42 protein-coding genes and 8 pseudogenes (1 of these 50 running past the window's edge) are annotated in these 57,671 nt (G+C 67.8%); 20 read left to right on the top strand and 30 right to left on the bottom strand.

Annotated features, from left to right (window positions below):
• Window positions 1-552: transposase (locus ACFRAC_RS24525; RefSeq protein WP_382927453.1), on the top strand; the 552-nt coding region annotated here is incomplete at its 5' end.
• Between the two features lie 306 nt (window positions 553-858).
• On the opposite strand, the gene ACFRAC_RS24530 is transcribed toward ACFRAC_RS24525, so the two are convergent.
• Window positions 859-1,989 carry a hypothetical protein gene (locus ACFRAC_RS24530; protein ID WP_382927455.1) on the bottom strand — a complete coding sequence of 377 codons (1,131 nt, stop codon included), beginning with the start codon at window positions 1,987-1,989 and terminating at the stop codon, window positions 859-861.
• Complete coding sequence (locus ACFRAC_RS24535; protein ID WP_382927459.1) at window positions 1,982-3,745, bottom strand: hypothetical protein; 1,764 nt, start codon at window positions 3,743-3,745, stop codon at window positions 1,982-1,984. The genes ACFRAC_RS24530 and ACFRAC_RS24535 overlap by 8 nt, the downstream gene beginning before the upstream one ends.
• A 531-nt stretch (window positions 3,746-4,276) precedes the next feature.
• Here ACFRAC_RS24535 and ACFRAC_RS24540 point away from each other — a divergent pair.
• The 3 genes and pseudogenes from ACFRAC_RS24540 (at window position 4,277) to ACFRAC_RS24550 (ending at window position 6,557) form a co-directional block, all read left to right on the top strand.
• Complete coding sequence (locus ACFRAC_RS24540; protein ID WP_382927638.1) at window positions 4,277-4,552, top strand: hypothetical protein; 276 nt, start codon at window positions 4,277-4,279, stop codon at window positions 4,550-4,552.
• A pseudogene (locus tag ACFRAC_RS24545) lies at window positions 4,522-5,916 on the top strand (RHS repeat domain-containing protein); the annotation flags it as partial. The gene ACFRAC_RS24540 and the pseudogene ACFRAC_RS24545, both read left to right, overlap by 31 nt.
• 146 nt (window positions 5,917-6,062) lie before the next feature.
• Window positions 6,063-6,557 carry a hypothetical protein gene (locus ACFRAC_RS24550; protein ID WP_382927462.1) on the top strand — a complete coding sequence of 165 codons (495 nt, stop codon included), beginning with the start codon at window positions 6,063-6,065 and terminating at the stop codon, window positions 6,555-6,557.
• On the opposite strand, the gene ACFRAC_RS24555 is transcribed toward ACFRAC_RS24550, so the two are convergent.
• A complete protein-coding gene (locus ACFRAC_RS24555; protein WP_382927464.1) occupies window positions 6,523-7,305 on the bottom strand; it encodes an IS5 family transposase in 783 nt (260 codons plus the stop codon). The genes ACFRAC_RS24550 and ACFRAC_RS24555 overlap by 35 nt on opposite strands.
• A gap of 291 nt (window positions 7,306-7,596) precedes the next feature.
• On the opposite strand from ACFRAC_RS24555, the pseudogene ACFRAC_RS24560 reads away from it, so the two are divergent.
• Both ACFRAC_RS24560 and ACFRAC_RS24565 read left to right on the top strand, forming a co-directional pair.
• A pseudogene (locus tag ACFRAC_RS24560) lies at window positions 7,597-7,785 on the top strand (integrase core domain-containing protein); the annotation flags it as partial.
• 435 nt (window positions 7,786-8,220) lie between these two features.
• Window positions 8,221-13,227, top strand: a complete 5,007-nt coding sequence (locus ACFRAC_RS24565) for a hypothetical protein (protein ID WP_382927469.1) — start codon at window positions 8,221-8,223, stop codon at window positions 13,225-13,227.
• A gap of 22 nt (window positions 13,228-13,249) precedes the next feature.
• Here the strand turns inward: ACFRAC_RS24565 and ACFRAC_RS24570 are convergent, their stop codons facing one another.
• Window positions 13,250-13,672 (bottom strand): hypothetical protein, encoded by a 423-nt coding sequence (locus tag ACFRAC_RS24570; RefSeq protein ID WP_382927471.1) that lies wholly within the window; start codon window positions 13,670-13,672, stop codon window positions 13,250-13,252.
• A 175-nt stretch (window positions 13,673-13,847) separates the two neighbouring features.
• On the opposite strand from ACFRAC_RS24570, the gene ACFRAC_RS24575 reads away from it, so the two are divergent.
• From ACFRAC_RS24575 to ACFRAC_RS24585, 3 genes and pseudogenes are all read left to right on the top strand, one after another.
• Window positions 13,848-15,332, top strand: coding sequence for a hypothetical protein (locus tag ACFRAC_RS24575; RefSeq protein WP_382927472.1), 1,485 nt, complete (start codon window positions 13,848-13,850; stop codon window positions 15,330-15,332).
• Window positions 15,329-16,837, top strand: coding sequence for an SAV_2336 N-terminal domain-related protein (locus ACFRAC_RS24580; protein ID WP_382927475.1), 1,509 nt, complete (start codon window positions 15,329-15,331; stop codon window positions 16,835-16,837). The genes ACFRAC_RS24575 and ACFRAC_RS24580 overlap by 4 nt, the downstream gene beginning before the upstream one ends.
• Before the next feature lie 119 nt (window positions 16,838-16,956).
• Window positions 16,957-18,164: pseudogene (locus tag ACFRAC_RS24585) on the top strand (IS3 family transposase); the annotation flags it as partial.
• Between the two features lie 265 nt (window positions 18,165-18,429).
• Here the strand turns inward: ACFRAC_RS24585 and ACFRAC_RS24590 are convergent.
• From ACFRAC_RS24590 to ACFRAC_RS24635, 10 genes and pseudogenes are all read right to left on the bottom strand, one after another.
• Window positions 18,430-19,362, bottom strand: coding sequence for a transposase family protein (locus ACFRAC_RS24590; protein ID WP_382927477.1), 933 nt, complete (start codon window positions 19,360-19,362; stop codon window positions 18,430-18,432).
• 77 nt (window positions 19,363-19,439) lie between these two features.
• Window positions 19,440-19,742, bottom strand: coding sequence for a hypothetical protein (locus ACFRAC_RS24595; protein WP_382927481.1), 303 nt, complete (start codon window positions 19,740-19,742; stop codon window positions 19,440-19,442).
• 527 nt (window positions 19,743-20,269) lie between these two features.
• Window positions 20,270-21,439, bottom strand: coding sequence for a diacylglycerol/lipid kinase family protein (locus ACFRAC_RS24600; protein ID WP_382927483.1), 1,170 nt, complete (start codon window positions 21,437-21,439; stop codon window positions 20,270-20,272).
• Between the two features lie 193 nt (window positions 21,440-21,632).
• Window positions 21,633-22,310 carry an HdeD family acid-resistance protein gene (locus ACFRAC_RS24605; protein ID WP_382927486.1) on the bottom strand — a complete coding sequence of 226 codons (678 nt, stop codon included), beginning with the start codon at window positions 22,308-22,310 and terminating at the stop codon, window positions 21,633-21,635.
• Between the two features lie 97 nt (window positions 22,311-22,407).
• Window positions 22,408-22,773: an AI-2E family transporter gene (locus ACFRAC_RS24610; protein ID WP_382927489.1), complete on the bottom strand. Its 366-nt coding sequence runs from the start codon at window positions 22,771-22,773 to the stop codon at window positions 22,408-22,410.
• Window positions 22,680-23,440 (bottom strand): annotated as a pseudogene (locus tag ACFRAC_RS24615) (AI-2E family transporter). The gene ACFRAC_RS24610 and the pseudogene ACFRAC_RS24615 overlap by 94 nt, the downstream one beginning before the upstream one ends.
• Before the next feature lie 268 nt (window positions 23,441-23,708).
• Window positions 23,709-24,134, bottom strand: a complete 426-nt coding sequence (locus tag ACFRAC_RS24620) for a lasso peptide biosynthesis B2 protein (protein ID WP_382927492.1) — start codon at window positions 24,132-24,134, stop codon at window positions 23,709-23,711.
• Between the two features lie 77 nt (window positions 24,135-24,211).
• The gene (locus tag ACFRAC_RS24625) at window positions 24,212-24,469 is read right to left on the bottom strand and encodes a lasso peptide biosynthesis PqqD family chaperone (protein ID WP_361354400.1); all 258 of its coding nucleotides are present in this window, start codon (window positions 24,467-24,469) and stop codon (window positions 24,212-24,214) included.
• Window positions 24,466-26,337: an asparagine synthase-related protein gene (locus ACFRAC_RS24630; RefSeq protein ID WP_382927495.1), complete on the bottom strand. Its 1,872-nt coding sequence runs from the start codon at window positions 26,335-26,337 to the stop codon at window positions 24,466-24,468. The genes ACFRAC_RS24625 and ACFRAC_RS24630 overlap by 4 nt, the downstream gene beginning before the upstream one ends.
• A gap of 136 nt (window positions 26,338-26,473) precedes the next feature.
• On the bottom strand, window positions 26,474-26,581 hold the full coding sequence (locus ACFRAC_RS24635; protein ID WP_361354394.1) for a keywimysin-related RiPP: 108 nt from the start codon (window positions 26,579-26,581) through the stop codon (window positions 26,474-26,476).
• Window positions 26,582-27,228: 647 nt separating this feature from the next.
• Here ACFRAC_RS24635 and ACFRAC_RS24640 point away from each other — a divergent pair.
• On the top strand, window positions 27,229-27,726 hold the full coding sequence (locus ACFRAC_RS24640) for a hypothetical protein (RefSeq protein WP_382927497.1): 498 nt from the start codon (window positions 27,229-27,231) through the stop codon (window positions 27,724-27,726).
• Between the two features lie 532 nt (window positions 27,727-28,258).
• On the opposite strand, the gene ACFRAC_RS24645 is transcribed toward ACFRAC_RS24640, so the two are convergent.
• The 6 genes and pseudogenes from ACFRAC_RS24645 to ACFRAC_RS24670 all read right to left on the bottom strand — a co-directional run.
• Window positions 28,259-28,675 (bottom strand): hypothetical protein, encoded by a 417-nt coding sequence (locus ACFRAC_RS24645; RefSeq protein WP_382927499.1) that lies wholly within the window; start codon window positions 28,673-28,675, stop codon window positions 28,259-28,261.
• A gap of 328 nt (window positions 28,676-29,003) precedes the next feature.
• Window positions 29,004-29,846: a hypothetical protein gene (locus ACFRAC_RS24650; RefSeq protein WP_382927501.1), complete on the bottom strand. Its 843-nt coding sequence runs from the start codon at window positions 29,844-29,846 to the stop codon at window positions 29,004-29,006.
• A 228-nt stretch (window positions 29,847-30,074) separates the two neighbouring features.
• Window positions 30,075-30,209, bottom strand: a complete 135-nt coding sequence (locus ACFRAC_RS24655) for a hypothetical protein (protein WP_382927504.1) — start codon at window positions 30,207-30,209, stop codon at window positions 30,075-30,077.
• Between the two features lie 795 nt (window positions 30,210-31,004).
• Window positions 31,005-31,637 (bottom strand): annotated as a pseudogene (locus tag ACFRAC_RS24660) (aminoglycoside phosphotransferase family protein); the annotation flags it as partial.
• A gap of 114 nt (window positions 31,638-31,751) precedes the next feature.
• Window positions 31,752-32,800 (bottom strand): annotated as a pseudogene (locus tag ACFRAC_RS24665) (LacI family DNA-binding transcriptional regulator).
• A gap of 363 nt (window positions 32,801-33,163) precedes the next feature.
• Window positions 33,164-33,292 (bottom strand): annotated as a pseudogene (locus ACFRAC_RS24670) (Ku protein); the annotation flags it as partial.
• 222 nt (window positions 33,293-33,514) lie between these two features.
• On the opposite strand from ACFRAC_RS24670, the gene ACFRAC_RS24675 reads away from it, so the two are divergent.
• The 4 genes from ACFRAC_RS24675 (at window position 33,515) to ACFRAC_RS24690 (ending at window position 39,656) form a co-directional block, all read left to right on the top strand.
• Window positions 33,515-34,237, top strand: coding sequence for a TnsA-like heteromeric transposase endonuclease subunit (locus tag ACFRAC_RS24675; RefSeq protein ID WP_382927506.1), 723 nt, complete (start codon window positions 33,515-33,517; stop codon window positions 34,235-34,237).
• On the top strand, window positions 34,234-36,360 hold the full coding sequence (locus ACFRAC_RS24680; protein WP_382927509.1) for a transposase: 2,127 nt from the start codon (window positions 34,234-34,236) through the stop codon (window positions 36,358-36,360). The genes ACFRAC_RS24675 and ACFRAC_RS24680 overlap by 4 nt, the downstream gene beginning before the upstream one ends.
• Window positions 36,361-36,600: 240 nt before the next feature.
• Window positions 36,601-37,476, top strand: coding sequence for an AAA family ATPase (locus tag ACFRAC_RS24685; RefSeq protein WP_382927510.1), 876 nt, complete (start codon window positions 36,601-36,603; stop codon window positions 37,474-37,476).
• Between the two features lie 17 nt (window positions 37,477-37,493).
• On the top strand, window positions 37,494-39,656 hold the full coding sequence (locus tag ACFRAC_RS24690) for a TniQ family protein (protein ID WP_382927513.1): 2,163 nt from the start codon (window positions 37,494-37,496) through the stop codon (window positions 39,654-39,656).
• Between the two features lie 193 nt (window positions 39,657-39,849).
• Here the strand turns inward: ACFRAC_RS24690 and ACFRAC_RS24695 are convergent.
• Window positions 39,850-41,634 (bottom strand): annotated as a pseudogene (locus ACFRAC_RS24695) (BNR repeat-containing protein).
• Between ACFRAC_RS24695 and ACFRAC_RS24700 the strand changes: the two are divergent.
• Window positions 41,606-41,866 (top strand): hypothetical protein, encoded by a 261-nt coding sequence (locus ACFRAC_RS24700; protein WP_382927515.1) that lies wholly within the window; start codon window positions 41,606-41,608, stop codon window positions 41,864-41,866. The pseudogene ACFRAC_RS24695 and the gene ACFRAC_RS24700 overlap by 29 nt on opposite strands.
• Window positions 41,867-42,379: 513 nt before the next feature.
• Here ACFRAC_RS24700 and ACFRAC_RS24705 read toward each other — a convergent pair.
• The 3 genes from ACFRAC_RS24705 to ACFRAC_RS24715 all read right to left on the bottom strand — a co-directional run bounded on the left by ACFRAC_RS24705 (window position 42,380) and on the right by ACFRAC_RS24715 (window position 45,587).
• Window positions 42,380-43,375 carry an aldo/keto reductase gene (locus ACFRAC_RS24705; protein WP_382927518.1) on the bottom strand — a complete coding sequence of 332 codons (996 nt, stop codon included), beginning with the start codon at window positions 43,373-43,375 and terminating at the stop codon, window positions 42,380-42,382.
• Between the two features lie 114 nt (window positions 43,376-43,489).
• Window positions 43,490-44,569 carry an aldo/keto reductase gene (locus tag ACFRAC_RS24710; protein WP_382927522.1) on the bottom strand — a complete coding sequence of 360 codons (1,080 nt, stop codon included), beginning with the start codon at window positions 44,567-44,569 and terminating at the stop codon, window positions 43,490-43,492.
• An 85-nt stretch (window positions 44,570-44,654) separates the two neighbouring features.
• Window positions 44,655-45,587, bottom strand: a complete 933-nt coding sequence (locus tag ACFRAC_RS24715) for an alpha/beta hydrolase (protein ID WP_382927525.1) — start codon at window positions 45,585-45,587, stop codon at window positions 44,655-44,657.
• A gap of 121 nt (window positions 45,588-45,708) precedes the next feature.
• On the opposite strand from ACFRAC_RS24715, the gene ACFRAC_RS24720 reads away from it, so the two are divergent.
• The 3 genes from ACFRAC_RS24720 to ACFRAC_RS24730 all read left to right on the top strand — a co-directional run bounded on the left by ACFRAC_RS24720 (window position 45,709) and on the right by ACFRAC_RS24730 (window position 48,021).
• Complete coding sequence (locus ACFRAC_RS24720) at window positions 45,709-46,611, top strand: helix-turn-helix transcriptional regulator (RefSeq protein WP_382927527.1); 903 nt, start codon at window positions 45,709-45,711, stop codon at window positions 46,609-46,611.
• Between the two features lie 91 nt (window positions 46,612-46,702).
• Window positions 46,703-47,596 carry an aldo/keto reductase gene (locus ACFRAC_RS24725; protein ID WP_382927530.1) on the top strand — a complete coding sequence of 298 codons (894 nt, stop codon included), beginning with the start codon at window positions 46,703-46,705 and terminating at the stop codon, window positions 47,594-47,596.
• A complete protein-coding gene (locus ACFRAC_RS24730) occupies window positions 47,593-48,021 on the top strand; it encodes a DUF2255 family protein (RefSeq protein WP_382927533.1) in 429 nt (142 codons plus the stop codon). The genes ACFRAC_RS24725 and ACFRAC_RS24730 overlap by 4 nt, the downstream gene beginning before the upstream one ends.
• A 63-nt stretch (window positions 48,022-48,084) precedes the next feature.
• Here the strand turns inward: ACFRAC_RS24730 and ACFRAC_RS24735 are convergent, their stop codons facing one another.
• Both ACFRAC_RS24735 and ACFRAC_RS24740 read right to left on the bottom strand, forming a co-directional pair.
• The gene (locus ACFRAC_RS24735) at window positions 48,085-49,290 is read right to left on the bottom strand and encodes an MFS transporter (protein ID WP_382927536.1); all 1,206 of its coding nucleotides are present in this window, start codon (window positions 49,288-49,290) and stop codon (window positions 48,085-48,087) included.
• A gap of 355 nt (window positions 49,291-49,645) precedes the next feature.
• A complete protein-coding gene (locus tag ACFRAC_RS24740) occupies window positions 49,646-50,632 on the bottom strand; it encodes an SDR family NAD(P)-dependent oxidoreductase (protein WP_382927538.1) in 987 nt (328 codons plus the stop codon).
• A 110-nt stretch (window positions 50,633-50,742) separates the two neighbouring features.
• Between ACFRAC_RS24740 and ACFRAC_RS24745 the strand changes: the two genes are divergently transcribed.
• Entirely contained in the window at window positions 50,743-51,636 is an 894-nt protein-coding gene (locus ACFRAC_RS24745) for an AraC family transcriptional regulator N-terminal domain-containing protein (RefSeq protein ID WP_382927540.1), read from the top strand.
• 873 nt (window positions 51,637-52,509) lie between these two features.
• On the opposite strand, the gene ACFRAC_RS24750 is transcribed toward ACFRAC_RS24745, so the two are convergent.
• On the bottom strand, window positions 52,510-52,977 hold the full coding sequence (locus tag ACFRAC_RS24750) for a hypothetical protein (RefSeq protein WP_382927542.1): 468 nt from the start codon (window positions 52,975-52,977) through the stop codon (window positions 52,510-52,512).
• Here ACFRAC_RS24750 and ACFRAC_RS24755 point away from each other — a divergent pair.
• Window positions 52,939-53,637 carry a hypothetical protein gene (locus ACFRAC_RS24755; RefSeq protein WP_382927545.1) on the top strand — a complete coding sequence of 233 codons (699 nt, stop codon included), beginning with the start codon at window positions 52,939-52,941 and terminating at the stop codon, window positions 53,635-53,637. The genes ACFRAC_RS24750 and ACFRAC_RS24755 overlap by 39 nt on opposite strands.
• 73 nt (window positions 53,638-53,710) lie before the next feature.
• On the opposite strand, the gene ACFRAC_RS24760 is transcribed toward ACFRAC_RS24755, so the two are convergent.
• The 3 genes from ACFRAC_RS24760 to ACFRAC_RS24770 form a co-directional block, all read right to left on the bottom strand.
• Window positions 53,711-54,988 carry an IS701 family transposase gene (locus ACFRAC_RS24760; RefSeq protein ID WP_382927546.1) on the bottom strand — a complete coding sequence of 426 codons (1,278 nt, stop codon included), beginning with the start codon at window positions 54,986-54,988 and terminating at the stop codon, window positions 53,711-53,713.
• Between the two features lie 488 nt (window positions 54,989-55,476).
• Entirely contained in the window at window positions 55,477-56,430 is a 954-nt protein-coding gene (locus tag ACFRAC_RS24765; protein WP_382927549.1) for a DUF6615 family protein, read from the bottom strand.
• Window positions 56,431-57,427: 997 nt separating this feature from the next.
• Window positions 57,428-57,671, bottom strand: the 3' portion of a protein-coding gene (locus ACFRAC_RS24770; protein ID WP_382927640.1) for a peptidoglycan-binding protein. It continues 89 nt past the right edge of the window; only the last 244 of its 333 coding nucleotides appear in the window; its start codon lies off the right edge, out of view; it ends in the stop codon at window positions 57,428-57,430.

The following is a 57,671-nucleotide window of genomic DNA, read 5'->3' on the forward strand; positions in this document are numbered from 1 at the left end:
ATCGGCTGCTGGCCCCAGCCCCGCTACCGGCAGACCGCACCGTCGGTGGCAGCCCTGGCCGCCGGCCTCAAGCCGGAGGCATTCACTCCGCTCACATGGCGGCACGGCTCGAAAGGCGAGTTACGCTCCCGCTTCGCCGCCGTGCGCGTGCGCCCGGCCGGCAAAGCAGTCGAGCGTCCCATCAAAGCCGCGGCCTCGGCCGAACAAGGCTGGTGGGACGGTGTCCTGCCCGACTGCTGGCTGCTGATCGAGTGGCCCGCCGATGCCGAAGCACCGACCGATTACTGGCTGTCCAACCTGTCGGCCGACACCCCAATCGCCGACCTGGTCCGCCTGGCCAAGGTCCGCTGGCGCATCGAGCACGACTACCGCGAACTCAAGCACGGCCTCGGCCTGGACCACTTCGAAGGCCGGTCCTGGCCCGGCTGGCACCACCACGTCACCCTCGTGACCGCCGCCCACGCCTTCCTCACCGAACAGCGCCTGGCCCCAAAAGTGCCCGCACCGGTCTCACCCTCTACCAGATCCTCGACGCCCTCCAGGACGTCCTGAGGTGCTGGACCGGCATCTGCACCACCTGCCACCAAGCCCTGCCCAGCAGGTCACCTTCAAGGCCAAGATCGAGACAGACCTAACGGAGTCCTACTAGAGCGTGTCTCTTTGATTGGTTGGTCAGTTGATCGGACGTATTCGTCCGGCTGGCCTTCTGCAGCGCCGGGGCATCATGTGGTCGTCCCACAGCTGTCGGACCAAGTCGGCCACTGCCTGTGGCGAGGTCGGCTCGATGGCCCTTCGCCCGAGGCCTACCGGCAGCTGGCCAAAGAGGCAGAACTTCAAGGGCCGGGGCTTTGCCCGGGGTCAGTCTGGTCCGCGACGCAGATACAGGCGTACCCTCATCTCCGAGGTGATCTCCTGGATCGGGATCTCGGTCGGGGCGCCACTCGCTTGGCCCGGTTCGGAATCGGTGCGCCGCCGGGTCACCTTCACCACACCGACGGGCGGTTCGAGCCTCAGAGTGTTCTTGTTGATGGCCACGTTCCCGATGACGGTCTCCGGAATGTGCCATTTGTAGCTGTAGAACGTGTCCACCGTTCGTTTGGTCGGCTGCGCATCGCAGGAAAGCCTGCGGCTCACCGAGCCTTTCTCGGTCATGAAGACGACGAAGTGCTGGCGCGGCAGAACGATCGTGCAGGCGCCTTGGTCGGTACACCTGAGCTCGACCTGGATGAAGAACTGAGAGGTCGTCCCTTTGGTGTTGATGTGTGTCTCCTCGAGGAGACAGTCCGGCGACTCCACTTTCAGGTCGTACTGAATGCTGTGGCTCGCGTATCCGCCGGCCACGTTGAACCTGAGGGACGCGGACTCGTTTGTGCGCTTGGCGGCGGGGACCAGCGGGCCGGACGATCCTTGTCCGTCGGCGCGCAGATCCCACACGAGGCGGGTCCGGCCGCTGACGGTCCGGTCGGTCGGTTTCGGGTGGGGAATGTCCTTCCGGGAGAGCTCCATGAGGGAGATCTCGCCCTTCCAGCCGGTCGTCAGGCACGTTCGGATCGCCTGGCGCGCCCTTTGCAGCTGCCGCGCGGACCGGCGCCATTTCCGCTCTGCATCTGAAAGGGCCGCCCAGGCTTTCTGCTCGCTCCTGCGCTGGTCGTAGACATCGCCGGCGGCTTCGGCCAGGCCCGCCGCACTGAAATCGTCGAAGACACCCATGACTTGAGCAGCCTTCGTGCCCCAGCCGATAGCGCTGTCTACGGTGTCCTCGTCGGCACCTATGAGCGCCGCCCGGGCGTCAAGTGCAGCGTCCCAGGCGTCGACCAGCGGTGCGAGGTGCTCGAGGCAGTCTCCTCCCAGCAAGCGGTCCCGCATGTTGGCATCGGCAGGCTGCCATTTCTCCAGAATGGCCCTGTCGACCGGCGGCCCGATCCGCTCGTTCCACCGGTCGAACATCTCGTCCAGGAGTTGACGCGCCAGTTCCTTGCGCTCATCCATGCCGGTCCACTCCCTCGAACCAAGAACCTGAAGCAAGGAGAAAAACGCCGGCGTCGATCCCGGAAGCCCAGGAGAGGGAGACGGCCCAGCCGTTCTTCGTGGATCCTGTGACGTTCGGTGCCCGCAGATGGACGTCGCGAAGACGGCTGCGGGCGAAGTCGAGGAAAGAACTGGCCTGGAGGTCTGTATCGGAGACCGGCGGATTCGCCACAACTGTCAGCAGCGGCTCCGGAATCGTGGTCACGTCGGCAGTCAGCCGGCACGGTGTGCCCGTCACGTGTTCCTGGCCCAGCAGCCGCCCCCGGCATCGGACGCGAACGCGGTGCGCGCCATCGGACACGACCGCCTCCACGCCCGGCACGGCCGGCGAGATCCGTACGCGTTTGACATCGCTGAGGACGCCTTCGACCGTCACCGGGGCGGACTTGAACGAGCCGGGGTCCGCCACGATCTGGGCGAGGCTCACCGATGGCTGCCGGGCTGTTTCCAGCGGACGGACCGACTCGGTCATCCATCTGTACAGGGGATCGCGTGCGATGGGGAGCTGAGACAGCCACATTGTGTAACCCGCGAGTGCCGTGTCCGCGATAGCGCGTTGGATGAGGTCCATCGCGTCCATCAGCGATGCCGCCGGCTCCGACGGCTTCGCCGCCCGCGCCTTCACCAGTTGGGCGGCCAGGACCGGAGCATCGCGCAGGACGACACCGGCCGCGTTCTGCAGCGCTGTCGCCGCTTCACTCAGCTTGGCGGCGGCATACCGGTGATGGCTGCCGGTGCCCAGGGCAACACGGAGGGCCTCTTCACCATCACGCAGCGACCTCTCGCCCGCGAGCAGGTCGGCCGGGTCGTCGGGGTCCTGCGCTTGTGTGGCGTCCAGGGTGCGGTGGAACCGGGCAACTGCCTGAGCCAGGCATGCTCCCGACAGTGTGGCGAGCCGGCGCCGGAACACCTGCTCCTTGCGGGTCAGGCCCGTGGAGAGGTGCTTCTCCAGTTCCTCCTCGGCCCGAAGGCCCACCAGTTCATCGATCCGGCTTGCCGCCTCCTGTTCGGTCATCCCTTCCCGTAACTCCTGCATGACCTGGCCTCGGCGCGCTTCCCACCCTGGTTGCATGCTCAGGCTCAGTGCGGGTACGTGGGCGTACTGCCAGGCCGCCTGTACCGTGGCAAGCGCCTGGACCGAAGGGGCGGCGCTCTCCGCGATGGCACGGAGCAGCCCGAGGGATTCGGCGTGATGGTCCGTTGCCGTCTGTTCCAGCTCGTCCCATCGGGCACCCGCGATCAGCGGGAGGTAGTCGGGGAGTTCGGCGTCCGGCTCATGGAGTAGCCAGTCCCGATGCTCTCGCGCGCTCGTCCGCACCTCGGAGGTGTGCTGCGCGACGGCGCCGAGCACTTCCTTGAGAGGGTGCGCCTCGAGGAGCGATTCCCAGGTGCGGTCGTCGACGAGGGCGCTTCCCTGGCCGGTCGGGAATCTCAGGGCGAAGGTATCCAGGGCCGCGGTGGTCGCCGCGTCGAAGACTCCTGTCTCCTCGAAGAGGCAGCCGACGGAGATCAGGAGTGTTTGTACCGCGCGCACTTGATCGCCGCTTTGCCCCGGCCAGACATCCGTCACCAGCCGGAACCAGATCTGTCGGTCGGTTGTCCCGCCCGCCGGGTTTCCGGCTTCCTTGCCCACCACATCGACCGCCTGTTGCGTGGTGGTGTCGAACTCACCGTGCGGGAACACGTTCAGGCCACGATGAGACAGCAGGTACTGCAACGCTCGCACGCGAGGACCGCTCGTCCCCGCGCCAAGTTCCGGCCACATACTGCCCCCCGGCTTCTGTCGGCCAAGCCCTCCACAGGGTCCCGCTTGCGGCGGTCGATGCCAAGTGCGCTGTCAGGTCTGGAGACAGGGCCTGGGGCATGTCTCTGCCGAGAGTTGTGCCGGTGCCGAACTCTGCGTTCGAACGTGTGGTGGACACGGTCGGAGCGGCTGTGTGAGGCGCCTGCGCCGGGTGCTGTCCTTCGCATGGCCGTGGTGCTGGGTCAGTAGCACATGTGGTCCTGCAATTGCATGTTGGTGTTCGTGTTACAGCGTGCCAGTGATCGATTCGAGGACACGTTCGATCGCGCTTTTCCGATCAGCGTCAGCGTTACTGACGCTCTCGGAACATTTTCACCGCCGCGTGACAGGAAATGACAGAAAAGTTTCTGGGGCTGAATCAGGCCATGGCCGACACGCGGATATACGGAAGTCAGGGAGATTTCCGCAGGCAACCGCACCAAGGTCATCGGTCCCACTGGCGCGTTGGTCTCGGAGGACTTCGTCTACGACGAGGTCGGCAACCTGACCAAGACCCGCGGCTTCTCCTACACCTACGACGCCGCCGGGCAGATGCTCACCCGCAAGTACTCCGACGGCAACACCATCACCTACGGCTACGACAACGACGGCCGTACCTCCACGATGGCGCCGACGGGGGCACCACCACCTACACCTGGGACGCGGCGAACCACCTCACCAAGTCGGCACTACCCAACACCGAGACGGAAGACCGCGCCTACGACCGGGCCGGCCGCCTGACGGCTGTCACCTCCTCCAAGGCCGACACGACCGTCACCAAGACCGCGCTGACCCTGTCAGCGGGCGGCCTGCCCACCCGCGTCGACGTCACCCGCGCCAGCGTCGGCACCGGCGGCTACGACCTCACCTACGATGCCGCCGGCCGCCTCGCCTCCGGCTGCTTCCCGCAGCCCTGGGTCACCGGATGCGCCGCCGGCCGCACCACCTCCTACACCTACGACAAGGTCGGCAACCGGCTCACCTCCACCCTCGGAACCACCAGCACCAGCTACGCCTACGACGCGGCCGACCAGCTCACCTCGAGCACCACCGGCAGCGCAACCACCGCCTACGACTACGACGCCGAGGGCAACCAGAGCGCAGCAGGCGCCGACACCTACACCCACGACCTGGCCGGGCAGATCTCCGCCGCCACCGTCGCAGGCGCCAACTACACCTACGACCACGACGCCAGCGGAAACCAGGTCACCACCGCCAAGGACGGCGCGGTCACCGCCCGCACCCAGTGGGACGCCAACGCCCCGCTGCCGATCCGCGCCACGGAGTACGACAGCGCTTGGGCCATCAAGCAGTCCTACCGCTACGACCCCCTCGGCCAGCCCGCCGCCACCAAGACCGGTGCCGGGGCCGTCTTCTACTACCACCACGACACCCAGGGCTCCCCCGTCGACGTCGCCGGCAGCACCGGCACCCTGCACCAGCGCTGGGCCTACGACCCCTACGGCACCCGCGTACTGAACACCGTCACCAGCGGCGCCCCCGCCGACACCCCGTCCTACACAGGCGCCCGCTACGAGACCACCACCGGCAACCTCGACCTGCACGCCCGCCAGTACAACACCACCACCGGCCGCTTCAACCGTCCCGACCCCGCAACCCCCGACCGCAGCAACCCGTACGTGTCGGCCTACGCCTACGCCGACAACGTCCCCAGCCTCCTGACCGACCCCAGCGCCCTGACCCCCGACGACCCCAACAACGAGCGCGTCGACAGCTTCGGCGAAGCACTCGGCATCTTCGGTGACGCCTTCGTCGACGTCTTCAAGTCCCCCTTCGTCTTCCTCGGGGACGCACACGACGCCTTCACCGGCGAGAACGGCGGAGCCGGCGCATTCGTCGACAAGTACCTCCTCCGTCCGCCCCGCCTACCGCCTCTACCGCGCCGAGTACATGCTCCGCCAGCAAGGCTGCGACGCCCTGGCCGACCTGTACGTAGAAACAGCCGACGAACTCACCCAACAGATCGCCCTCGTCGGCATCGGCGGCCTCACCGGCTGGAGGCGCGCCGCAGTCAATCCGGCCGGTGGCCGATACTACGGAGAGCCCAGTTCGACACGGTTCGGACTCCCCTACTACACACCTGAAACCCCCTCCTCCAGGCAACGCATCAACCCTGAGAAGCCGTTGTCTTTCCGAGAGTCCCGGGCGCGTTTCCGCTGGTCAGGTGTAGGGGCGGTGTTTCGGCGGCAGGGACGAGATGTCGTGTCGTCTCTTCGGTGGAGGTGCAGGGATGTCGTCGGTGATGGGGTTGCTGGAGGAGCGTGAACGCGTCGCTCGGCAGCGGGTGGAGGCTCTGCAGGCCGAGCTGCGCGAGGCGGAGGCAGTGTGGGAGCGGTTCGTGATCGCCCGCGAGACGGTGGGCGAGGTCCTGGGTGAGCCCCGCAAGGCCGGGGACACCCCGCAGGCTGTGGTGGCCGGCGAACGGCCGGTGCAGGTCACGGCCGCGGTGCCCGGTTCGGTGGTGCCGCACTGGGAGCAAGGACTCGCACCCACGGTTCTGGCACCGGACTATCGGCGGATCACGGACATCCTGGCCGGTGGGAACGGCGCGGGCGGGGAGGCGATGGACTGCCGTCAACTCGCAGCGGCTCTCGGGCTGGAGCCGGTCCCGGCGAAGGTCGAAGGAGTGCGGTCGAAGGCGAAGCGCCTGGCCGCGCGGGGCTGGCTGACGGAGGAACGGCCGGGCCTGTTCAGCGTGCCCGCCGCGCGAGCCGACGGCTCATGACCATGCTCATCGACCACCGGATCACCGCTTCGGAGGTGTCGGTGCGCGCCTCGTAGTCGCGGGCCAGGCGGCGTGAGTGCATCAGCCAGGCGAACGTGCGTTCCACCAGCCACCTTTTGGGGAGCACGGTGAAGCCGCTGGTGTTGTCGCTGCGTCTGACCACGGTCAGTGCGACGCGCAGGACCTCGCGGGTGAAGTCGACGAGTTGTCCGGTGTAGCCGCCGTCGGCCCACACCCGCGTAATGCGCCAGTGCCGCTCGTGCAGCCGGGCCAGCAGCGTCAGGCCCGCGTTCCGGTCGGTGACCGAGGCCGCGGTCACCGTCACGGCCAGCAGCAGTCCGAGGGTGTCCACCACGATGTGCCGCTTGCGGCCGTTGACCTTCTTCCCGCCGTCGAATCCCCTGGTCGCGGCAGGCACCGACGCGGCTCCTCTGACCGACTGCGCGTCGATGACACCGGCCGTCGGTTCCGGATCGCGGCCCGCTGCCGCGCGGACACGGTCGCGCAACCGGTCGTGGAACTCGGAGGTCAGGCCGTTGTCGCGCCAGCGCCGGAAGAAGGCGTAGACGCGGTCCCACGCGGGAAAGTCCGCGGGCATCGCCCGCCAGGCGATGCCGCCCGCGACGAGATAGCGCACTGCGTCCACCATCTGCCGGTGGCAGTAGCCCTCAGGTTGCCCGCCGCGGCCCTCCAGCCAGCCCGGCACCGGCATCGCGTCCCGCACAACCGCCCATTCCGCATCGCTCATGTCCGACGGATACCTCGGACGCCTGTGCGGCCTGTCTGCGGCGTTCCCGAACCGGTGAGCGAGACAATCACACTCAGGGAAGCCGAGTTGGACGACATCAGCGTCGGCACGGAAGACTGCAGCACCAGGGGGGGCCTCCTGTTGCTCGGCTGGATTCGACACCCACGAGCTGTGCGGGAGGCCCCACCTTCATGCGCAGCCAGCCAAGAGATCACCCGACCGAGTCGACGACCTCGAACTCACGCTCACCAAGATCGATAGAGCAACGGCTTCTCAGAGAGCCGAGAGCCATACGCACCTCGGCAGAACGGGAAGGTGGAGCGCTACCAACGCGTCATAGCCGAGGAAGTCCTCTACGCCCGCGAGCTCACCAGCGAGGACGCCTGGTCAGCCGCGATCGCAGTGTGGGACACCCACTACAACTACCACCGGCCGCATAGTGCTGCCGCCGGAAAGCCGCCAGCAGCACGCCTCGCGTGAGCGTCACCAACGTCGAGCCCTCATGAGTGACGGCCAGTCAGCGCGACGCCGAGGAGGACCCCATGCGCCGCCGTACGCTGCTCGCCACCAGGGCGGCCGCAGGCCCCGCCGCCCTGCTGAGGCCGTGAACGACACGATGGGCCCCACGGCCGGGGACGCCGTCCTGGCTGCGGGCGCAGCCGACTCATGGCTTGGGCGGGCCCGCACGCATCCGCTGGCCGTCAGGGGACTCCGCTCGAGATTCGCAAGGTCGGCTCCGGAAATGGCGCGTAGGAGTGCGAAGGCCCGCATGGGTGATCACGTTCAACGGTTGAATATTAGGGCAGCGATGTGCACTTGCACCCGTGGACGTATGCCCAACCGCTACACTCACCGGTTGTGATGTAGCCGACACTGGGGCGCGCCCCGTCGGTCGGTCAGGGGGAGAGTGTGTGCGTGCAAGACTGGACTGTCGAATTCGATCCCGCTTGCGGTATCGAAACGTCAGACTGGGGAGAGATTCGGGACGTCCTGCTGAACATCCCGCACGACAGCGATCCGTCGCGGAATGATCACTGGCCGGCCGGGCTAAGGGAAGTGCGGGTTCTGCGTCGGCTCGCGGGGGGACGCAGCGGCTCTGAGGTCATTGAGCTGCAATTACTTCTGGATGACGGTGACAGCCACCTGCACGTGGCCAAGCTGTCGAACCGGAAAGATGCCCTCAAGGAGTACAAAGCAGCCTCCTCGGTGGCGAAACGTGAACGCTTCCCCATGCACCTTGGAATCGTCGCTGCCAGCAGGGGCGTGCTGGACGACAGCGCGGAGAGCCGCTACGGCCAGGGTCGCCAGGTAATCGTTTACCAGCACTTGGAGGACCGACACGGCTCAAGCGGGCAGACCCAGTCGCTTGAGGAGCTGATTACGCACGGAGCTCTGCACGACACCCAGATGGAGTCGGCTTGCACTGCGCTGCGGCACGTCATGCGGGACTTAGCCGACCAGTTCCACCGCGCCCTGCGTGCGGATACAGCGTCTCTGGTCCACCTGAACAGGACGCTGGGCACGGATCTTCTCCTCCAGTTTGAACGAGTTAAGCCACAGGACGACGACGAAGTCATCCTCGACTTAGGGATCTCCTCTCCCCGCCGCGACGAAGTCGAAGCTGAGCGCCGCTCAGGCAACGACGTGCTGATGACCTCCTCCTCGCCCCCCGGCAGGCGACGCACTATTGCTTCAGGGCAGCGGGTGACCGTCGCGATCGACCAGCCGACTTGCTCCCGGGACAAGGTGACTGGCCAGGTCGGCACAGCTTTAGTGCAGGCCGAAGCCCGAGGCCTTGCCCTCAATAGAGACTTGAAAAGGGAGTTCGACGGTTGCGAACGTCTCCAGGTCAGCGCCAACGTCGTCCACACCAGGGCCGAGCTACGCTCGCAGCTGTTGAAGAGCGCTCTGTCCCACTTCGGAGGCGTCAAGGAAACTGACGAGCAGCTGATCTGCGACAACGTGCCCATTGCGCATCCTCTACGGAGCCTGTACGACGTGTTGTCCCGCGCCCGGGAGCGGCGAGTATCCAGCGCGGTGCACGGTGACCTCAATCCGCGTAACGTCCTCGTACGCGACGGTCGCACGTATTTGATCGACTTCGCTGCTGCAGAGCCGGGCGGGCTGACGCTGACGGATTACGCCTGGCTGGAAGTCTGTTGTCTGCGCGAGCTGGAGAAGGCGGACCTGACCTGGCGGGACCTGGTCCGTCTCCAACGGCAGCTGGCCGTTTTGAGCAGACTGTCGGTCTACCTTGACAGTGACTGCCTCGACAAAATCCTTGGCGCATTGGTTGATACCTGCCTAGGGCATCTCGGGCGATGCCTTGCCCTGCTGTGGGAGGTCAGACGCGCCGCCCTTTCTTTGGAGCGGACACACTGCTCGCCCGACGAAGCGCAACGTCACCTGTTCGAGTATCTGACGCTAGCAGCCCTGCGGCCACTGAAGTTCCCCGAGGCCGAACAGACTCCGCATCGTGTCGCTGTCTGCGCCGCGACGGCCGGCGTGGCGGCCGAGGCGCTGCATGGGGGGCAGGCGGCTTTGTTCGAAGCCTGGGAGCCTCACCAGGTGGCTGCCTTCATCAGGGCGCTATTAGATTCGGGGCAGGCACATCGACCTGGTGCGGTCGATATGTTGATCAGCGCGCGTGGGGTGAGCTGGGCCAGGGAGGACAGAGAATCGGAGGCCGACTCAGACCTGTTACGTGCGCTGTTCGATGGGCCCTTGAGCGAACGCGTGATCGAGCAGCGTGAGGAGTGTCAGCAGCTATTCCCGTTCATCTCCCTAACGGGACGAGTCCTGCGTCCGGGTGAGCCATTCATACAGCAGGGGGACGGCGCTTTGGCTATGGGCCCCAGTCCCGCCATTGAGCTGCTGTGGGCGAATCAGCGGTGCGTGGTGGTCGGCGACTGCGGCGCCGGCAAGACAGCCACAGTACGCGAACTGCACGCCCGGCTCCTGCGCGGTGCTCTCGAACCCCAGCACCACGCGGAGGAGAGCCCACCTTTGTGCTGGCCGCTTGAGCTGAGCGCCTTACGGATCAGTGAATACCTCCGCCCCTGGCACACGGCAGATCCAGAAGCCACGAGCACACTCCCGGCACTTCCGCAACCCACGCCAGCGGAACTGGTCCGCGAATGCGCCGACCTGCGCGACATCGATGAGGGTCTGGTCGTGTTGATGCTGCGCCTGGGCAGCGTCTTCTTGACCGTCGATGACCTTCACAAAGTCGACGCCGGTGAAAAGCCCTACGTACTGGCTGAGATCAGCCGGCTCAGCGCTGTTTACCCCGCCGCGCGCATCACCGTTTGTCAGCGCTCGGGCGACTACCAGCCCGACGCGCTCAGGTGGCCGGCCATCGCCCTGCACAAGGTCAGACCTCCGCAGGCACGCGAGTACATCGAAGACCGACTGCGCCAGGACGATCAAGGCACTTGGCGGTCACGGGTCAGGGTGCTGTACCAGGCGCTCTTCAGGGACGCGGAAGCCGGCAGCCTGCGCGACCTTGCGAGCAAGCCTCTGTTCCTGAAGATCATGGTGGATCACTACCTCAAAGAACGCACCTTCAGCACCACAAACCCGGGCAAGCTCTTGGAGGAGTACACCAGAGGCCTGATCAAGGACGCCGACGAAAGTGAGATCGAGCGTCGCATGAAGCTCCTGGCGCACCTGGCAGGCGACATGGACGAGCTCGGTGCAGCCATCAGATACGACGATGCGATCAAGTCGCTGGAGAGGCTTAAGCCCCCCAATGCGCGAGAGACGCTAGAGGCGTTGCTGCGCACCACTGCCATCGTCACCGATCCGTCCCGTCGATGGGTGACCTTCGACAACCCCGTCATCCATGCCTACTTCGCGGCGACCGTACTGGCGCAGGACGAGAACTCGGCGAAGGTCGCTGACCGCATCCTGCAGTTCCACTGGCGCGAAGCCGCTCAGTTGCTGGTCGCCAATCCGCAATCGCCGGAGAACAGGGGAAGGCACATCCTGCAAACGGCCCTAGACGCGAACCTCGTGTACGGGGCCTGGCTGCTTCAGGCAGCCCCGCCGGACAGATTCGGTGATCTAAGAGACCAGCTTCTGCATACACTCACCGCACAGCTTGAGAGCAAGGACAGCGGGCAGCCAGCGTGGCGTCAGGCAGCCTACGGCTTTGCGAAGTACGGCACCTCTCAGGCCATGCAGACGCTCAAGGCGACCGCCATGCGAGCGGCCGAAGCTCCGGCGGCCGCCGAAGCTCTCGATGGCCTGGTGATGATGCACCAGTGGTTCGTGCCCGAGGCTGAACAGGTTCTCACTGAGGTCCTCAGCCATCTGCTGGATGCACAGCCGGACCATCTCAGCGAGGACCTGACGGTCCGGGCCGTCCGTTCGATCGCCACACTCGGGCTGCACCGGCTTGTCGGCTATGTGTGGGACCAGATCCGCGAGGACGCCCCCTGGCCGGTCATCCGGCAGGCCTGGAGGGCGCTGGCGCAAATGAAGATCCGGCCCAGCAGAGCTCTGCACGAGGCCTACACCGCGGCATGCAGACGCAGACTGCCCGAGACCTTGGATCAGCTCGCGCGCACAGCTGACGTGACCACCGTCTACGAACTCAACCTCGAGCAGAGAGACATACTTGGTGTCCTGGCAGAGCACGGTGATCTCGAGGTTCTGCTGCAGTACCGCTTCCGTACTGGCCTTGCCAATGACGCCACCTGGCACCAACGGCTGGCCACCGCCGCGGGGCAGTGCGACGGCAGTGACCTGGCCGACTTGCTGAACCGGGAGGACACCACCGACTGGGCTGAGCTCCTCGACAGCCAGGACGACAATGTGGTGCTACTGGCTTCCCACATGCTGCTGCACCGCGGGCAGACGCTATCTGTCGAACGCGTACAGCAGCTGGCGGCTGGCGCTTCTCCCTCACGTCTGCTGGCACTCGCCGGGTTTGTTCATACCCTGAACGGTCACGAAGTGCCAGCCGTAGATGACATTGTGCGCTCCTACGTCGGCCGACTCAATGATGGATATCTCGAACCCCTATCCGCGCTCGTGGGTGCCGTCAGCAACCACGGTCTCGAGGCGCGGCCGCGAACAGCCCTGCTATTGGACGAAGCCACCCGTGCTCCGGGCGCAGCGCCAAGCTTGTACTGGCCGTGGGCCACCGCCTGGCGGGAGAGCGTTCCTGACCGCTCCGAAATCGATCTCTTCGTCCAAGCGCCGCATCTGGACGACGGTGAAGTCCTGAAACTGCTCAGTACAACAGATGTTCTTCTCGATGCACCGCCGTTCGATCCTGTGCCTCTAAGCGAGGAACGCCGCAATCGTCTGCAGCAGTTGCAACCCAGCGATCCCACCAGTCTTGACGCGCACCGCTTCGTAATGCTGGCGGCCAGCACCGGATTGCACCAGAGGTTGAGCTTTGTCCGGGAGGCTGCCAGGCATACAGACAATCGCAGCAACATCGTTCTTCACTCCCACCCGCTGCACGGAGTTCAGCCCATCGCGCCGGCGGCTCATGCCATCGCCGCGATCGGTTACCTCAGCCTGATGGCGGCCAAGGAGCTCGCTGCCGCAGGGCAGCTCGCGTTCGCAGCACACAAGGAACTCACCCGGATGATCACAACCGTGGACGATGCTCACCTCAGTCTGCGGCGGGCCCGTCTGGTCGGCATGGGCTTCCTCGGTGACTGGATGGAGATCCTGGAAGGGCTCGAGCCCGAGGACCCGGTCATGCATCACGCTGCCCGGAACATCGTCATGCACTGGGTTCCCGGGCCGTGCTCACCGCACAGCGATGAGAAGAACCACCTCGTCGATGTCGCTCGCTGGATCAGCGACCGGTTGCGGCAGACAGGCATCCCGTCCCCCACAAGGGCGGCACTCGTGCAAATCCGCGACACCGCGGAAACACAGTTGGGGCGCTATGTCCGGTAAATTTTTGCGGGTGTCACCCAGCTCACAGCAGCCCCATCTCCCTTTTGGCTGCAGCAATCACCGTTCGCCGAGCAGAAGACACCACCGTCATCGCCGCGTCACGCTGCGGCCCCGCGGGCACCTCGTGCACGTGACGCTGCTGACGCAGCAACGACTGTCCTGCCTCCACTACGCCGTCCGCGGCAAGCAGCCGCAACCGCGTGAGCTGACTACGCATTTCCCGGTATTCGACCAGCAACGGCTCGGCATTCATACTTGCGCCGACCGACAACGCGGCTATATCGGAGTGCCGCCAACTGGCCTCGAGAAAAGCAACGAAAGCATCCGTCAGAGCATCACGCGCCCACCGGTGACGCTCACGTCTCCCCCCGACCACCGTTGTGACGACCAGCGTCGCCAGGCTCGTCGCCGCCGCGGCCCACGCCGCCCACCCACTCGCATCCATAGATCACCCATTGTTCCAAGAACACGCACCGCGCACGGCAGATCACCGTGAATGACAAGAATTGCCCCCGCGCGCTCTAGCCGAGCCCCACCGCTATCCCAGACCATGGACCGGCACCCCCGCACCGGTCCACACACAACCCGCCACACCACCGGCATCGCAGGAGTGACCAGCTATGACGGATTCCGCAGCCACACCGCCCACGGCTGGCCTAGCTGGCCGAACGGTCGGCGACCTTCAGCGCGCCATAGCTCATCATCTCGCCCACAACGCGCTCCTGAGCAGCGAGACCGGTTGGCGGGCCCTGACCGCACGCCTGTCCCGCACCCACGGCAGCCTCTTGGTGGAAGCCGACGCCAGCACGCCGCCAATCAGCCGTGTCCAGAGAATCCTCGAGGTGTGCGCCAGCCAGCCCGACAGCGCCGAAGCTCTCGCTGACGCGCTCGACCACGCAACCGGTGACCCGGAGATTTCCCTTTCGCTACGGACCATCGCCGACTGGCTCGCCGCACGTGACTGGCTCACCGCCACCGAACTCGACGAGCTAAGCAACCTCGTCAAAGACATCCCGGCGCATCAGGCCGCCGCCGCCGCTCAGGCATGCTTGCCGACCCTGTCCGCCGACCTGCCGCGGCACTGCATCGGAACCTGGCCCACCACTCTTCACCTGCTGCGCCGCAACATGCTGCCGAGCGGGCTGCCACCCCTGCTTGCCTTTGTGGAATACCTCGCCGCAGTCGACGGACCTCACCAGCCCGCCTTACACGCCTGGGCAGACAAGAAGGCAGCACACTGGGAACTCACCGACGAACTCCACGCGTGCCGCCAGGCCGCAGCCGATTTCACCCCACCAGCGCCCTCCCCAACTCGAGTGATGTTCGTCTTCCTGCCTGACGGACTGCAGAAGGACTACTACACCCTGCGAATGTGGCACCGCGAAGGAGCCCGAGCCACTCCTGCCCTAAGAGACGAAGACACTCAGGCACTGAGCTACAGCGAACTGGCCCGGACCGTGGCCCAACGCCTCCGCCAGTGGATGCAGGAGACCAACGACACCACCCTGAACAACTTGTCCATCGAGTTCTGGCTCCCCCTCTCCTTGGTCAATGAGCCCGTCTGGGACTGGTGCAAAGACGCCACCCAAGCGACCCCTTCCTCACGCAACGTGCTCATCCGCAGCCTGGACCGTCTACAGATCCCCACCATCCAGTCGGCTTGGCGCGCCCGGTGGGAGAGCCTCATGCAGCACAAGGAGAGCACTACACCAGCCAGCCGGACCACTTCCGCACCACACACAGACGTCGCCGAGCGCGAACCAAGCTCCGCCTCTGCGGGACAAGACCTCGTCATCCTCGACAGTCCGCCCAACGACAGACAAGGACGCCGTCAGCTTCTCGCCGCACTGCGCAGCGGAACGCCCGCAATTCTGTGGCACCGTCAGGACTGCTCGCCGGCCTTCCAAAGTGCGGCACTTCGGCTCATCAGCGCTGGCCCGCTTCACGAACTGCCGGACCGTATCAGTGAACTGCGCGCCCAAGAACGACACTCCGCGTCCGCTGACGACGCCGTCAAAGACATCACGTTGCTGTGGGACGACCCGCACCACACACTGCCCACCCTGCACAGCCTGGTAGCTCCTAGCGAGGCCAGGACATCGTGACCACCCCCACCACCGGCGACTGGCTGATCACCAGCACCCCGCAGGACAACCGCGCCCAGCCCTTCCCTCTACATGCCCGCCCCTTCCCACCCCCGCACCCCTTCTCCGAGCCTCCGGACGGCTGGCCTCGCCCCACCCCTGTGCTGGCCGTACCGGCAGCAGCCACTGCCTTGCGCGCCTTGGAGACACTTGATCCAACCGAGCAGGTCAACGCACCCACGTTGCCCAACATCCCCGGCGCCAGTCCGCACCCGCACGTCAGGCCGCCGGCCTGGGATCTCGTCCTGATCATTGACACCGGCGCCTCTATGGCAGCTTGGTATGACAGCATCAACACATTCGTAGAGAATACTTACAAGCTCGGACATTTCTCCGCGGTTCCCGTAGTCAGACTTCACAGCCAGGGCTTCGATCCGGCACGCTCCGTATTCGACACTGCAGAATTAGGCCGCGCCGGCATCGAAGACCCACACACCAAAAAGGTCATTCTCGTTGTCACCGACGCTGTGGGCCCAGCTTGGAAAGAAGCGCCACTAAGAGAACAGCTCGCCAACTGGTCACAAATGCACCCCCTGGCTGTGGTGCACGTTCAGCCACATCCCCACTGGAACAGGTCCGCTCTGACCACTCGGGCACTTAACCTCCGCTCCACGAAGCTGGGCGGACCGAATACAACGTTCGAGGTTCAAGTCCCAGAGGACCCCTCGCTCGAAACGCTTGTTCCCGTGGAACCGCTACCAAAGAACATGGTCATCATCCCGGTCATGGAGCTGAGCAAACGCTGGATCGAGCAGTGGTGCCGCCTGCTCAACTCCAGCAAGTGGGTACGCCAGCAAGCCATAGTGCTAAGCACCGACACCGCAGGCGAGTCTCCCTCGACAACGACAGACACCGACTCCGAGGTGCACGTGCCCTCCCCTACCTATGTGCCACACCCTCGTCAAGAATCACCGCAACCTACCGCAGAAGAGCGCGTAGTTGAGTTCCTCGAGAAGGCCCTCCCGGACACATCGAGACTGACCGTGCTCCTGGCAGCCGCTCCCCTCAACCGGCACATCATGCAGCTCATCGCGGACCACCTCATGCCCCAGACCGGCCCAGAACACCTCGCCGAGATTCTCAGCAGCGGCCTCTTGCAGGTCATCGGAACCGACGACCCCGGCAGCGCCCCCTTTGACCAGATCGTCTTCGACTTCCTACCAGGCGTGAGGAAGCACCTCCTCGCCCGCCAGCGCGACGGCAGCAAGGACTGCTTCGAGGTCGCCCAGGTGATAGACAAATACCTGGGGTCAACAGTTCCCGCAGTAGAGGGACTCGCGGAACGCATCCGACAGCTTTCCCCACCCGACTTTGTGAACATAAATGAACAAAATCTTCCATTCCTGGAAGTGGAAAGAGACATCTTCCAAGCGCGTATTCCGCGAGCACGCGCGGATGCCGTTCGCCGCATGAGCGACAACATCGACCACTTCAAGCGGCATGCACAAAGTTCGGCCGGAGCATGACACGTGGCTGGCAGGGCGGCGTCGAAGGGCTGCCTACCAGACTTGACGAAGCTGGGAAGGAGATTGCCGTGAACCGTTCCGGGTTCGGTAGGGACTCGATCATTTGAGAGGATCGAGTCATGGCACGTCCTTCCCAGTACCCGCTTGAGCTGCGCCGTCGTGCGGTGCGGATGGTCGCCGAGGTGCGGCCGGAGTACGACACCGAGTGGGCCGCGATGAAGGCGGTCGCCCAGAAACTGGGCATCGGCACCACCGAGACCCTGCGCAAGTGGGTGAGGCAGGACCAGATCGACGCGGGTGCCAGGCCGGGCACCACGACGGAGGAGTCGGCCGAGCTGAAGCGTCTGAAGAAGGAGACCGCCGAGCTGAAGCGGGCGAACGGATCTTGAAGGCCGCGGCGTCTTTCTTCGCGGCCGAGCTCGACCGGCCACACACGCGCTCGTAGCGTTCATCGACGAGCACAAGGGCCGCTTCGGCGGCGTCGAGCCGATCTGCCGCGTGCTGACCGCACACGATTGCAAGATCGCCCCCCACCTACTACGCCCACCACAAACGCCAGGCCGTGCCATCCGCCAGAACCGTGCAAGACGGCGAGCTGAAAGAGCTGATCCGGCACGTCCACCCCGCCAACTACCGCGTCTACGGGGCAAGGAAGCTCTGGCGCGAACTGAACCGGCAGGGGCACCAGGTGGCCCGCTGCACCGTCGAACGCCTGATGAGAGAACTCGGCATCGCCGGAGCAGTCCGGGGCACCACGCTGCCCGGCGGGCGGGCTGAGCGGGCCCGGGAACTGCTGGACCGGGACTTCGTCACCGGCGCCCCGAACCGCTGCTGGGTCGCGGACTTCACCCACGTCAAAACGTGGGCCGGTGTCGTCTACGTGGCCTTCGTCGTGGACACCTTCTCCCGCCGGATCGTCGGCTGGTCAGCCGTCACCGTGAAGGATACGGTCTTCGTGCTGGATGCCCTGGAGATGGCGATCTGGCAACGTGACCGCGACCAACACCGCGTCCGTCCAGGCATGTTGCTACGACTGGTTGAACCCGGGCAGTACACAAGCTTCCGGATCGCAGAGCACCTGGACGCGGCCGGCATCGCCGTCTCGATCGGATCGGTCGGAGACGCCTACGACAATGCCCTGATGGAGAACACCATCGGCCTGTTCAAGACCGAGCTGATCAAGCCCCAACGGCCGTGGAAGACGCTCACCGACGTCGAACTCGCCACCGCCGAGTACATCGACTGGTACAACCACCGACGACTCCACGGTGAGATAGGCCGCGTCCCACCCGTTGATTACGAGAACAACCGGCATCCCCATGCAGATGGGATCCCAGCCCGGCGGGGCTCTTCTACCGATGGAAGTAGACGCCACGGCCACAGGGTGCCGTCGGGACTTTGTGGCCGCCGGACAAGCCGCCAATGCGCCACATGCGGTGGCCTGTGGGTGCTTCCTGTTGCCACGACGCCGAGGCCCCCGCCCTGCTCGCTCGACGGGGCGATGTCGGTTGGCGTGTCGCCAATTGTGCACTGCTAACGAGCTCGTGCACGGTAGGCAGCGAGACGTCGAGGATGGCGGCGGGGCTCGGTGTTCACATCTGCCGCGCCGGCGTCAGGTCCGCGGTCTGCTGGTGGGACAGCAGGCCGGCGACGGCCAGGACGGTGTCGCTCATGTGCTCGCGGCGGCCGAGGTGGCGGGTCAGAGCTCGCCAGTTCTTCAGGTGAGCGATGCCGTGCTCGACGCGGATGCGTCGTGAGGAATGTGCTTTCCGCTGCCGCTCGTACATCTCCTCGTACCAGTCCGGAGCGTTCTTCTTGAACTTGCGGTGCGGCGGTGTCACCACCCGACCGCTGGTCTGCGCGCCCAGGCCCTGGTAGCCGGCATCGGCGAGAATTTCCACGGCGGGCCCGTCGGCCAGGAGCTCGACCAGCACTAACTGGCGAGCGAGGGTAATGTCCGCGCAACTTCCGGGCTTGGTCGGGCTGCAGAACAGCACCCGGCCGTCCCCGTCCGTGAGCACCATGGTCTTGACGGCGTTCTGCTTGCTCTTGCCGGAGATGAACTTGTCCCGGTCCTTGCGCCCGGCGGCCGGCCGCCGGACTCGGATCTCGGTGCCGTCGACGATCCCGGTCCTACCCCCGGAGCCGAGGTGGTCGACGACCTCGGCCAGCGTCCGCAACCGCACGCCGGGACTGACGGTGCAGCCTCGCTCGGCGAGCAGGGGCCGTACCTCGCCGACGGCGCGGGTGATGGTGGAGCGGTCCACGCCGAACCAGCAGGCGAGCACGTCGTGTGTGGCCCCGTGACGGAGGTGCACGAGGGTGGCCAGGAGCCGGTCGACGAAGACCAGCCGGTGCTTCGCGCCAGCGCCTACGGCCCGCGTCCGCTGCCTGGACGCAAGCCTGGCCTGATGCCGTTCATGCCACAACGGGCCCAGCTCGGCCACGAGTTCAGCGATCACGCCGGCCGACAGGCCCGTGATCCTCCGGTCGCTGATGATCGCTGCACGAGACGCGTTCCCCACCACACGACCATGATCGACGATCAGGAGCTCGACGCCTCACCGCCTACCGTGCACGAGCTCGTTGGACTAATACCGCTTCAGGGCTCGCCGGCCCGTCTCCTCGTCCCGTCAGCGGCATGCAGGTCCTCCGAGCGGTGAGGCCTGGCGCCCCTGTGCGTGTGGTGTGCCGCAGCCCTGACTGTGGCCAGGGCCAGACAGAAGAGAAGAGCCAGCGCGAGGCCGGAGCAGAAGATGGCCAGCGTATTCATAGTGGCGATCTCCTGACCCAGCACCGACACGGTGTACTCAGGGCCCCCCGACAGGTTGTCGGCGATCAACAGGCCGGTGAAGGCGGCTGTGGCCGCGAGAAGAAGTAGCCCTAGGAAAAGCATCGATGCCATCTCCCTTGGTGGTCCCGCTGTCCTAGACGGGCTGTGTACCCGCGATCCCTCTAAAAACGCAGCGAACCGGACATGTGGGACGTGAATCGGCGGCCATTTCGCCTCCTATGTCTACGCCCTGACAGGCGCTAGTGTGCAACGCTTACCCACTGCGACCGGCAGGGGTGCCCTTTGTAGAAGCGAATACAATGGGACGGCTCAGGCCGAGCAACGAGGCGAGGTCGACGGTTGCTGCGTGCCTCCTCGTAGGAACGGACGATGCAGGCTGACAGCGATCCTGCACGGCCTATCCCCTGACGGGAACAGCGTTCGGCAGTGCAGCGGCAAAGCACTCCGGCGCTTCGGGCATGTCGCCCGGCGACACGCGCACCACCGGGCATCCACTGTGACGTAGACGCTGCCAGACCCCATCCTGAGCGGCTGCATACAGCGCAAATGGTGGCCACCCAGGCGGCTGCCGAACGGCCCGCCTACCTCGTCGCCTTAGCTAACGAACGAGCGTGCCGAGGCGGACGTGACCGCACCTACTACGCCTTGAACGCGATTGCCCGTCTGATCCCTGTCCACGTCCTCCCGCCGGAAATCTGAATGGGCGACCCGAAGGCAATGCTTGATCCTTTGAGCTCGTAACACGATCCGAGCGTGGCCTGCCCTTTCAATCTACGGGCAGCAGTGTCCGTGCTCGTCCGCGCCTCGCCCGGGTTCGTACCGCACGGGTAAAACTGAGCCTCAGGGATACCGGCCGAAAGCTTCCGTTCAATCGCGCACCGCGCGCTCGGGCAGGATCCCTGGCCGGTTTTTCGGCAGCAGCACACGCAGGGCACCCGGCCGAATTCCGCACACATGGGGAGAGGAAGCCGCACCGCTCCGCCGTCCATGCCCGCGTCCAGGTGCCGGACGTCACCGTGCAGCGTGATGCCGGGAACCGACCAGACGACAACCCCTTCCCCCGCCGGGCCGGCACCGCACTTGTGCTGTCGCAGTTCGCCGCGCAGGTGCCGCAGGAGGTCCGGGGGCGCCTGATTCGGGCGCTTCAGGACGATGGCGCCCAGCTGTCCCGTGGTGAGTGAGAAGCGACGGCCCAGCCAGCGCGGCGTGGCCAGGTGGTCGGGGTTGTTGGAGATCAGCATCACCTGCGGGAACTCAACGGTCCCCCATGGTGTGTCGACGCGGGCCTCGACCCACTGCTTGCCCTTGACGTAGTCGGGTGCCGCTGCGGTGAACGCGCGTGGCTTGTCCTCCCGGTACCCGGGCTCCAGCAGGGCGTCGGCGTACATGCCGAAGGAGACGTTGTTGACGAAGACACGCGGGCCGAGTACCCCCAGGTCCACCTGCGTGGGCTCACCGTCGACCAGAGCGTCCAGCGCCCGGCCCGGATCGCGCAGATCGAGGCCCAGGTCCCGGGCGAAGTGGTTGCGGGTGCCCGCCGGGACCACGACCAGCGGCCGGTCCGTGTCGGCGGCCACCGCGGTGACCGCCGACACGGTGCCGTCGCCGCCCGCGACCCCCAGCTCCTGCGCACCCTCCTCGACGGCCGTCCTCGCGAGCGACGCCGCGTCGCCTTCCGCACTGGTCGTCCAGACCTGCACTCCGATGTCCTCGGCCCGCTGTACCAGGCCGTAGCGAGCGGTTTTGCCGCCGCCCGAGCGTGGATTCGTCACGATCACCACCCGGGCACGGGTCCGGGCATCGGCCATCACCGCACCCCCTCTCGCTGCTCAGGCCAGCCTTCGGCCGCCCGGTCGACGTAGAAAACAACGGTGTGGCGGCGTGCCCGCGTAGGCGGGTACGGCGCATCCGTGCGCTGGGGCAGCCGGGCAGACGCTGCGCGCCGCACCCGCCCAGGTCCAGGGGCGCCGCCCAAGCGGGGGCTCGGGGTCTCCGCCGTGATCAGTGCTGGGGGTGCGGGCGGTGGAACAGGGGCCGCCGCGCGGCGGCAGTGCCGCCCGGAGCGAGGCGGCCGACTTCGACGCGCATCCTGATGGCCTGGAACACCTCGACCACCCCCAGGACCACGGCCATGACGCCCACCGCCAGGGTGAGTGCGGCGATCGAGGTGAACGGCGAGACGATCAGCACGATGCCCGCCAGGGTGCTGATGATCCCGTAGAACAGCTGCCAGCCGCGTGCCGGCGTGTCCTCGGCGGAGGCCGCCGCTGCCGTCACCATGATGCCGCGCAGCAGCCAGCTGAAGCCGATCCACAGGGCGAGCAGAAAGACCGACTGCACGGTGCCCCGGAAGCAGACCAGCCCCAGCAGGACAGAGAGCGCACCCGTGAGGAAGTGCAACACTCGAAGATGCCGGGGGACGTGCGTGCCGAAGGCGGAGGCCAGCTGGAAGACGCCGGTAGCCAGCAGGTAGATGCCGAAGAGCACGCCGACGACCCGCAGCGTCTCCTCCGGCCAGGCGAAGACCACGACGCCCAGGGCGATCGTGGCCAGGCCCGTGGTGAGCAGGATCTGCCATCCCATGTTCGCCAACGCGCCCAAGCCTTCGGTCAAGGGGTCGTCTTGTGACTCGGTGCCGCGCGGAGGGCCAGTGCCCGAGGAATCGGAGGGATAAGTCATGCCGCTGCCTCCTCCTGGAAAAGCACGGTCGGGCCGTACACCTCCATCGTCACCCAACCGGCTCTGATTCACCTGGCGCAGGTCTTCGCAAGTCCGGTCAGGACCAACTGCGGCGGCGCAGCAGTCCACGCAGCCGCGCCCGCAGCGACGGACCGTCCCTGCGCGGGTAATGCCGGCCGTCCTGTTTCTCTAGATCATCTGCCACGTCGTACCGCTTCACATACGCACCGAAAAACGTTTGCAACGTGGCCACCACCGGAATGGCGATCAGCGTGCCGGCCACACCGAGCAGCGCGGTGCCCGCGATCACGGAGCCGAAGGCCACCGCCGGATGGATGTCCACGGTCTTGGACGTGAGTTTCGGCTGGATCAGGTAGTTCTCGAACTGCTGATAGACCACGACGAAGACCAGCACCGCCACCGCGTACCAGGGGTCGACGGCGAACGCGGCCAGGATGGGCACGGCCGCGGCCAGATGGTGCCGGTGACTGGGATGAACTGCGACACCACGCCCAACCACACTGCGAGCGCCAGGGCGTACGGCACATCCAGCAGTGCCAGCATGATGAAGTGGGCGACCGCGGAGATCAGGGTCATCAGCCCCCGGGAATAGAGGTATCCGCTCATTTTGTCGACCGCGATCTCCCACGCCCGTAGCACGTTGTTCTGCTTGGCCGGAGGCAGCAGCGAGCACAGCGCGCGGCGCAGCCGGGGCCGTCCACGGCGAAGTAGAAAGCGAACAAGAAGATCGTCAGCAGCCGGAACAGACCGCTCAGCACGGAAGCCGAAAAATCAAACACGCCGCCCGCGCTCTTCTGTACGTAAGCCCGCAGCCAGTCGGGGCGCAACAGCCGGCCCTGGATGCCGGCCCGCGACAAATCCGTGCGGAACGTCCGGTTGATCCAGCCGATGACGGAGTCGAAGTACCGTGGGAAGTGCTCGACGATGCCGCTGATCTGGCACGCCAGGAACGAGCCGAACAGCAGGAAAAACCCCGCCACCCCGAGGACCACGGCGAGACACACCACAAAGGCGGCCAGGCCCCGGCGCATCCCCCGGGCCACCATCCGCCCGATCGGCGGCTCGATTCCCGGCGCCACGAAAGACGCGATCAGAATGCCGACCAGCACCGAAGTGGTGGCCCTGCGCGAAGTGGCGGCCGCCTGCCCCGACTGGACCGTGACCTACGACCATGCCGCAAAGCCAGTCGGCCGACGCCTAGACCGTCGGCCACGTCCTTGGGCTGTTCGCCGAGCCGTCGATTGCCTGCCCGGTCCTTGGGTGCTTACTCCGGCCCCACCACACCCGGCGAGTAGGACGAGCAGCGTGGTCACGGCGAGCCGGTATGAAGCGTGGGACGCATGAAGATCACCACAGGTAATGCCGACGCGCTGTCGCTCAGTCCACCGTGATGAACCGCTGGAAGTAGTCGGCGGGCGCGCCTTCGCCGACCAGGACGCCGTCCGCCTCCACCCAGGCGTGCGCGGCGAACGGCGGTTGGGTGCGGACGCCGACACACCAGGTCGGCCACTGACCGCGCAACCGGCACAGCAACACGGTGGCCAGGGAACGCGGCAGGCAACCCCGCTGGCCGCCGGCGGCCAGGCTGACGGCGAGGACGATCTCCCGCGCCCGGGCGGCCTCGGCGAGGGTCGCGGGCCGGGCTCCAGGGCGCAGCCGCAGCAGGACCTTGCGGATGCGGGCGGGGGGCTGCCGGGCGAGCAGGTAGGCGCAGCCGACGGCCAGCCGGGTCACCAGCCGCGGGCCGAGGGGCACCGACCGGGGGTCGTGCGGGACGACTTGCGAGGTGGACACTGTGGCCATGCCTCCGTGACGGGACGGGAGGGAACGTGGACGGGCGGGGGCGGGGCCCGGAGGGGGAAGGACTGCGGTACTCCGGGTCAAGCGGCCAGGAGCCTTGCAGCGCGCAGTTCCTGGACGATGCGGGTGATGTCCTCCTCGACCTGGTCGGCGGTCACGTCGTACTGGTCGGTGAGCGTCGTCACCGCCTGCTGCCTGCTCGTGCCGTCCAGCAGGGTCCGCACGATCAGCGCGGCGGTAGGATTGAGGGTGAAGTACTCGCCGCTGTTCTGGTCGAGCAGCGCCATGCCGTACTCGGTGTCGGCCGTCACCACTCCGGGGCGCAGGGTCATCGTCATGCTGTGATACCTCCTGTGTCGGTTTGCGTCGGCCGCAGCGGGCCGCGGCTTCGTTCCCGTGCGCGCAGCCACACCTCGCAGCCGACGGTCGGATGCAGCAGCGCGCTCTCCAAGTCGGCGGCGAGCGGCCGGACGCACCAGTCACGAAGGGCAGCCTCGTCGACGAGGCCCAGCTCGCGCAGCCGGGAGTCCTCCCAGAGGGCGAGCAGTGCGGAGCGGTGGCGGCGCAGTCCGATCTCCTCCTCCAGGGCGGCGTGCACCTTGGTGGTCCGGTGCCGGACGGACTCGGGGACGACGCCCCGCATGGCCTCCTCGATCAGTGGCTTGTACCGCCATGGCGTCACCCGCTCCTGCGGGCGGACGGCTAGGGCGGCCTCGACGAGCAGGTCGTCGTAGTAGGGCGCGGCGAAGGTCACGCCGAGCGGCTCGGACATCTGCTGGACGTGCCGGGCGAAGCGGGCCAGGGTGCGCAGGGTGGCCAGCTCCCGGTGTCCGCCGTGGCCCGGGTCGAGCGGCTCGGTGTCCTTCGCCAGCTCGTGAATCAGCGCGCGGACGGCCTCGACGGCCGGCCTGGTGGCCCACGGGGGCAGTCGCGGCGGGGTGCCCCAGGTGAACAGGGGGACGGACATGGGGGGTTGGGGGAGGGTGAGGTCGTGCGCGACCCGGGCCAGCCAGGAGCCGTACGGGCGGCGGTCCAGGAGCTGGGCGATGGCTGTGCGGCGGGACCAGCGGTGCAGGGAGGTGAAGCCGCGGGCGAGCCGCCAGGCCGTACGGGGATGGCGCGGCAGCAGTCCGTGGACGTGTGCCGAGGCACCGCTGAACAGTTCGTCGCCGCCCATTCCGCTCAGGTGCAGAGGGGAGCCGCGCTCCGCGGCCCGCTCGATGATGTGCATCCGCCGATGGCGGTTGACCGCGTACAGCGACGGGGTGTCGAGGTCGTCGTCGAGCGCGTCGACGCGGTCGAAGGTCAGGGGTACGGCGGTCGCGGGCACCACATGGTGTTCCACCGCGTCCAGCGCCTCCACCGTGCGGCGTGCATAGGCGACGTCGTCGCCGAGGACGTCGTGGACGGCGGCGGTGTAGGCGACGGTCTTCGCGCCCGCGCGGGCGGCGGTGGCGATCACCGCGGTGGAGTCGACGCCGCCCAGATCGGCGCTGATGACTTCGCGGCCCGTGATCCGTGCGGCGACCGCGTCGGCCAGGCGCTCCCGGACCAGCCGGGCGCCTTCGGCGAGCGGCAGTTCGGCCGGGGGCGGGCTCCAGCAGCAGCTCGTGCGGAGCCGGCCATCGCGGTCGAGCAGGACGCGCCGGTCACCGGGGACGACGTCGACGCCGCGCCAGACCGTCTGGGTGGTCAGCGGGTGCAGGATTCCGGGACTGAGCAGGTGCCCGGCCAAGCGCGCCTCGTCCAGGTCCGCGCCCGCCAGGTCGGCCAGGACGTCGGCACGGTCGGAGACGAGGTGGGCGCCGTGGGTGCCAGGCGCTTGGGCGACGAAGACGCTGCGGACGCCGGTGACGGTGCCGCGGACCAGCGTCCTGCCGTCGAGACCGGCGATCAGGTGGTGGCTGCCGGCCCATTTGCTCGCGTACGCGTCGGCGGCCTCGAGCGATCCGGCGCAGGCCGCGTGTGCCGCTTCCTTCTCGGTCACCGCGTGCTGTCCGAGCACTGCCAGCCGGGCAGGCCCGCACGCCACTGCCGTCAGGGCGTGGTCCGGCCAGCGGCCGATCAGCCAGGGCCGTCCCGAGGCATGCGGGATCTCCCGGGTTGCGCACGACCGGGCTCGCGCGGCGAGGGCCGCGACGGCATCGGTGTCCGGGAAGACCAGGAACCAGCAGGCCCCGGCGGTGGACGACGGGCCGGTCACCATGGGCGAGTCCTTCCGGTCGGGGACGGTCGGCGGTGTGCGGTCAAGCAGGTGGGCGGCACCGGCGGCGCCGCCCACGTGTTTGACCAACCCCGTGAGTTACGTGCGCATGCCAATCAGCGGGGCCGGTCGGAGAAGGTCAGAGCAGGCTGTGGCCGCCCAGCAGGTCGGGGCTGCCCCTCCCGGCCAGGCCCGTGACCATCTGGAAGTCGCCGACCTTGGTGAGAGTGGGACGCTCGTAAGCCATCGTCATATCCCTTCGTCGATGAACGTGCCGTCGATGAGCGGGGGTTGTCCCGCCTCATACCTGAGCCGGCGTGCCACACCATCGAGCAGGACGCCGACGCAGTGCACAAAGCTAGACGCGCGGTTTCCCCCGTCACAACGGGGTTCCCAAGCCATCAGGGGCCTACCTCGGCCCCGGTGCTTTCGTCACATCTGCCTCACAGTTCACGAGATTCGAGCGGTCGGTCATGTTCCGCTCGGGACGGGGTACTCGCGTTGGTCACGCTTGAGGGTGGGAAGGCTTTTTGGCCAGGGCGCGCCGGTCGTGCGGGCGGCACGATGCGCAATGACACCGTCTGACGTCGGCAGACATGGCAACCAGAATCGATCGACGACACCGGTCGGTCAATCGCCGCCCTGCTGGCCGGAACGCCGTCCTTGCGGCTTCCGGCCGCGGCGATGCCAGGCGCTGCGATCAAGGCGCGCACCAGACGGGTCAGGGCTGCGACGGCGTCGCGGTGGGCAGCGGGCGACACCAGCCGCCCCCGGGCGGCGGCGCATCATCGTGCCTGGAACTCCGACGATCACTTCACCGTCGAGGGCGCCGGGCCAGTCTCAGCGCCTGTGCACTCGTGTGAGCCAGGAATGCCACACCCCTACGCTCTGGAGATGCATGCGTTGTGGTCCCGCGTCACGGACCTGGCGCCCCACCACTTCGAGGCGCACAGCAGTGCGCTTCAGTACTGGACCGCGAAATGGCACGGCTCCCATCAGCTCGCGCGGGAGTTCGCCGAGAAGGCGGCCGCAGGGGCGCCGCCAGGAAGTCTGCTGGCCGTGCTGCCGATGATCGCCTGGTACGAGGAGCACCTGCACGAGCTCAGTCATGCCGACTTCCTCAGCCGCGAGGTACGGGTACTGGTCGACGCGGCACTCGCCGACGTAGCACTGGCCGACCCCGATCACCCCAGGCTTGCGGAAGTACGGCACCTGCTGGGCTACTTCCTGTACCGGCAGGGCCGGTACGGAGCGGCCAGGGAGCAGTTCCGCCATGTCGACGGTTACACGGAAGCACTCCCGTGGCGGTACTCACCCGTGACGCCGCTCCACTACCGGACCCTCCGAACGAAGACGGGCCGCAAGGCACTCACGGATCGTCGACTGCGCTGAACACCGAAGCGCTTCCCGCCAGGGCCCGGACAGGGTGCGTCCGCGAGAAGTGGGATATGGGTCGTGGGTGTCGACGGGGCGGGTACGTTCCGCTCGCCCGGTGGCCCCTGAGTGGCCGCCTGGCCTGCCGCACGAGGAGACGGACCTGCTGCACTGCAACGACCCTCCACGGTCCGTCAACCAGCGCTTCGGGGACAGCGTGTCGAGCCTCACCTCCGAGCCTCGCTGGATATCGACTTCCTCGGTCACCGGGACGTCCGTGACCTGCTGTCGTCACGCGCACGTCCCCCGGTGCCGTGCGACAGGGTGACTCGGCTCGGCTTGGCTTCGGTAATCGGGGTGAACCGGTACCGGGGTGACCGGTCGTCCGCTCCGTCGGGTGGTCCCTAGACCGGTGCGCCGGCCGGGCCTTCCGAGGGCGCCGGGTGGTGAGGCCATCACGCGGTCGGGGTGGCCGCAGTCGCGGTGAGGTGCGGGCATGCAGCGGCCCCGACTGCCGCTCGGGGCGGTGGCCGGGGCCGGGGGTGCCGGGTCAGCCCTGCTGGGTCCAGGGCGCGGCGGGCGCCTGCTGCGCGGGCGGGTAGGCGGCGGCCGGAGCGGCATGCTGCTGAGGCCAGGCGGAGGGAGCGGCGGCTTGCTGGGACACGGTGGCCTGCGTGGGCGCCTGTTGGGGGGTGTGGCCGGTGAAGCGGCCGGGGTCGACGTCCTTGAGGTAGACGGTGACGGTGGCCCGGTCGGCGACGAAGATCCGTTCGTGGATGCCGGGCGGGGTGAGGACCCACACCACGGTGTCGTCGCGGCGCTGGGTGCGGCGGATGAGCGGCGGGGGGAGGGTGACCTCCTCGGTGATACCGGTGTCCGGGTTGGTCTCGGGGACCGTGATGTGATTGACGGTGCTGAAGAGACCTGCGTACGCGGCGAGTTCGTTGATCGTGGTGTCGTACCTCACGGCGCCTCCCTTCGGGTTGTGGCCTGCGCCTGCGGGTTCGCTCGGGACGGTAGGCGGGCCGGAGTCCGGGGGGCAGGCGGGGCGCGGGTGCCGGGGTGCGGGATACGGGTTGGGGTGACGGAAGCGCGGGACGGGAAACACGCGGGCGGCCCCGCGCCGAACGGGTGTCCTGGGTGCGGGGCCGCGAAAAAGGGGCGGGGCTACCTGGTGGTCATGGTGAGGGCCATGCCCCCGTCGTCGTGGGTGACGTGGAGCAGGAAGCGGGTGGCGTCGTCGGGGGCGGTGCGCAGCAGGTCGATCAGGGTCTGGCCGTCGGGGAGCGGCTGGGTCAGGTCGAGGTCTCGTGGAGGTCCTCGCTGCCCAGGGCGGTGGACGGGTCGGTGCCCGGCCCCCAGCCGTCGGCGTGGACGACGGTGGGCAGGCGGCCGTCTGCGTCACGGGTGTCGGTGGGGTCCTGGCCGTTGCTCTTGAGGTAGGTGCCCTCGTCCTTGACCCACCACAGGCAGGGCGTGGCGGCCTCGGTTTCCGCGTAGCCGAGCTTGTGCTTGTCGGCGGCGGCGGCTGCGTGCTCGGCGGCGGCGAGGACACGGTCGAGGGGGAAGACGAGCGTGCAGTTCTTCTCCCCCTGCGCGGTGTTGACCATGACGACGTCCAGCAGGGGGTTGGTGCTGGTCTCGGAGATCGGCGGGATCGTCATGGTGCCGAGGAACGTGTTGAGCCAGGCAGGACGCTGCTCGGCCGGCAGGGCGAGGTATGTGTCGGCGCTGATTGCAGGAGGGATGGTGAGGTGACCGTGGGTGCAGCCGGGGGTGAAGCTGGTCCGCCTCTCCCAGCCGGGCACACCGTCGAGCGGACCGAGGGAGAACGGATGGGTGGCGGCGGGCGGGGCTGCCTGGCCGGCGGGGACGATGACACGCAGAGCCTTCGTCCACTGGTCGGCCGGGACCCGGCGCACGGTCAGCCGCAGGTCGCCCGAGCGCGGGTAGACGCTGATCCAGCCGCTCAGGCAGGTGCCGCAGCCGCCGGGATGCGGGCAGGCGGTGAAGTAGAAGCCCTCGTAGAAGGGACTGTCACGGTTGGTCGTCACGAAGCCGCCGAGCGCGGCCTTGAGCCGGTCAAGGTGGCCCGACGTGCGGAGCGTGGGGAACAAGTCGTGGGTACTGCCGAACATCGGCATCGCTGTGTCGTCTCCCGGGATGGCGAAGCAGCGCGCGGCGGCGGAGACGCCGACCGGCCCCGTGCCGGGACGGGTGGCCGGGCACGGGGCCGTGCGGCACGACGGTGAGGGGCGCTAGAGGGTGACGCTGTACCGGGCGTCTGCGGGGACGCCGCCGGAGCAGAGGACGCGCAGCGTAATGCAGCTGGTTGAGGTGCGGCGGGCGTGCTGGTTGTCCGGCTGCTACCAGCGCAGGGTTGGCGGGGGGCGGGGGGCAAGTTCTGCCTGCTCGGCGACGGCGACGAGGCGCTCGGCAGTCTCTTGGCCGACCGCCTCGACGAGGCAGTCGAGCAGAGGCTTGGCCAGCTCCACCGCCAAGGCGCAACGGTCCGCGGGCGGCGCATGATGCGCGACCCCCGGCGCAGCCCAGGGGCTTCGTCGTGGCAGGCCGCGGGGTCTCAATCCCACCTTCCGCTCCCGGTCCCGGGTCGACATCTCCATTTGCTATGTGCTGGTACCGGCACATAGCTACACTGTTGGTATGGGAAAGCAGACGAACATCCGGCTGGACGAAGAGGTCAAAGCAGCCGCCGAGGACCGGGCTAAGCGCCGGGGCCTGAGCTTGCAGGGGTACGTGGCTGACCTGATCGAGGCCGATGTGAACCAGTCCCGCGCAGCCTTCATGGCCGGCGCCTCATCATTCCTGGCCGCGTACACGGACATGTTCGATGCGGAAGTCGGTGAGGATCGGTACCCCGGCCTCCCGGACGCCCCGGCGGAGACGGCACCGAGGGACGCCGCGTGAACCTCCGTGTCGACCTCGCGTGGATCCTGGCAGTGGCGCAGCAGATTCCGGGAGATCCCGAGGTCGTCGACTATGGCGTCCCGGTCGCGGCGGAAGCACGTCACCGGGCGGAGATCCTTGACCACGAGGTCTACCCCGAGCCCCATCACAAGGCTGCGGCGCTGCTGTGCGAGCTGGCGAGAAACCCGAGCCTGGAGATGCGGAACCTGCTGTTCGCGGCCACGGTGACCGCGGCCTACCTGTCGGCGTGCGGGATGCCAGTGAGCCCTGGCTTGGACACCGTTCTCCCGCTGGCCCGCGCCGCCCGGGACGGGCTCCCGGTGCGGGAGGTCGCCGCTCAGATCAAGACCTGGACGAGCTGATCCTCTCGTCGGGAGGTTGCCGGTGTGGAAGTCGCCGTGAAACCAGACCGGAGAGCGATCCCATCCGGGTGCGCTCAGCGCCGCATCCCACAGCTCGGTCATCGCTGCGGCGTCGAACACGCCGTCGACCTGGGCGATGGCAAGTCGCGTCACGCTGTCCCGGTCGGACAACGGTCGGCCGGTGAGGTCGTCGCGGATGGTCTCGGCGGGGATGTCCTCGGGCATGAACCGCTGCAGGGCAGCCAGGAACTGCGCCAGTTCAATGGCGGCCTCGGAGGAGTCGGCCAGTCCCTCGACCGTCGCCACCTCGCCGTCCAGCCAGCGGGACACCGCCCACGGCCACGGATAACCGAAGTTGGGCTCCCCCACACCCACCGGCACTGGGATGGCCAGGGGCAGGTGCGGGGCGAGCCGGGGCAACCACTCGAACTCCTTCCTGGCCTGCCCGATGGCCCCGGCATGGCGGGGCAGCCGTACGGACAATTCCTCGCCCAGCCGGTAGATCACATGGTCGGAGCCGGCCGGGTCGAGAAGTTCCAGGGGCAGCCCCGCCCACTGGGGGAACTGGGTGTCGATCAGGCGCCTGGCCAGTGCGGCATCGATCTCCGGGCGGGCGTCCGTGGTTCCTGCGGTTGCCAAGAGCAGCTCCTGTGGTCGGCCCGCTCCATGCGGCAGGCGGTCAGGGCCATCCCAGTGCGTCGCGCGTCCGCCTGTCGACCGGATTTCGGGACGTACGAGGACCAACAGGCCCGGTCAGGCGGATTCCCGTACGACCAAACGCGTGGGGGTGACAACGGAGGACAGCGGGTGACCGGCATCTCCCGGCGCAGGCCGCTCAGGTGTCCGACTGAACAGCAGTTGGGCCATCAGGCGCCCCATGCCCACGATGTCCTGGTGGACCGTGGTTAGCGGCGGATCTGTTGCCTCGGCTATGGGTTTCAGGTCGTCGAAGCCGACGACAGCCACATCCTCCGGCACACTGCGTCCCCGCTCCCGCAGCACTTTCAGGGCGCCGGATGCCATCAGGTCCGAGGCTATGAAGACCGCGTCCAGATCTGGGCACCGGTCGAGGAGCTGGGCCATGGCTGCGGCGCCGCCCTGCAGCGTGAAGTCTCCTTCGGCGATCAACTGCGGTGGGCTGTCCAGGAGTACGTCGCGGTAGCCGTCGAGGCGGTCGATCGCCGAGGCCTGGTTGAGCGGCCCGGTAATGGTCGCGATATGCCGATGGCCCTGCGAGACGAGATACCGGACGGCTTCCCTGGCTCCGCCGCGGTTGTCGGCGTCGACGTATGTGTAGCTGTGGCTGCGGTGTCCGGAGCTGGTGACCGGCCGTCCGCCGAAGATGGCGGGAAGGCCCATCTGCTCGACCATGGCGGGCAAGGGGTCGTCGGCCCGCAGGGAGAACAACAGCGCGCCGTCGACGTGGCCGCCGCCCAGGAAGTTGCCGACACGGGGGTAGTCGTCCGGCTCCTCGATGAACAGCAACACTGGCTGTGCTCCTTGCTGGACGAGTTCCTGCCGGTTGCCGCGGAGAAGGCAGTCGAAGTAGGGGTCCACGAAGAGGCGGTTCTGCGGCTCGGTGACGACCACGGCGACGGCGTTGTTGCGTCTGTGACCAGGCTTCGGGCGGCCTGGTTCGGCACGTAGCCGAGTTCGGCGATGGCCTTGCGGATGCGTTGGGCGACTTCCGCTCGCACCTTCGGCTCACTGTTGATCACCCGCGACACGGTGGACTTCGATACCCCTGCCCGGCGCGCCACGTCCTCGAGTGTGGGGCGATGTCCGTTCGGCCGTTCAGTCAACACCTTCTCCGATTCGGCGAATTGATCGGGCGCTGGACACGTTAGCCGCCGACGGGCAGCGCCGGTGGATCGTTTTGGCCTGCCAACGTGCCTGTTCAGCCAAGCTCGCCTTGGCTGCCGCAACGCGGAGGGGTTTGTGCCTCTGACCGTGTCGGCCCCAGGCGCATCACGATGCCGACCGTTCCGTCACTACTCGGAAGCACCCAACGTCGGTGCTCTGTGATGCGCCCGAGTGGACTCTGAGCCCACTGCTTCACCCGATTCAGCAATGCTGCCACAGCTGTTGCCCTAGATAGAGTTCCGAGCAACAGCTCTGAGCTGCACTGATACCAGAACGACAATCGGGCGAACACCTCACACCCCCAGAGAACCGCCGTCCTGCAGGTGGTACTGGTGGAACTGGATGCTGTGGTTCTCCGTGGCGCCCAGCACGTGAATGGGAACTGTGACCAGGCCGAAGCTGATCGCACCGTTCCAGATGGTTCGAGGCATGCGTGACCTCCGTGGCTGCCCCGAGCAAAAGCAGCTGTGGGATCTCAAATCCCACTTCATAATCTCACCGCCCGCTTCATATCGACTGCACTTATGAAGCGGCCGTGAGACAAGCAGGCCGGCGCGTTCACTCTTTCGGGCTACTTGGCTCCAAGCTCAGGCGTCCGCTCTCGACGGCGGGCAATCTGGTCCTATGGACCACGGTCTGGGTGGGGGTGCGTCGTGGGCCTTGCTGCGGACGTTGTGGTCAGAGTGCGCCGCCGCGATGGCGACGAGGCCGAGGAATATGCCTGGCTGGTCGTTTCCAGGGATCTGTTGGCCTCCGCGGCGCCGTGGCGGGAATTTCGCTGGTACCGAGGGCAGAAGCACTACTCGGGTACCTACTGGTCGGCGACCGTGCGCGACCACGTAATCTACGAATCCCGCCTGGAGCTGGCCCGATTGCTCTTCGCGGACTTCGATCGCAGCGTCCACGGCATCGTGGCTCAGCCCTTCCTCCTTGAGACCGTGCTGGAGGGGAAGATCCGCAAGCACATCCCGGACTACCTCCTGCTCACCGACCAGGTGCCGGTCATCGTAGACGTCAAGCCACTGCACCGTGTGTCCAGGCCCGAGGTCGCGTTCACCTTCGATTGGACCCGGCAGGCGGTGGAGGCGCGTGGATGGAACTATGAGGTCTGGAGCGAGCCTCCGACGGTGGAGCTGGAGAATGTCCGATTCCTGGCGGGCTACCGCAGGGACTGGCTTTTCAGCGGCGCACTGCTGGAAGAGCTTCGTGGAATTGATCTCGATGGAGTGCCCTTGGGACGGGCCGTGGCCTGTCTGCCTGGCCGACCGGAACCCCAAGTCCGTTCAGCCATCCATCATTTGCTCTGGAAGCAGAGTCTTGTTACCGATCTCGACCAGCCACTCGGCCCCTCGCGCACACTGCGACAGCCAGCATGAGCAGGGCCGGGGCTCGCGTCGGCGTCGGTACGCGATTCCGCTACGACGGAGAGAGCGTCGAAGTGGTCGAGTTGGCGGCGACGACCGTGGGAAACGAGGTGGTCCTCAAGGACGGGCACGGCTGCGTACGGCGTCTGTCCCTGAAGGGGCTGTTGTTTTCTGACCGTGCCGAGATCATTCCTGACCAGGCCGGTCCGTCAGCAGACGATGCTGGGGAGATCGCTTCAGTTGTCCTGAGCCAACTGCGTGATGACGAGCGACGGAAAGTCCTGGAGCGAGCGCAACATGTCCGCGAGGTCCTGACGGGCTACCGCTCGGGCAGTGCGGAACTCGCACGCGCAGGAGAACCTCGCACCGAGTACGGGCCCGGTGAGTCGGCCGAGGCCAAGTACGCAGCGAAGGCTCGGGAACTTGAGGTGTCGGTCCGCTCGGTCAAGCAGTGGGTCGCGGATTTTCGGCGTGATGGTGAGGCCGGGCTTGTCTCGAAGCGCGGCTTGGTCGGGCCGACGCAGCCGTCGGTCGATGACCGGTGGGTGGAGACCGCGTTGGAGGTGATGGTCGAGCACACCGGTCAGTCGAAGCCGTCGCGGACGCTGGTGATTGAGCGGACGCGGGCCCGGGTGGTTGCCCGGTTCGGTCCGGATGCGGTGCCGCAGCCGAGCAGGGCGACGGCGTTTCGGGTGCTGGAGGGCCTGGAGCGGAGGCATCCGCTGTTCCGGCTGAGTACGAAGCGGAACCGGGATATCGCGGATCGTCCGGAGGGTCCGTACGGGAAGCTGCGGCCGACACGGCCGGGTGAGTATCTGCTGATGGACACCACGCGGTTGGACGTGTTTGCGTTCGATCCGCTGACGTTGAAGTGGGTGCAGGCCGAGCTGACGGTTGCGATGGACTGGTACACCCGCTGCATCACGGGGATCCGGCTGACGCCGGTGTCGACGAAGGCGGTAGATGTCAGCGTGGTGCTGTTCCAGTCGTTCAGGCCGCGGCCTGCGGGGCGGGACTGGCCGCGCGGTGCGGTCTGGCCCGAGCATGGCATTCCGCGCACGGTCCTGGTCGACGTCGAGGGTGCCGTCGGTCCCGGGCTGGCCTCGCCACCGCTGGTGCCCGAGACACTGATTGTCGATCACGGCAAGGTCTACGTCTCGGAGCATCTGACGAGCGTCTGCCGCCGGATGGGAATATCGATCCAGCCTGCGAGGCTGCGGACGGGCCGGGACAAGGGACCGGTGGAGCGGTATTTCCGGACCTTGCGGGAAGGGCTGCTTGAGGCGCTTCCCGGTTACAAGGGGCCGGACATCCACTCTCGGGGCGAGGCTCCAGAGGAGGACGCTTTCTTCTTCCTGGACGAGTTGGAGGCGATGATCCAAGAGTGGACGGCGGTGGTCTATCACTGCAGGCCGCACGCGAGTCTGGTCGATCCGGGGGTGCCGGGACTGCGGATGTCACCAGCGAAGATGTTCGAGCACGGGCTGGCCCGGGCTGGCTGGATTGAAGTCCCGCGGGACAAGGACCTGGCCTTTGAGTTCCTCGCCACGAAGTGGCGCACGATCCAGCACTACGGCGTCGAGATCGGCCGCCGCCGCTACAGCGGCCCCGGCCTGAAGGGCCTGAGTGGTATCCGGAGTCCGTACGACGGCCCGGTCAAGAATGGCTGGCCGTTCCAGGTGGACCCCGACGACATCACCCGGATCTACTTCCGTGATCCGGACGCTCGAGCCTGGCACACCCTGACGTGGGAGCATGCACCGGTGGCGGGAATGCCGTTGAGTGAGGACGCCCTGGTCTTCGCCCGGAGGCTGGCCGCCGCAAAGTACCGGTATCCCGACGACCGGCTGGCTGTTGCCGACCTGCTGGAGCGCTGGAATCTGGGGCTGGGCACCACGCTCGCCGAACGGCGCATGGCCCTGCGTCTGTCCCGCGAACAGGCCGCACTCGAACTGCCCCGCACCGGGGAGTCGGAGGCCGGCTCCCCGTCCGTCCGCCGGGCGCTGGGCGAGGACCTGCGGCCGGCTGAACCTCCAGTCGCTCAGCCGGCCGCCGAGGCGGGTGATGACGACGAGGCCGACCTCGGGCCCGTCGACGAGGACGACTTCTACGCCGACGCTCTGGAGGACGTGTGAGTGCCCCGGCGAGCCGGCCGGATCCGGGGAATCTGGCTCTGTCGCGGAAGGAGGACTTCCAGGCGTTCGCCGACGCACCGCGGCGCATCCAGCCCGGAACGCTCAACCGCAGCGAGATGGGAGCCCTGGATACGGCGGCGCGAAGCGCCTACGACCGTGCGCGCCGGGAGTGGCACGCCAATCTGGGTCCGATCCGTACTCCTCAACTGGCTTCGCTGCACGAGGGACTTGTGGGACATCGTGGACAGCAATCTCCAGGACGGCGACAAGGCAAAGGGGGCTGTGGCCGTCGACGCGTTCCCGGGGCTGGGCAAGACCACGGCGGTGCTCGCCTTCGCCCGTGAGTTCCACCGCCGCGAGATCGCCGAGTTCGGGGCGTTCACGGCGCAGGGGCATGAGCGGTGGCCGGTGTGCCGGGTGGGACTGACTGGCAACACCGGCATGAAGGACCTCAACCGGGCGATGCTGGAGTTCTTCGGCCACCCCGGACGGCAGAACTCCACGGCCGCCCAGCTCGGTCTGCAGGCCCTGGACTGCGTGGTGTCCTGCGAGGTACGTCTGCTGGTCCTGGACGACCTGCACTTCCTGAAGTGGCGCAAGACCAGCGGCATCGAGGTCAGCAACCATCTGAAGTGGATCGCCAACGAGTTCCCCGTCACCCTCCTCAAGGTCGGCGTGGGACTCGTGGACAAGGGCCTGTTCAGCGAGGGAGAGGCGGGCGGCGACACCGTTGTGGCGCAGACCGGCCGGCGCACCACCCGTCTGGACATGCCGCCCTTCACCATCGACACCGACCAGGGCCGCCGCCACTGGCGCCAGCTGCTGCTGGCCGTGGAACAGCGCATCGTCCTGGCCGACACGCATCCCGGCATGCTCGCCGACGAGTTGTCCGATTACCTCTTCGCCCGCTCCACCGGGCACATCGGCTCCCTGATGACCCTGGTCAACCGCGGCTGCCAGCGGGCCCAGCGCACCGGCACCGAGCGCCTCACCCGTGATCTCCTCGACCGCGTCAGGAACGACGAGGCCGCCGAACAGGCCCGCCGTGAACTCGAACACGCGCTTCAGGCGGGGAGGGCCACCAGCCGTCCGCGCACGGCGCGGGCTGCCGGATGACCACCGGACGGCGGAGCTTGCCGATCCGGTGCGCACCGGAACCCGGTGAGGCCCTGGACTCCTGGCTGGAGTTCACCGCAGCCCGTCTGACCTGCCCGTTCACCGACGTGCTCAGCGCGCTCGGTCTCCCCAACCGGGAGACGGCCATGGCCGCACTGGTCCTGCCCGCCTGGACCATCCGCCTCACGCAGGACGAGCTCGCGGCCATCACCGAGGTCACCGGGATCGCCGACAGCGTGCTCACCGGGATGACCCTGCAGCCCTTCGACGGGCACGCGGTGGACGTCCTGCCCCGGCACCGACGGGTGAACCGGCGGGTGCTGTGGGGACGGGCCGGATCCCGGTTCTGCCCCTTATGCCTGGCCGACAGCGGCGGACGCTGGCCGGTGGCATGGCGTCTGAGCTGGTCCTTCGCCTGCACCCGCCACCATGTACTGCTGGCCGACCGCTGCCCGGCCTGCCACCGCATCCCCCGCATGCGCTCGCACCCCCGACGGGACACACCCCGTCCGGGACGGTGCTCCAGCGCCGCCCCGGATGGTGGACCCCGGCCCCCTCGCTGTCACCACCCCCTCACCGACACCCCGGCCACCGCGATCCCGGCCGACGGGCCCCTGGCCGAGGCCCAACACCTCATCGACACCGCCCTCACCACGCCGGGCCGTCCGGTGCGCTGGCGGCTGTACGGGCCCGGCGGCGCGCCGTTGAACGTGGTCCTGGGCGATACGAAGAGCCTGGGAGCACTCGTCCTCAACCACGCGGCCCCCGACGACTTGGGTCCGCTCGCACCGCCCGATGTCCTGGACCGCTTGGAGCGCTACCGCGCCGACCCGCTGCCCGCCGGCTCCCAACGCTCACCGGACACCCGCCACGGTGACCTGCACAGCCATGTCGCTCCCGGCGACGCCGCCGCGACAGCCGTGGCGGTCACCGCGGCGTTCCGTATCCTGCGCGCCGAGAACATCCGCTCCGCGGCCCGGGCGGCGCAGTGGCTGACCGACCGGATGGCCGCCTCCGGCAAGCCGCTGTACCCCAGCAACGTCGTAGCCCTCGGCGGGACGATCTCGCCCGCGCTTGAAGCCGCCCTGCGGTGCAGCAGGGAGACCAAGCTGATGCCGGTGGCACGCCTACGTCACCGTACCGACGTCGACTCCGTCCGGCCCCCGGCCGACCACAACGCCAGAGCCCGCTTGTTGCCGGCCGGCCTGTGGCCAGAGTGGACGCTGCGGCTCACGCCACGGCACGCCAGCGGCAGGCCCGCCGCCCAACGCGCCGACGAACTCCTCGCCGTCGCCTGCCTCCTGGCCGGCAACACCACCCCGATCCGCGCCGCGGTCCGCCTGACCGGCACCGCCGTCAGCAGCCACAACGTGTCCACGTTCCTCGCCACCCTCACCCGCCACCCGCACGGCGCCGACGTCCTGCGCGCACTCGTCCTGCTCGCCGACCATCTCGATACCCACGGCGCCCAAATCGACTACGCACGGCGGCGCGCCCTGTTCACCACCCGCTCCCGTTTCATCGACCCGCAGAAGTGGCGGGGTCTTCAGCGGTGGCTGCGCTCGAACCCCGGTGCCGATGCCGTCCACGCCCAACGCTGGCTCTTCCACGCCCTGAGCGGATCACCCCCGCACCTCGCGCACCCGGACATCGCGCCCGCCACCCCCGCCCAACGCCAGCACTACCAGCGTTTCCGCTGGCGGATCCTGCCCGCCGAGGCCGACCTGCTCACCCGCACCGCACAGGCACTCCTGGACGAGTACGGCATCAACGAACCCGTCCGGTGGGCGCCCCAGCTACCCACCCCCGAACTGAGCGATCTCGTGCTCCCGGGGCCCGACCCGGACAGCATCACCGCCGCCCGGCTCCACCAGGCCGTGCCCGGCAGCGACTTCTCCGTTGCCCAGCTCGCGCGCACCCTGGGCACCACCACCTCCCACGTCACCTACCTGCTGTCCCAGCACCCCGTCGGCTGGAGCCCACCCCGCTTTCACCGCACCCAGCACACAGCCACCCGCGTACCCCAGTGGCGCACCTGGTACGAACACGACCACCTGTCCCTGCAAGCTATCGCCGACCGAGAAGGAACCAGCCTCGCCACCATCCGCTTCGCCCTGCTGAAGAATGGCGCTCAGCTCCGTCCTGCCGGGTCTCAGCCGGGCCGCCCGAGGAGGCGGTGAGCCTTCCGAGTGCAGGGGCGGCAGTGCGCTGCCAACGCTCCGGCGCCTGCCTTCGCTTACGCCTGGACCGTATTCGGATTTGACCCGAGCAAGGTCTCGCAGGCGGATTACGGGTGCATACCGTGGGAGCGGGCGGAATCCCCTCGACTGCCACAGGCTGTCGCCCATGCGTACGACATGGCGTACGCGTCCTTCAGCTGCCAGACCTGTGCCCGAGCAGGATGACTTCGAGGTCCGTTCCGTCCGTGGGCCATGAGTGCCGTGGTCTGTCGCGGTTGGAACCCAGGCTCTCCCAGCGCAGGAGGTAGGTTCCGCAGGAGGCGATCGGGCCGGGGCCGTCACCGCTGTCGCGTCGCACATTCACCCTGAGGTCGGCGAACGTGCCGCGTACGGCGGTAACCCGGTTGGGGAGGGGTGAGGTTGGGCGCTGAGTGACAGGGACAAGGTCGGGGGTCACAATGATGGAGAACGACCGCCCGTGGGCGAGGTAGTTCACCTTGACGTCACCGCTTGGCAGGATCTCCGAGCCGAGCAACGCGATCTCGAAGTCGATGGTGCCGTGGCCGCCGAACTCCCAGCGCCCCCGCCAGTCGCTGATACGCCGGATCTCCCACCCGGTACCCCTGGGCCGGGCAGCGTACATTTGAGAGTTACCAGCCTGGTCGTGCTTGTGATACGTGATGAGAACGGCGCCCCTGCCGTCGAATCCGACGCGAGCGTTGCCGTTGAGCAGCCCTCCGTAGTCAGGTACGGCATCGACGACATCGCCGGCGGCGTAGGTAAAGGGTGTGGCCAGCTGATTGCCACGGCTGTCCGCCCACGTCACCAGGTCAGCGCTCCGGGCGTAGGTGAGCATGCTGTTGGTGGCCGCGTCGGGTGTGTTCCGCCAGACCCAGAGCAGATGGAACAGCCCGTCGGGTCCAAGGACCGGCCCCTCGGGGTAGGCGCTCCAGGTATCACCGGGGTTGTCCTGCGACCCGTTGCCGTCGAACAACGGCCAGTCGATCAAACGGCTCCAGGAGGCGGTGCGCTCGTCGTACAGGTTGAAGTAGGTGGCGCCGTCGCCTGAGCCGCCGTCGCGGTGGGTGAAGATCAGGCTTCCGTCGGCGCGAGTGAGGAACTGTGGGTAGGTGATCGAGCCTTCGGTGGCGGGATCGCTGACGGCGGTCACCTGCCGCAGAGTGCTGACGTCTCCGCCCGGGTCCTATCGGAAGTACACCAGCGGCACATTGTGCATGTTGCCCGCCACGTGAAGGGCCCCGTCTCGGTCCAGACCCAGGACGACGGAGTTGTGGCTGTCCCAGCCGAGCCTCGTCGCAAGGATCTGCCTGGTCCAGTCAGTAGTGCTCTGAAGCCGGGACCCGAGCTTCCGGCCCGCGACCACCAGGTCACGCTCGGGCGTGTAGAAAGCGACGTACTGCCGGTCCCCTCGGGTGAGAAGATCCTGCCCCACCGTCATGCCCGCCCAAGTCCGCCCGAGAGGCGTCACCTCAAGGACCTCGTCACCAGCGGCGGAGAGGCTGTAGGGCGGGCCGGGGACCGTACAGAAACCCGCGGACGCCCCCGAGAGCGTGTGTCCTTCGGGAGGGTCATCTGTCGGGGCTATGGTGATCACCCCGATCGTGTCGAAGGGCCCGTGAGCGCATGCTTCGGACGGTTGCGGAATGCGACAGTAGACGATGTCTGACGCACTGTCACTGGCTCGGCCAGGCTGTTTCGTTCGGATCTTCGAGCATGCCGGGCCCGAGAGCGAAGCGACGGTCCCGGTCGGTGGGCGAAGCGATTTCCGTGCGGATCTCCAATGCCTTCGCCGCCGCGAAGCGTGCTCCGCCACACCCCGAACGCTGCTAGGTCTACGACAGCCCCTGGCATGAGCAGCCAAGGACGTCATCCCAAATGAATCCGTAACGGGTGCATGAGGCAACAGCAACAGCTCGGAGAGCTCTACGGTGATCAAAGCAATGCACGACATGGGCATCCGCAGCGAACACGCCTACCTCGCCGGCATCACATCCATCGGCCTCAGCGCCGCGTCCTGGCTCACCAGCCTCAAAGCTGAACACGCCGGCATCGAACGAGCCGACCGATGGGGGATCTTCGTCAGCGATTGGGCACCCACCTTCCTAGCGCTCGGCCTGGCACTTTCCCACTACGAACAGCAGGAAGGCACCCTCACCGGCTCACTACACGCGGTGAAGCAGGTCAGCTGACACGAGGGCCACTCCGCGAGCCCTGCCGCTTGCGCGCCGCGCGGACGTACGCTGCACCCACCGCGCCTGCTACGCGCTACGGCGGGGTTCGCGGGAAGCGCCCTTCTTGGCCGTCATCTTCGTGGAAGCCGTCCCCTTCGCCAACGCGGTCCTCCTCGCAGCTGTCTTCCCATGACCGGCGCCGCCCGCACCGCTGCGCGGCATGCATCGCGCGTGCGGGCGTCAGAACCTCGGCGCGCTCGACATGACCCTCCCGCAGGAACGGGCCACCATCGACTGACTCGCGACGCCGTGACCACGACACACACCGTGCAGCGAGCGCGGATCGCCAGGGCAGCAACTGCCGTACATTCGGCTGACGGTAGCCGCACGACATGCTGGTCACGGCGAGTGACGAGCCGTACGGTGCCGCGGGCTCGGCTCGCCGGGCAGGTGGTGTGGGTCTCGTGGTGACGATCACCCGTCAGACAAGGGTTCTGCGCGTGTGGTCGTCGGCTCGTCGCGTGGATGCCGTCACTTGCCGGTGAGGTCGAGGAGTGCCTTCGGCAAACGGTCTCCGGCCCCCTGCAGTTTCGAGGCCGCGGCGTCGATCTCGGCCAGCTCGTCGGCGGTGAAGGTGACGTCCGCGCCGCCCAGGTTCTCCTCAAGGCGGTACAGCTTGGTTGTGCCCGGGATCGGTACGATCCAGGGCTTCTGGGCGAGCAGCCACCCGAGCGCAATCTGTGCCGGCGTGGCGTCCTTGCGGGTGGCCACCTCACGGATCAGGTCGACCAGGGCCAGGTTCGCCTCGCGGAACTCGGCGGCGAAGCGGGGGACGGTGCTGCGGATGTCGGACGCGTCCAGCTCCGTCGTGAGGTCAATCTTGCCGGTGAGGAAGCCCGCGCCCAGTGGCGAGAAGGGCACGAACCCGATGCCCAGTTCCTCAAGCGTGGGCAGGACGTCGGTCTCCGGCCCGCGGTACCAGAGCGAGTACTCGCTCTGCACCGCGGTGAGGGGCTGGACGGCGTGGGCGCGCCGGATGGTCTGCACGCTCGCCTCGGAGAGGCCGAAGTGGCGGACCTTGCCCTCGGCGATCAGCTCCTTGACGGTGCCCGCCACGTCCTCGATCGGGACGTCGGGGTCAACGCGGTGCTGGTACAGGAGGTCGATGTGGTCGGTCCTCAGTCGCTTGAGCATCTCGTCGGTGACCTTGCGAATGTGCTCGGGACGGCTGTTGAGGGCGCCGAGCCCCGTCGTGGACTCCGGGTCGAAGTCGAAACCGAACTTCGTGGCGATCACCACGTCGTCGCGAATGCCTTCGAAGGCTTCGCCGAGCAGCTTCTCGTTCTCCAGGGGGCCGTAAGCCTCCGCTGTGTCGAAGAAGGTGACACCGCGCTCGACCGCCGACCGCAGCAGGGCGACCATCTCCGGTGGCTCCTGGGGCGGACCGTAGGGACCGGTCATGTTCATGGTCCCGAGCCCGAGTGCGGAGACTTCCAGACCGCTGTTGCCGAGAACACGCTTCTTCATTCTTGCTTCCTCTCCGGTACCGTTCTGGCGCTCTTCTCGACGCGCCTTCCGTGACCGTGTCGTCACATCACGCGATGACGCCGGGCTGGTTCGGCGTTCCTCGCGACGATGGGTTCAGTACTTGCCGCCCTGGTTCATGCCCGGGTAGGTGGTGCCGTCGACGGTCATCCCGCCGAAGGCGACCGCCGGGCTGATGCCGGTGGTGAACCGGGCCGGGAAGTTCAGCGTCGGCGTGGACACCTCGTCCAGCGTGGCGCGCTGCTCGGCCGTCAGGGTGACGTCGAGCGAGGCGAGGTTGGTGTGCAGTTGGTCGATGGTGCGGGCGCCGATGAGGGTGGAGGAGATGCCGGGGCGTCCCCGTACCCAGGCCAGGGCGACCTCCGCGGAGCTGACGCCGAGGTCCTTGGCGATCTGGGCGACGGTGTCGATGATCGGCCATTCCTGTTCGCCGGGCTCGCCGAATACCGCGGCCATCACTGCGGCGCGGTCGCCGTCGACGCCGCCGTCGCGGGTGTACTTGCCCGTCAGCTTCCCGCCCCGCAGCGGGCTCCACGGCACCACACCCATGCCCAGGGCCTGCGCCATCGGCAGCAGCTCACCCTCGGGTGTGCGCTCCAGCAAGGAATACTCCAACTGGAGCGCGGTGACCGGCGCCCAGCCTCGGAACGCGGCGATCATCTGCGCCTGCGTGGCGACCCACGCGGGAACGTCGGACAGGGCGATGTAGCGGACCTTGCCGGCGGTGACGAGGTCGTTGAGCGTGCTCATCGTCTCCTCGATCGGGGCGCCCTGGTCCCAGCCGTGCAGCCAGTACAGGTCGACGTAGTCGGTCTGCAGGCGCCGCAGGGACTCATTCAGCTGGCCGATGATCCCCTTGCGTCCGCCGCCGCCGCCGTTGGGGTCGCCGGGGAACAAGTTGGTGAGGAACTTCGTGCTCAGCACCACGCGGTCGCGCAGGCCGGGGCGCGCGGCGAAGTAGTCACCGATGATCTTCTCGGAGTGGCCGTTGGTGTAGCTGTTGGCGGTGTCGATCAGGTTGCCGCCGCGCTCGAGGTAGTCGGTCAGGATCGCTTCGGAGGTCTCGACGCTCGATCCCCAGCCGTGGTCGTCGCCGAACGTCATGGTGCCCAGTCCGAGGGGGCTGACCCGCAGTCCGGAACGGCCGAGCGTGATGTAGGAGTCCACAGAGGTCATGGACGTCTCGCTTCCTGTGATGAACGGGCGGGTTCCGCGACTACGCAAGCCGCCCACAACGTCAATCCCCGCTCGGGCGGTGGGGTCAGACACCCAGCCCGGCGGGGGCGTGGGCTGCGAGGTTTTGGGTGAAGAAGGGGACGAGTTCGGCGGTGACCTGCGGGACGTAGTGGTCGTAGAGGTCGACGTGGCTGGCGCCCTCGATCCAGTGCAGCCGTTTGGGCTCGGCCGCCTTCTTGATCGCTTCCTCGGACATCCAGGCGGTGGCGGCCTCGTTGCCGGCGACCATCAGCAGCGGGCGGGGGGCGATGAGGTGGATCAGGTGGAAGGCGTCGAAGTTCGCGATCTTGTCGATGCTGGGGAAGGTGAACTCGTCGGCCTGGCGGGGGTGACGGCCGCGGTCGGTGGAGTAGTACTCCCAGCCCTCGTAGCTGTAGCGGTCGCCGTCGGTGGGGGCGTCCTGTCCCTGGACGCGGATGATCAGGGGGGAGGCGGGCTCGCCGGCCGCCTCGGCGGTGCGGGCCGCGGCCGCCGCGTCGAGCATCGACTGTAGGACGGTGGGGTCCTGGTTGCCGTGCGGGCCGACGCGGAAGTTCAGGCCGAGGTCGACCGCGCTGGCGGTCGCGACGGCGCGGATGCGGTGGTCGGTGGCCGCGGCGGGGATGACGTAGCCGCCGGAGGCGCAGATGCCCAGGGCGCCGATCCGATCGGAGTCGATCTCCGGGCGGGTGGTGAGGTAGGAGACGGCGTTCTTGATGTCCTCGACTCGCTGGGCGGGGTCTTCGGTGCCGCGCGGGGTGCCGCCGCTCTCGCCCTGGTAAGCGGCGTCGAAGGCGAGCGCGATGAAACCGGCGTCGGCGAGCTGCTGGGCGTAGGCGCCAGCGGTCTGCTCCTTGACACCGCTGGCAGGGTGGGCGACCACCACCGCGGCCTGCGGGCCGTCGGTAGCGACGTCGGGCGTGTACAGGTGGGCGGCCAGGGTGATCCCGGCGCTGGGGAAGGTCACATCGGTTCGCATGCCCCCACCGTGCCCCCCGTTCCCGCAAGTCGGGAGGGGAAAGATCCTGCCGGGGCACGAACGTGCCAGGGAAGATTTATGCCCCCCTTCACCGGCCGCCGTCCGGGGCATAGTGACTAGCATGTCCGATACGCGTTCACCCCGCTCCGAGCTCGGCGCCTTCCTCAAGGCACGCCGGTCCGAACTGACACCCGCGCAGGTCGGTCTCGCCGACGACGGCACCGTGCGCCGCGTTCCCGGACTGCGGCGGGACGAGGTCGCCCGCCTGGCCACGATGAGCACCGACTACTACACCCGCATCGAGCAAGGGCGGGTACGGGCATCCGCGACCGTACTGGCCTCCCTCGTGAAAGCACTCCGGCTCGACGACGCGCAGCGGGCCTACCTGTACGAACTGGCGGGCAAGGCACCCACCTCTCGTCGCCGCCGCCCGGTCCAGCGAGTGCGGCCGTCGGTGCAGCGGATGCTCGACGCCCTCGGCCACTGCCCGGCCATGGTGCTGGGCCGCTACAGCGACATCCTCGCCTGGAACGCCGCCGCCGCGGCCCTCTACCAGGACTTCACTTTGCTGAAGCCGGCCGAACGCAACTACTTCAGGCTGATCTTCCTCGATCCGGCAATGCGCAGCCTCTTCACCGACTGGGAGGACGCCGGACGCATCAGCGCGGCGACCCTGCGGATGGAGACGGCCGCCACCTCGGACGACCCGCGCTTGGCGGAATTGGTGGGGGAGCTGTCGGTGCGCAGTCCGGAGTTCCGCCAGTGGTGGAACGGGCGGATCGTAACGGACGCCACCTCCGGCCCCAAGCGCTACCGCCATCCCCTGGTCGGACCCCTCACCCTCGACTGCGACACCTGGACCAGCCCGAACGACCCCGACGTCACCTTCATGGTCCTCACTGCCGAACCCGGCAGCCCCGAAGACCACGCCCTGCGCATACTCAGCTCCTGGCACACCGCGCCCCACACGGCCGCCGACCCGGCGGACACACCGACGCCCTCGGCCGAGCCCCCTCGCGGCTGATTCCGGCCCGCCCCAGCCAGATGCGGCCTCCCGGACCAGGTGCGCACAACCGGCCGCCAGCCGTCCCGCCTCTCCAAGGAGGAATCCGACCATGCCTCAGAGCACTTCTCCTCGTCTCTTCCCGCTCGGCGGGGACCTGCCTGTCTCCCGCATCGGCTACGGCGCGATGCGCCTCTTCGGCGCCGACCATTGGGGCCCCTACCCCGATGAGAAAGCCGCCATCGAACTGCTCCGCGGCGTCGTGGACGCGGGCGTCAACCTGATCGACACCGCCGACGTCTACGGCCCGCACAGCAACGAAACCCTCATCCATGACGCGCTGGCCCCCTACGCCCCCGGGGTGGTCATCGCGACCAAGGGCGGGTTCGTCCGTCCCGGCCCCGGGATGAAGGTCACCCCGGTCGGCAACCCCGACTACCTGCGCCAGTCCGTCCACCTGAGCGCGCGGCGGCTCGGCATCGAGCACATCGACCTGTACTACCTGCACAGTGCCTGGGCCACCGACGCCTCGTTCGAGGACCAGGTCGGCACGCTCGCCGAACTGCGCGATCAGGGCCTCGTCCGCCACATCGGCCTGTCCAACCTCACCGCCGAACAGCTGAAGGCCGCGCAGGCGATCACCTCGATCGCGGCCGTAACCGCCCACTACAGCGTCGCCGCCCGCGCCAACCACGACCTGCTGGAGGCGACCCTCGCCTCCGGTGCCGCGTTCGTCCCGTGGCAGCCGATCTCCCTCACCACCCCCGGAGACCCCATCGACACCACCGGCCCCGCCCACCTCCAGCAGGTCCTGGCACCGATCGCCGAGGCCCACGGTGCGACGATCCCGCAGGTGAGCCTCGCCTGGCTGCTCGGCATCGCCCCCGGCGTCCTGCCCATCCCCGCCACCACGAGCCTGGACCACTTCCGGGAGAACCTCGGCGCACTCGACCTCACCCTGACCCCGCAGGAACGCTCCACCATCGACGGACTTGCAACGCCGTGACCACGGCACCCACCAGGCAGTGGACCGCGCGGGAACTCGCCGCCTTGGACGCCGCCTTCTCGATCATCCTCGCCGCACGCACCGACGACGGATCACCTCCGGGCACTGTCGAGGTCGGCCTCGTCGTCACCCTTAACGGAGTGTTCGTCCGCGCCTGGCGCGGACCGGTCTCCGGCTGGTTCCAGGCCACCCAAGCCCACGGGCAGGGCACGATCCGCTACAACGGGCGCACCGTCCCCGTCCGCTTCCAGCGCGCCGCACCGCAGGACGAGCCCGCCATCCACGACTCCATCGACCACGCCTACGTCTACAAGTACGGGGCTGCCGGCTCGGCCGGGATCGCCACCGACGAGGCCCGCGCGACCACCGTACGCATCACGCCGATCACCGGCACGGCACCGATGCGATACGAGACACCCTGCTGACAGGCGCCGTGATTGCCTGCGGCATCTGTGCGCCCGCACACCGCCCACGTCGCGGGGCGCATGTCATGACTGAGTGGTGCCCTCCAGGTCGGTGGTTTGGGGTGCTGCGGCGGGTACATGCAGGGTTGTGCGGCCGAGCGTCCAGACCACCAGGCCGAGGGCGGTCGCGCCGGCTGCGCCTGCGCTCACCGCGTCCCATCCGCCGGCGTGCCACAGCAGACTGGCTGCGGCTGAGCCGATCGCCCCGGCGATGAAGTTGACCGTCACGGAGGCGGTGGTGAGGCGTGACCGCGCGTCCGGGGCGAGGGCGAAAAGGCGTGTCTGGTTCAGGACGCTCACCGTCTGCACGGCGATGTCGAGCACCACGAGTGCGATCGCGATGCCCACGATCGAGGTGCTGGTCGTCCAGGCCATTCCGATCGCGACCAGCGACAGCAGCAGCGCCGCACCGGTCGCCATCGAGGAGTGGCCGCGGTCGTGGAGCACTCCCGCGCGGCGCGCGGCGAGGGACCCGACGAGTCCGGCGAGGCCGACGAGGCCGATCTGGGTGACCGAGTAGTGGAACGGTGCTGCGGTCAGAAGCAGGGTCAGGGCGGTCCAGATCAGGGAGAAGACGGCGAAGTTCAGCATGCCGAGGGCGAGGGTCCAGCGTGCCGCGCGATGCTGGGCGACCGCGGTGAAGACCGAGGTGATGAGGCGGGGATAGGAGACCCGTGGCCGGGGCGGCAGTTGTGGCACCGCTCGCGCGAGCAGGAGCGCCATGACCGCGGTGGCGACCGCGGCGATCACGTAGATCGCCTGCCAGCCCAGCAGGCCCGCCACGACGCCGCTGACGGTTCGCGAGGCGAGGATGCCGATGAGCATGCCCGAGGTGACCGCGCCCACGATCGCGCCGCGGCGCTGTGGGTCGGCCAGGTCGCCCGCGAGCGGGATGAGGATCTGTGCGGTGACGGTGACGAAGCCCAGCAGGCCGAGTGCGACGAGCAGGACGCCGAAGTTGGGTGCCAGTGGCACGGCGACCAGGGTGAGCGCGGAGGCCGCCAGTACGGTGGGGGCCAGGCGCTTGCGGTCGAGGACGTCGCCCAGCGGGACGAGGAACAGGATCCCGAGCGTGTAGCCGATCTGGGTGACCGTGACCACGACGCCGGCCGCGTCCTCGGACACGCCGAAGTCGGCCGCGATCACCGCGAGCAGCGGTTGTGCCCAGTAGAGGTTGCCCACCGCGAGGCCGCCGGCCACGGCGAAGAGGAAGGTCAGTGGTCCGGTCATCGTCGGTGGGACCGCAGGGGCGCCCGGTTTTGCATTCATGGGGAATTGCTCGCTGACAAGAAGTGGTTGGTGGGCTGGATTCCTGGCGCGGCAGGACGCCGCTTCGCCGGACCTGTCCAGTGGAGGGTCGGCCGCTGCGCGCCGGATGGTCGGGCTGCCGTCTCCGGCAGCCCGAAGCGGCGCGACTGCCCTCGGCGATCCGCTCCCTGACCGTGCCCGCGACGCCCTCAGTCGGCGCCCCGGGCACGGTCGGGTGCTGATACGGCAGATCGATTCAGTCGGTCCGGAGCCGATCGAGCATGACGTCGGTGACGGCTCTGACGCGCTCCTGGGCGAGTTCCGGCGCCGCCGACCGTCACTCGCTGGTGTCGGGCGCGGCGGAGGCGAAGGCGTTCACGCCGGTGAGTTCGGCCGACAGTGCCCACAGGCGGGCGGCCTGGTCGGGGTCGACGGCGTAGTCGCGTACGCCGTCGCTGATGCCGCTGCCGACGGCCATCTCTGCGACGTCGCAGTCCTGCAGGTAGACCCCGCCCATGCCGTTCAGCTGAGGGGAGGTAGCCGCCCACACCTGGGTGGCTGCACCCTGCTCCGGGGTCTTGTAGTCGAACGTGCTCGCCGGCTTGCGGTCCTCGTCGGCCAGGCCCGTCACGACCAGCTCCTCGGTGCTCAGGTGGCGCGTGAGCTCGGTCCAGATCACGCCCGGGTGCAGCGAGAACGCCCGCACCCCGGACGCTTTCCCGAGCGCGTCGAGGTGGACGGCGAACAGCACGTTCGCGGTCTTGGCCTGGCCGTAGGCCGCCCACTTGTCGTAGCCGCGCTCGAACTGCACGTCGTCCCAGCGAATGGGCGAGCGGTTGTGCCCCCGCGAGGACACCGCCACCACCCGCGCCCCGCCACCGGCCGCGATGGCCGGCCACAGCAGGTTCACCAGCGTGTAGTGGCCGAGATGGTTGGTCCCGAACTGCGACTCCCACCCCGGTCCGACCCGGGACTCGGGGGTGAACATGATGCCGGCGTTGTTGATCATGATGTCGATGGAGCGGCCGGTGGCGAGGAAGCGTTCGGCGAACGCCCGGACGCTGGACTGGTCGCCCAGGTCGAGCTCGTCGATCTCGACGCCGTTGATGCCAGCCAGCGCTTCGCGGGCGGCGTCGGGTCGGCGGGCCGGGACCACGACGTGCGCGCCGGCGGCGGCCAGCGCGCGGGTGGTCACCAGGCCGAGGCCGGAGTAGCCGCCGGTCACGACGGCGAGCTTGCCGGTGAGGTCGACGCCCTCCAGCACGTCGTCCGTAGTGCTCTGGGCGTCGAAGCCTGATCCGATGGAGTGCTGCGGTGTAGTCATGCTTCGAGCGAAACACGACCCCGGTCGAGGCCCTAGCACGATCGCCTCAGGGTCTTGCCTGATGCTGTCAAGCTCGCGGTGAACGGGCGGGCGCCTGCTTCACTGGGACAATGGACCGACTCCGCGACATCCGTCATGCCGTTACCCGCCACGCCCGCGACGGCCTCACCGCCACCGCGCTTCCCCGTGTGTCGGTCCTGCGCACCCCACGGACCATCGAGCCGCACGGCGGCGTCCTCGAACCGGCCTTCATCCTGGTCGTCGGCGGCGCCAAGACCACCACCCTGAACGGCGAGACGTACAGCTACGGCGCCGGCCACTACTTCATCACCTCCGTCGACCTGCCCGTCATCGGCGGCATCACCACCGCCGACGCGGACGACCCGTACATGTCCGTCACGATCCGCCTCGACCCCGACAAGATCGCTTCCCTGCTCCTCGACGCTGGCCTCCCCCGCGGCGGCTCCGGCCCGCGAGCCGCGTCCGCCTTCGGCGTCGGCCGGGCGACGCCCGCCCTGCTCGATGCGGTCGCACGGCTGCTCGCCCTGCTCGACCATCCCGCCGACCTTGCCGCGCTCAGCGCCGGCACCGAACGGGAGGTCCTCTGGCGCCTGCTTACCGGACCCCAGGGCGCGGCCGTCCGCCAGATCGGTATCGCCGACAGCCGCCTCGCCCACGTCGCCCGCGCCACCCGCTGGATCCGCGACCACTACCACCAGCCGCTGCGCATCCCCGACCTCGCCGCGACCGCCGCGATGAGCCCCGCCTCCCTGCACCGGCACTTCCTCGCCCTGACCTCCATGACCCCGCTGGAGTACCAGAAACAACTGCGCCTCAACGACGCCCGGACGCGCCTGCTCAACGGCGACCACCACATCGCCGAAGTCGGATTCGCTGTCGGCTACACCAGCCCCTCACAGTTCAGCCGCGAGTACCGCCGCATGTTCGGCGCCACCCCCAGCCAGACCACCCAGAGCGCCACGCCGCCACGGCTTCCGGGGTGACCCCTTCGCGCGCCGCTCGCGGTGGGCGACCTGAACGGCAAACTCCGGAACAACGCATCAGACGCCCCGCCTTCAAAAGGTAGGCCCGGCCGGCACGAGAGGCGTAGGACTCGCCGACCGGTCCCCGCAGCGGCCGGACACTGGGACAGCCCGATCCGCGCCCGGGACCTGAGGAGCCGGAGGCTTCGCGCCGAGATCTAGGAAAGAGCCACATTCCTGAGATTGGAACGCGGCCAACGCCGTAAGCCGGGCCGAGATTCGCTGGTCACAGCCCAGATAGAAGATGTGACCGTTGAGATCCCACAAGCGAAGTTAGTTTGCTGTCGGTCTGTGACCTGGGCGGACTAACTTGGTTGGCAAGAAACTTCCTTGGTCGACCTAGGGCAGGAGGCTTTCGAGCCGCAGGGGCCGGGTGCCGGTCGAACCCCTACGTCACCCCTTATGGAAACCCAAGGCGCAACTGGGGGCCGCGCTGACAGGATCGGCACATGCTTATCACTCCTCGCCCCGGCGCAGAACGGAAGAACATCCGGCAGGTCCTCAGCGGCGTCCACACCACCGCGATGAACCGGCAGCGGCCGTATCTCACTGCCTTCGAGGGGCTGTGGACGTATCTGGAGTGGGCCACGGAGTCCGCGCGAATGCTGCGCTCCCAGATGAGCGACCGGGACCTCGACGTTCTGAACGTCCGCATCCTCGAAATCGCCGGACTAATTGCTCGCTTGCAGGGACCCAGGGAGCTGACAGAGTGGCGCTCCGTTGCTGGCCAGAGCCTTGGAGGGAAGCATGTCGGCGTCCGAAATCGGGTATCGCGTGGTGCGTCATGGAGACAAGGCGCCGAAGGACGGGACGCTATGGCGTACCGAAGCGGAGTCACGCAGCAGGGTAGCGGCGGGCGATCGTCCAGCGCTCCAGGAGGTTCTGTTCTGCCTGCGTGCCGATCTCGTGGATGGCATCCGCGTGTCCAGGTGGGATGACCTGGGCGATCCGATCACCCGGGAGATGGTCCGCGACGAGATCCGGGCTCACCGCGCGACACTGACCGTGGCCGGTGATGTCATCGAACCTGATCACCCGCTGCGCAACACCGAGCGAGGTGTTCGCAACCAGGTTCAGGCTACCTGCGCTGCGCTTCGGGCTCTTCTTCCTCGCCAACGAGGCAAGCAGGGCCAGTTGGACATCGGCCGCGGCCTGAGCAAGAACGAAGTGGTGCGGCTCGCACACAAGTTGCACTTCGGGTTTCAACTGACGCTGGCGCAGACTGCGGACCTCCTCAACCAAGCGGGCTACATGTGGGATGGCGTGCAGGGTGAGCAGGACTTCAACAAGCAGATCGTTCACCGGCTCCTCCAGGACGCGTGCTGGGACGACGATGCCCCCCGGACGGTCGATGGCGAGCGGATCCGTACCAGCGGGAGGTCACATCAAGTTCTCCAGGAGATCGAGGTGATGGCCGTCTACGGACCAGACGACGAACGAGATCACCTCACACGATCGAGGGACGTCCAGAACATCGCGAAAGCGCACGACCACCTCTTCGCCTTCTCCTTTACCCCGAGCACTCCGGACTTCGGGCTCACAGACCTTCTCCACTTCGTGACCACACCCGCGCCTGTCCGCACCCTCTACGTAGCCGACTCTTCCCTCTTCCCCAGTGAATTGGACCGGCTGGTCGCGTACAGGTGGGTCGAGCACTTCGGCGTCCAGGTTCTGGAGGCGGGCAAGTCGGTGAAGTCGACCGTTGAAGGTTCCAGACAAGAGCGAGTTCTGCGGGAGGTGATCAAGACGTTCGCCGCCCTTCGGATGCACGACAGCCACACCGTGATCGAGACCACCCGGTCCATCGATCACGCGAGGGCCGTCGCGAAGCGCCTGCGGAGCCAGGCGGGGTACTCGTATGAGGAGATCGCTCGTCACCTCAGGCTAGAAGCGATTCCCACGCGGAAGCGCAGCGGCGACTGGGGCAGAAGCGCTGTCATGGATCTAGTAGGACTCCGTTAGGTCTGTCTTGATCTTGGTGTGGTTCTGCTGGGCAGGGGTTGGTGGCAGGTGGTGCAGGTGCCGGTCCAGCAGTTCAGTAGGTCCTGGAGGGCGTCGAGGATCTGGTAGAGGGTGAGTCCGCTGTGTCGGCTTTTGGGGCCAGCCGCTGCTCGGTGAGGAAGGCGTGGGCGGCGGTGACCAGCGTGGCGTGGTGGTGCCAGCCGTTGAAGGAGCGGCCTTCGAAGTGGTCCAGGCCCAGGCCGTGCTTGAGCTCGCGGTAGTCGTGCTCGATGCGCCAGCGGATCTTTGCCAGGCGGACCAGCTCGGGGATCGGGGTGTCCTCGGGCAGGTCGGACAGCCAGAACCGGGTCGGTTCGTCCTCGCCGTCGGGCCATTCGGCCAGTAGTCGCACGTGGGGCAGGACGCCGTCCCACCGGCCGTGCCCGGCCATCGCGGCGGCCTGGGCCAGCCGGCGCGGGCGCACCCCAGCCGGCCTGACCCGCATGACGAGAAAGCGTGAGGTCATCGGGCCGCGTGAGCCTTCCCGCCAGGTCACTTCCTGGAAGGCTTCCCGTCCGGCGGCCGCCGCCAGTTGCGCCACCGTCACCGGTGGCTGCCGGTAGCGGGGAACCGGTCGGCGCCCGTTGCCGGACCAGGCGGGGGCGGTGGGGACCGCCTCGTGCGGCTGGACGGTGATATCGCCGCGGATGCCGACCACGTAAGGGATCTCCCGCTCGGCCAGGCCGGCGCGGAAGTCGGCATTCTGGCCGTAGCCGGCATCGGCCACCACGACCGGCGGCACCAGTTGCCATCCGGCCAGTTCGTCCAGGGCGTCCAGTGCCAGGCGCCATTTCTCCCGGTGCCCGACGTCCTTGGGGACGCCGGTCCGCCGGCGCCGGACAGTGTCCTCGGCCCACTCCCGGGGCAAAAACAGCCGCCAGGTAAGCGGGCACGAGGCCGCATCGGAGACCGCGTGGACGCTGACGGCGACCTGGCAGTTGGCCTGCTTGCCCAGCGCACCGCAGTACTGGTGAGCGACCCCGACCGACATCCTGCCGTCCTTGGGGAACGACACGTCGTCGACCGCCCAGGCGTCCGGGCCGATCTGCGGCACCATCCGCTCGGCGATCCGCCGGCGCACCGGCACCGGATCCCACGTGGACTGGTTCACGAACTGCTGCAGGTTCTGCTCGTTGCCGTCCGGCAGCCGCGAGGCCATGGCCTGGATGGACTTGCGGCGGCCGTCCATCATCAGTCCCCGCAGATAGCAGTCGCTCTTGGCCCGCTGGTCCTTGCGCGGCACCGAGGCGAACACATCCGCCACGAATAACGCCAACGTCGCCCGAACACGGTTCACTTCATGTGCGTCCACACACTTACCGTGCCCCTGAACACGGCGGGCAGACAGACCTAACGGAGTCCTACTAGTGTCCGGTGATGCCGCCTCATGAGCAACGCCCGACGCAATGCTCGTCGAGAGCGCGCGCTGACCCGACTTCGCACGCATGCAGGCGTCACGCTGAGCCGGCACGCCCTGTCCCGGGCGAAGGAGCTCGGTTTCGATGAGAGTGAAGTGCTGCGGTGCGTCATATCTCCCGAGCAGACCTACGGAGGCGACCCGAAATACCCAGGTGCCCGGCGCGTCCACCAGCGTCGAGATTGCGCCTGCGTCATCGACACGGCGACCCGAACGGTGGTGACAGTGCTGCTACGCAATACGGGCCTATGGCAACACGGAACCCATACCCGGTGGGACATGCCTCGTGCTTCCTCAAGTTGAGCGCGGGTCATAGGCTCTCCGCCTCTTTCCAATGCGGAAAAGCGCCCCAGGATCTGACTCGCACTCTGCCCGGGGCGCTGTCACGTCGTTTCCCGCCACCCCTGCCGCTCCAGTGCCCGCAGGTCGAACCGCTCCCGCAGGTCGGCCAACCCTGGTGGCACTTCATCCATGCGGGCACCGGGGAGCGCCGCGTGACCCGTGATGAGAGCGATCCGAGGGTCCGACTCCTCGGCGACCGCCTCGTCGTCCGCCTCAAGCGCTTCTTCGATGCGGCCAGGCAGGGACGGAGTCGAAGAGAGGACGTCGTTGCTGTGCAGCCCTTCCATGCCCATCAGCAGCGTCGAGGCGTATGACTCCTGATGATGCCCCGACCGCGCTGTCGGGCAGTGCACCAGGCACGACAGCGGCTTACTTTCGGCCAGTACGTCGCAGTAGCCGTTCTTACCCTTCAGGACCAACTCGTCGATCTGCTGGGCGGGGGCGATCGTGATGCCGAGCAGGGGCTGCTGTTGACAGGGCTCAAGTCTCGTACACGGCCATGGCTCAGCCCTTTTACCCTGCAGGCAGTTGTAGAAGGCGTACAACGGGACCGGCGGGACCTCACCGTTCCGGCCTTCCCGTCGCGCGGCCTCGACCAGCAACCGACTCTGCCAGATCCTGCCGTCTGATCCTCTCCGGACTTTGTGTTTGAGCTCCTCGTAGCGTTCACCAGGGTGGTAGAGGCGCTTGGCCTGAATCCAGAGACACACCCACGATGAGTCGCTCCGCTGGATCCACCACTCCCAGTCGGCGCCGTTCGCTCGTTCCTCGTGCGGCTTGAATCTAACGACCCGCCAGAAACGCGGGTCCACGTGTGCAAGCTCCGTCAGAAGCAGGTCGGTGAGGGTCGTCTCGTACGCCTCGAACCCAACGGCACGTGCTCTCGCCATGCGGCGGTGCGTGGCACGAGCCTGTTTGGCCAGAGCCTTCGCCAAGTGGCATGCCTCCGGCCGCCCAGCCATCAAGTTCTCGATCACGTGGTGGATGTGCTTCACGGAACCAATGCGGGATCCCGGTGGTGGAGGAATGGGGGGAAGTGGCGGCGACGTCAATGGATCTCCCTGTTGCGGCTCCGCCTATGATCCCTGGGCGTTCGCTCGGCGCTGCACTGACTTTGTGCCACCTACCGTACGCTCATGACCTGTTCCGCATCGACGAGTTGACGAACGGGAGACCTCCAACTCCGGGGCACTCGGCGCTACGTCCCGATATGCCCAAGGAACCACACTGCGAAGGCAGACCAGGTAGCCATGAAAGCCACGTGCCCAGGACGGGCGTGGACACGGAGCCAGGCTGCGGATGCGTTCCGAGAGGTGTCGCCACTCTCGTCGTTCCCCAGGATGTTGATCTCATACGCGACGCCGATCAGGAGCAGGGTCCCCACGGCTGGTCGGCCGAGGTCATTCCCTTGCCTTTCGCTGTGGTCCGCTGCGGTCAGTTGCCGAGCGCCGACCATGCGGCGAGTCCGAGAGCTGCGAGGCTGGTCAGTACGCCGATGGTCGGCAGGGGCCAGCGGGCGCGTTCGAGGGCGGTGACTTTGCCGTCGAGTTCCCCGACGGCCTTGTCGATCTGGTCAGATCGCTGGGCGATCAGGCGAGTTGGCCGTCGATGCGCGCCAGCCCGACTTCGAGGGCGCGGCGGAGCTCTGCCAGTTCAAGGGCTACCTCTCCGTCGGGCATGGCGCGACTCCTGCGGTCAGTTCGTCGTGGACGGGGATGCGGGGTCGGTTCTCGCCGGGAGCCAGGAGGTGGTCCCGGTGCGGCCGAGAAGGGTGCCGACGGCGCCCTTGGCGACGGCTGGGCCAGCGGGGATCGCGGCGATGGCGGCGGACTGGAGGGTGGAGAGGTCGAGGATGTCGATGTGGCCGTCGCCAGGAGGAGGCCGAGGAATGCCTCGGCGTAGGTGAGGACGGTGCGCTCGGCGATGTCGGCGAGCAGCTTGGATGTGCCGGTGGTCGGGCCATGGTGGTGGTGGTGTTCCTCTCGCTGACAATTAGGGCTTGGGGACGTGGAGCTTGGCGCAACTGGGGGCTCCCGGGATGCCGTTGGCGTCCGCGCCGGAGTAGCCGAGCTTGCGCTGCCAGGCTGCGTACGAGCGGCGGTCGGCGTCGGTCCAGCGCGGGCCGGGGCCCGTGCCGTACTTGCCGCAGCCCTCGGCGACGAGCCGCTTGCCCATCGCGGTAATGAGGGCCGAGCGGCGTCCGGTACGGAAGTAGCCCGCGCCGGGGAACGGGGCG

The sequence above is a fragment of the Streptomyces sp. NPDC056628 genome (assembly GCF_042792555.1).
In the GTDB taxonomy this organism is placed as follows: Bacteria; Actinomycetota; Actinomycetes; order Streptomycetales; family Streptomycetaceae; genus Streptomyces.

Coding starts and splice junctions, on each gene's coding strand:
- ACFRAC_RS24530 (WP_382927455.1), bottom strand. CDS start 1,989: ATGGATGAGCGCAAGGAACTGGCGCGTCAACTCCTGGACGAGATGTTC.
- ACFRAC_RS24680 (WP_382927509.1), top strand. CDS start 34,234: ATGAGCAGGGCCGGGGCTCGCGTCGGCGTCGGTACGCGATTCCGCTAC.
- ACFRAC_RS24555 (WP_382927464.1), bottom strand. CDS start 7,305: ATGAGCGATGCGGAATGGGCGGTTGTGCGGGACGCGATGCCGGTGCCG.
- ACFRAC_RS24650 (WP_382927501.1), bottom strand. CDS start 29,846: ATGTTCGGCAGTACCCACGACTTGTTCCCCACGCTCCGCACGTCGGGC.
- ACFRAC_RS24630 (WP_382927495.1), bottom strand. CDS start 26,337: ATGGTGACCGGCCCGTCGTCCACCGCCGGGGCCTGCTGGTTCCTGGTC.
- ACFRAC_RS24740 (WP_382927538.1), bottom strand. CDS start 50,632: ATGACTACACCGCAGCACTCCATCGGATCAGGCTTCGACGCCCAGAGC.
- ACFRAC_RS24640 (WP_382927497.1), top strand. CDS start 27,229: ATGCATGCGTTGTGGTCCCGCGTCACGGACCTGGCGCCCCACCACTTC.
- ACFRAC_RS24725 (WP_382927530.1), top strand. CDS start 46,703: ATGCCTCAGAGCACTTCTCCTCGTCTCTTCCCGCTCGGCGGGGACCTG.
- ACFRAC_RS24625 (WP_361354400.1), bottom strand. CDS start 24,469: ATGACGATGACCCTGCGCCCCGGAGTGGTGACGGCCGACACCGAGTAC.
- ACFRAC_RS24745 (WP_382927540.1), top strand. CDS start 50,743: ATGGACCGACTCCGCGACATCCGTCATGCCGTTACCCGCCACGCCCGC.
- ACFRAC_RS24735 (WP_382927536.1), bottom strand. CDS start 49,290: ATGACCGGACCACTGACCTTCCTCTTCGCCGTGGCCGGCGGCCTCGCG.
- ACFRAC_RS24600 (WP_382927483.1), bottom strand. CDS start 21,439: ATGGCCGATGCCCGGACCCGTGCCCGGGTGGTGATCGTGACGAATCCA.
- ACFRAC_RS24570 (WP_382927471.1), bottom strand. CDS start 13,672: ATGGATGCGAGTGGGTGGGCGGCGTGGGCCGCGGCGGCGACGAGCCTG.
- ACFRAC_RS24550 (WP_382927462.1), top strand. CDS start 6,063: ATGTCGTCGGTGATGGGGTTGCTGGAGGAGCGTGAACGCGTCGCTCGG.
- ACFRAC_RS24635 (WP_361354394.1), bottom strand. CDS start 26,581: ATGGCTTACGAGCGTCCCACTCTCACCAAGGTCGGCGACTTCCAGATG.
- ACFRAC_RS24705 (WP_382927518.1), bottom strand. CDS start 43,375: ATGAAGAAGCGTGTTCTCGGCAACAGCGGTCTGGAAGTCTCCGCACTC.
- ACFRAC_RS24715 (WP_382927525.1), bottom strand. CDS start 45,587: ATGCGAACCGATGTGACCTTCCCCAGCGCCGGGATCACCCTGGCCGCC.
- ACFRAC_RS24595 (WP_382927481.1), bottom strand. CDS start 19,742: ATGGCATCGATGCTTTTCCTAGGGCTACTTCTTCTCGCGGCCACAGCC.
- ACFRAC_RS24605 (WP_382927486.1), bottom strand. CDS start 22,310: ATGACTTATCCCTCCGATTCCTCGGGCACTGGCCCTCCGCGCGGCACC.
- ACFRAC_RS24575 (WP_382927472.1), top strand. CDS start 13,848: ATGACGGATTCCGCAGCCACACCGCCCACGGCTGGCCTAGCTGGCCGA.
- ACFRAC_RS24620 (WP_382927492.1), bottom strand. CDS start 24,134: ATGGCCACAGTGTCCACCTCGCAAGTCGTCCCGCACGACCCCCGGTCG.
- ACFRAC_RS24710 (WP_382927522.1), bottom strand. CDS start 44,569: ATGACCTCTGTGGACTCCTACATCACGCTCGGCCGTTCCGGACTGCGG.
- ACFRAC_RS24720 (WP_382927527.1), top strand. CDS start 45,709: ATGTCCGATACGCGTTCACCCCGCTCCGAGCTCGGCGCCTTCCTCAAG.